Annotated in this window: 52 protein-coding genes and 1 riboswitch (1 of these 53 running past the window's edge); of the genes, 42 read left to right on the top strand and 10 right to left on the bottom strand. The window is 29.7% G+C overall.

Features of this window, described 5'->3' with window-relative positions; translation table 11 throughout:
- Window positions 1–77 precede the first annotated feature (77 nt).
- The 17 genes from I6E17_RS00005 to rsmD all read left to right on the top strand — a co-directional run bounded on the left by I6E17_RS00005 (window position 78) and on the right by rsmD (window position 14,455).
- Entirely contained in the window at window positions 78–653 is a 576-nt protein-coding gene (locus I6E17_RS00005) for a hypothetical protein (protein WP_235234847.1), read from the top strand.
- Window positions 654–655: 2 nt separating this feature from the next.
- Window positions 656–850: a hypothetical protein gene (locus tag I6E17_RS00010; RefSeq protein ID WP_176829644.1), complete on the top strand. Its 195-nt coding sequence runs from the start codon at window positions 656–658 to the stop codon at window positions 848–850.
- 221 nt (window positions 851–1,071) lie between these two features.
- On the top strand, window positions 1,072–1,944 hold the full coding sequence (locus I6E17_RS00015) for an alpha/beta hydrolase (protein ID WP_176829645.1): 873 nt from the start codon (window positions 1,072–1,074) through the stop codon (window positions 1,942–1,944).
- Between the two features lie 34 nt (window positions 1,945–1,978).
- Window positions 1,979–2,635 (top strand): N-glycosylase/DNA lyase, encoded by a 657-nt coding sequence (locus tag I6E17_RS00020; RefSeq protein WP_176829683.1) that lies wholly within the window; start codon window positions 1,979–1,981, stop codon window positions 2,633–2,635.
- Between the two features lie 84 nt (window positions 2,636–2,719).
- The gene (gene miaB / locus I6E17_RS00025) at window positions 2,720–4,036 is read left to right on the top strand and encodes a tRNA (N6-isopentenyl adenosine(37)-C2)-methylthiotransferase MiaB (RefSeq protein ID WP_176829646.1); all 1,317 of its coding nucleotides are present in this window, start codon (window positions 2,720–2,722) and stop codon (window positions 4,034–4,036) included.
- A gap of 16 nt (window positions 4,037–4,052) precedes the next feature.
- Complete coding sequence (rho, locus tag I6E17_RS00030) at window positions 4,053–5,297, top strand: transcription termination factor Rho (RefSeq protein ID WP_176829647.1); 1,245 nt, start codon at window positions 4,053–4,055, stop codon at window positions 5,295–5,297.
- A 4-nt stretch (window positions 5,298–5,301) separates the two neighbouring features.
- Entirely contained in the window at window positions 5,302–6,381 is a 1,080-nt protein-coding gene (locus tag I6E17_RS00035; RefSeq protein WP_176829648.1) for a peptidoglycan DD-metalloendopeptidase family protein, read from the top strand.
- Between the two features lie 102 nt (window positions 6,382–6,483).
- Window positions 6,484–7,512 carry a PTS transporter subunit IIC gene (locus I6E17_RS00040; protein ID WP_176829649.1) on the top strand — a complete coding sequence of 343 codons (1,029 nt, stop codon included), beginning with the start codon at window positions 6,484–6,486 and terminating at the stop codon, window positions 7,510–7,512.
- Between the two features lie 74 nt (window positions 7,513–7,586).
- The gene (ispG, locus tag I6E17_RS00045; RefSeq protein ID WP_268825881.1) at window positions 7,587–8,633 is read left to right on the top strand and encodes a flavodoxin-dependent (E)-4-hydroxy-3-methylbut-2-enyl-diphosphate synthase; all 1,047 of its coding nucleotides are present in this window, start codon (window positions 7,587–7,589) and stop codon (window positions 8,631–8,633) included.
- Between the two features lie 2 nt (window positions 8,634–8,635).
- Window positions 8,636–9,082: a hypothetical protein gene (locus tag I6E17_RS00050; RefSeq protein WP_235234848.1), complete on the top strand. Its 447-nt coding sequence runs from the start codon at window positions 8,636–8,638 to the stop codon at window positions 9,080–9,082.
- A gap of 176 nt (window positions 9,083–9,258) precedes the next feature.
- Window positions 9,259–9,708, top strand: coding sequence for an RNA polymerase sigma factor (locus tag I6E17_RS00055; protein ID WP_176829651.1), 450 nt, complete (start codon window positions 9,259–9,261; stop codon window positions 9,706–9,708).
- A gap of 4 nt (window positions 9,709–9,712) precedes the next feature.
- Window positions 9,713–10,030: a hypothetical protein gene (locus I6E17_RS00060; protein ID WP_176829591.1), complete on the top strand. Its 318-nt coding sequence runs from the start codon at window positions 9,713–9,715 to the stop codon at window positions 10,028–10,030.
- 13 nt (window positions 10,031–10,043) lie between these two features.
- Window positions 10,044–10,493 carry a hypothetical protein gene (locus I6E17_RS00065; RefSeq protein ID WP_176829652.1) on the top strand — a complete coding sequence of 150 codons (450 nt, stop codon included), beginning with the start codon at window positions 10,044–10,046 and terminating at the stop codon, window positions 10,491–10,493.
- A gap of 144 nt (window positions 10,494–10,637) precedes the next feature.
- On the top strand, window positions 10,638–11,714 hold the full coding sequence (gene prfA, locus I6E17_RS00070) for a peptide chain release factor 1 (RefSeq protein ID WP_176829653.1): 1,077 nt from the start codon (window positions 10,638–10,640) through the stop codon (window positions 11,712–11,714).
- A 4-nt stretch (window positions 11,715–11,718) separates the two neighbouring features.
- Window positions 11,719–12,861, top strand: coding sequence for a peptide chain release factor N(5)-glutamine methyltransferase (gene prmC, locus I6E17_RS00075; protein ID WP_176829654.1), 1,143 nt, complete (start codon window positions 11,719–11,721; stop codon window positions 12,859–12,861).
- Window positions 12,862–12,863: 2 nt separating this feature from the next.
- Window positions 12,864–13,895 (top strand): tRNA preQ1(34) S-adenosylmethionine ribosyltransferase-isomerase QueA, encoded by a 1,032-nt coding sequence (queA, locus tag I6E17_RS00080; RefSeq protein ID WP_176829655.1) that lies wholly within the window; start codon window positions 12,864–12,866, stop codon window positions 13,893–13,895.
- Window positions 13,896–13,903: 8 nt separating this feature from the next.
- Window positions 13,904–14,455, top strand: coding sequence for a 16S rRNA (guanine(966)-N(2))-methyltransferase RsmD (gene rsmD / locus I6E17_RS00085; RefSeq protein WP_235234850.1), 552 nt, complete (start codon window positions 13,904–13,906; stop codon window positions 14,453–14,455).
- Between the two features lie 116 nt (window positions 14,456–14,571).
- Here the strand turns inward: rsmD and I6E17_RS00090 are convergent, their stop codons facing one another.
- The 9 genes from I6E17_RS00090 to I6E17_RS00130 are packed head-to-tail and all read right to left on the bottom strand — an operon-like array spanning window position 14,572 to window position 25,122.
- Window positions 14,572–15,975, bottom strand: a complete 1,404-nt coding sequence (locus I6E17_RS00090; protein ID WP_235234852.1) for a flippase — start codon at window positions 15,973–15,975, stop codon at window positions 14,572–14,574.
- Between the two features lie 15 nt (window positions 15,976–15,990).
- Entirely contained in the window at window positions 15,991–16,986 is a 996-nt protein-coding gene (locus I6E17_RS00095) for a glycosyltransferase family 52 (protein WP_235234854.1), read from the bottom strand.
- Window positions 16,961–17,947, bottom strand: a complete 987-nt coding sequence (locus I6E17_RS00100; protein ID WP_235234856.1) for a glycosyltransferase — start codon at window positions 17,945–17,947, stop codon at window positions 16,961–16,963. The genes I6E17_RS00095 and I6E17_RS00100 overlap by 26 nt, the downstream gene beginning before the upstream one ends.
- Window positions 17,944–19,047: a glycosyltransferase family 4 protein gene (locus I6E17_RS00105; protein WP_235234857.1), complete on the bottom strand. Its 1,104-nt coding sequence runs from the start codon at window positions 19,045–19,047 to the stop codon at window positions 17,944–17,946. The genes I6E17_RS00100 and I6E17_RS00105 overlap by 4 nt, the downstream gene beginning before the upstream one ends.
- Before the next feature lie 13 nt (window positions 19,048–19,060).
- Window positions 19,061–20,239: an EpsG family protein gene (locus tag I6E17_RS00110; RefSeq protein WP_235234858.1), complete on the bottom strand. Its 1,179-nt coding sequence runs from the start codon at window positions 20,237–20,239 to the stop codon at window positions 19,061–19,063.
- A 2-nt stretch (window positions 20,240–20,241) separates the two neighbouring features.
- Window positions 20,242–21,336, bottom strand: coding sequence for a glycosyltransferase (locus I6E17_RS00115; protein ID WP_235234859.1), 1,095 nt, complete (start codon window positions 21,334–21,336; stop codon window positions 20,242–20,244).
- Between the two features lie 20 nt (window positions 21,337–21,356).
- Window positions 21,357–22,127: a glycosyltransferase family A protein gene (locus I6E17_RS00120; protein WP_235234860.1), complete on the bottom strand. Its 771-nt coding sequence runs from the start codon at window positions 22,125–22,127 to the stop codon at window positions 21,357–21,359.
- Window positions 22,128–22,129: 2 nt separating this feature from the next.
- Entirely contained in the window at window positions 22,130–23,380 is a 1,251-nt protein-coding gene (locus I6E17_RS00125) for an exopolysaccharide biosynthesis polyprenyl glycosylphosphotransferase (RefSeq protein ID WP_235234861.1), read from the bottom strand.
- 14 nt (window positions 23,381–23,394) lie between these two features.
- Window positions 23,395–25,122, bottom strand: coding sequence for an aryl-sulfate sulfotransferase N-terminal domain-containing protein (locus I6E17_RS00130; RefSeq protein ID WP_235234862.1), 1,728 nt, complete (start codon window positions 25,120–25,122; stop codon window positions 23,395–23,397).
- 358 nt (window positions 25,123–25,480) lie between these two features.
- On the opposite strand from I6E17_RS00130, the gene I6E17_RS00135 reads away from it, so the two are divergent.
- The 25 genes from I6E17_RS00135 to I6E17_RS00255 all read left to right on the top strand — a co-directional run bounded on the left by I6E17_RS00135 (window position 25,481) and on the right by I6E17_RS00255 (window position 57,405).
- Window positions 25,481–26,494: a LacI family DNA-binding transcriptional regulator gene (locus I6E17_RS00135; protein ID WP_235234863.1), complete on the top strand. Its 1,014-nt coding sequence runs from the start codon at window positions 25,481–25,483 to the stop codon at window positions 26,492–26,494.
- Between the two features lie 40 nt (window positions 26,495–26,534).
- On the top strand, window positions 26,535–27,521 hold the full coding sequence (locus I6E17_RS00140; protein WP_176829667.1) for a substrate-binding domain-containing protein: 987 nt from the start codon (window positions 26,535–26,537) through the stop codon (window positions 27,519–27,521).
- Window positions 27,522–27,622: 101 nt separating this feature from the next.
- Window positions 27,623–29,119, top strand: coding sequence for a sugar ABC transporter ATP-binding protein (locus tag I6E17_RS00145; RefSeq protein ID WP_235234865.1), 1,497 nt, complete (start codon window positions 27,623–27,625; stop codon window positions 29,117–29,119).
- On the top strand, window positions 29,116–30,078 hold the full coding sequence (locus I6E17_RS00150) for an ABC transporter permease (RefSeq protein WP_176829669.1): 963 nt from the start codon (window positions 29,116–29,118) through the stop codon (window positions 30,076–30,078). The genes I6E17_RS00145 and I6E17_RS00150 overlap by 4 nt, the downstream gene beginning before the upstream one ends.
- 46 nt (window positions 30,079–30,124) lie before the next feature.
- On the top strand, window positions 30,125–31,054 hold the full coding sequence (locus I6E17_RS00155; RefSeq protein ID WP_176829670.1) for a sugar phosphate isomerase/epimerase family protein: 930 nt from the start codon (window positions 30,125–30,127) through the stop codon (window positions 31,052–31,054).
- 26 nt (window positions 31,055–31,080) lie between these two features.
- On the top strand, window positions 31,081–32,118 hold the full coding sequence (locus tag I6E17_RS00160) for a Gfo/Idh/MocA family protein (protein WP_176829671.1): 1,038 nt from the start codon (window positions 31,081–31,083) through the stop codon (window positions 32,116–32,118).
- 192 nt (window positions 32,119–32,310) lie between these two features.
- Window positions 32,311–32,412: riboswitch (purine riboswitch) on the top strand.
- A 434-nt stretch (window positions 32,413–32,846) separates the two neighbouring features.
- Complete coding sequence (gene purE, locus I6E17_RS00165) at window positions 32,847–33,332, top strand: 5-(carboxyamino)imidazole ribonucleotide mutase (protein ID WP_235234867.1); 486 nt, start codon at window positions 32,847–32,849, stop codon at window positions 33,330–33,332.
- Window positions 33,332–34,441: a 5-(carboxyamino)imidazole ribonucleotide synthase gene (gene purK, locus I6E17_RS00170; protein WP_235234868.1), complete on the top strand. Its 1,110-nt coding sequence runs from the start codon at window positions 33,332–33,334 to the stop codon at window positions 34,439–34,441. Before purE ends, purK begins: the two co-directional genes overlap by 1 nt.
- 51 nt (window positions 34,442–34,492) lie before the next feature.
- Complete coding sequence (locus I6E17_RS00175) at window positions 34,493–38,185, top strand: phosphoribosylformylglycinamidine synthase (protein WP_235234869.1); 3,693 nt, start codon at window positions 34,493–34,495, stop codon at window positions 38,183–38,185.
- Between the two features lie 99 nt (window positions 38,186–38,284).
- On the top strand, window positions 38,285–39,694 hold the full coding sequence (purF, locus tag I6E17_RS00180) for an amidophosphoribosyltransferase (RefSeq protein ID WP_176829674.1): 1,410 nt from the start codon (window positions 38,285–38,287) through the stop codon (window positions 39,692–39,694).
- Between the two features lie 2 nt (window positions 39,695–39,696).
- Window positions 39,697–40,728 (top strand): phosphoribosylformylglycinamidine cyclo-ligase, encoded by a 1,032-nt coding sequence (purM, locus tag I6E17_RS00185; RefSeq protein ID WP_176829675.1) that lies wholly within the window; start codon window positions 39,697–39,699, stop codon window positions 40,726–40,728.
- Window positions 40,722–41,309 (top strand): phosphoribosylglycinamide formyltransferase, encoded by a 588-nt coding sequence (gene purN, locus I6E17_RS00190; RefSeq protein WP_176829676.1) that lies wholly within the window; start codon window positions 40,722–40,724, stop codon window positions 41,307–41,309. The genes purM and purN overlap by 7 nt, the downstream gene beginning before the upstream one ends.
- The gene (gene purH / locus I6E17_RS00195) at window positions 41,310–42,842 is read left to right on the top strand and encodes a bifunctional phosphoribosylaminoimidazolecarboxamide formyltransferase/IMP cyclohydrolase (protein WP_176829677.1); all 1,533 of its coding nucleotides are present in this window, start codon (window positions 41,310–41,312) and stop codon (window positions 42,840–42,842) included.
- 27 nt (window positions 42,843–42,869) lie between these two features.
- A complete protein-coding gene (gene purD, locus I6E17_RS00200) occupies window positions 42,870–44,105 on the top strand; it encodes a phosphoribosylamine--glycine ligase (RefSeq protein ID WP_176829678.1) in 1,236 nt (411 codons plus the stop codon).
- Between the two features lie 80 nt (window positions 44,106–44,185).
- Complete coding sequence (gene guaB, locus I6E17_RS00205) at window positions 44,186–45,640, top strand: IMP dehydrogenase (protein ID WP_235235013.1); 1,455 nt, start codon at window positions 44,186–44,188, stop codon at window positions 45,638–45,640.
- Between the two features lie 610 nt (window positions 45,641–46,250).
- Window positions 46,251–47,663 (top strand): alanine/glycine:cation symporter family protein, encoded by a 1,413-nt coding sequence (locus I6E17_RS00210; protein WP_176829053.1) that lies wholly within the window; start codon window positions 46,251–46,253, stop codon window positions 47,661–47,663.
- A 142-nt stretch (window positions 47,664–47,805) separates the two neighbouring features.
- Complete coding sequence (locus I6E17_RS00215; RefSeq protein WP_176829054.1) at window positions 47,806–48,366, top strand: glycerol-3-phosphate responsive antiterminator; 561 nt, start codon at window positions 47,806–47,808, stop codon at window positions 48,364–48,366.
- A gap of 198 nt (window positions 48,367–48,564) precedes the next feature.
- Window positions 48,565–49,302 carry a glycerophosphodiester phosphodiesterase gene (locus tag I6E17_RS00220; protein WP_176829055.1) on the top strand — a complete coding sequence of 246 codons (738 nt, stop codon included), beginning with the start codon at window positions 48,565–48,567 and terminating at the stop codon, window positions 49,300–49,302.
- A 254-nt stretch (window positions 49,303–49,556) separates the two neighbouring features.
- Entirely contained in the window at window positions 49,557–50,294 is a 738-nt protein-coding gene (locus I6E17_RS00225; RefSeq protein WP_235234870.1) for an MIP/aquaporin family protein, read from the top strand.
- A 56-nt stretch (window positions 50,295–50,350) separates the two neighbouring features.
- Entirely contained in the window at window positions 50,351–51,856 is a 1,506-nt protein-coding gene (gene glpK / locus I6E17_RS00230; protein ID WP_176829057.1) for a glycerol kinase GlpK, read from the top strand.
- A gap of 185 nt (window positions 51,857–52,041) precedes the next feature.
- Complete coding sequence (locus I6E17_RS00235) at window positions 52,042–53,478, top strand: NAD(P)/FAD-dependent oxidoreductase (protein WP_176829058.1); 1,437 nt, start codon at window positions 52,042–52,044, stop codon at window positions 53,476–53,478.
- Window positions 53,479–53,493: 15 nt separating this feature from the next.
- The gene (locus tag I6E17_RS00240) at window positions 53,494–54,753 is read left to right on the top strand and encodes an NAD(P)/FAD-dependent oxidoreductase (RefSeq protein ID WP_176829059.1); all 1,260 of its coding nucleotides are present in this window, start codon (window positions 53,494–53,496) and stop codon (window positions 54,751–54,753) included.
- Window positions 54,753–55,097: a DUF1667 domain-containing protein gene (locus I6E17_RS00245; protein ID WP_176829060.1), complete on the top strand. Its 345-nt coding sequence runs from the start codon at window positions 54,753–54,755 to the stop codon at window positions 55,095–55,097. Before I6E17_RS00240 ends, I6E17_RS00245 begins: the two co-directional genes overlap by 1 nt.
- A 365-nt stretch (window positions 55,098–55,462) precedes the next feature.
- Window positions 55,463–56,641, top strand: coding sequence for a M20 family metallopeptidase (locus tag I6E17_RS00250; RefSeq protein WP_176829061.1), 1,179 nt, complete (start codon window positions 55,463–55,465; stop codon window positions 56,639–56,641).
- Window positions 56,642–56,661: 20 nt separating this feature from the next.
- On the top strand, window positions 56,662–57,405 hold the full coding sequence (locus I6E17_RS00255) for a basic amino acid ABC transporter substrate-binding protein (RefSeq protein WP_176829062.1): 744 nt from the start codon (window positions 56,662–56,664) through the stop codon (window positions 57,403–57,405).
- Between the two features lie 207 nt (window positions 57,406–57,612).
- Here the strand turns inward: I6E17_RS00255 and I6E17_RS00260 are convergent, their stop codons facing one another.
- A protein-coding gene (locus I6E17_RS00260) for an adenosylcobalamin-dependent ribonucleoside-diphosphate reductase (RefSeq protein WP_235234871.1) crosses the window boundary here: on the bottom strand, window positions 57,613–57,671 show its final stretch. Its footprint extends 2,212 nt past the window's final position; only the last 59 of its 2,271 coding nucleotides appear in the window; its start codon lies beyond the right edge, outside the window; its stop codon occupies window positions 57,613–57,615.

Here is a 57,671-nt window from a genome sequence, read left to right on the forward strand (position 1 = left end):
GGTTTTATTAGTAATAAAGAAATAAATGATTATCTTTTATTAAATAATATTTTAAATTTAAAAAAATAGATAAAAATATGATACAAAATAAAAATATGATACAGATAAAAGAAAATCAAAATAAATTTTATTGCTTTGAAGAGAAAACAAAAGAAAAAAATTTAGTTGAAAAAGAAAAAGAAATAAGAGGAAAAATAGATTTATTAAATGAAAATATTGATAAAATTTTAAGTGAAAATATCAATAAAAGAATTAATAAAATTCAAAAAGAACTTTCTTTATTAAATAAAGAAGCAGAAAATATAAATGAACAGTTAAAAAATATAATAAAAACATATAATTTAAATTTATCTTCAAATGATGTATCAGAAAATATATCTTTAATAAACCCAGTTTTATATATAAAATTTGAAGAAAATAAAAATAAATTAATAGTATTATATTCAGATTTAAAAAGTATGAAAAGTTTATCTGAAAATTGTAATAACATTTTTAATTTAGAATTGAAAGAAATTAAGTTTAAGGATTCAGGATTGAAAAGTGGTTTAATTATAGCAATAGGAATAATTTTTGGATTATTTGCTGGAATGTTCTTAGCTGTTATTAAAAAACCTGTAATAGATATTTTAAGAGAAATTAAAGAGGAGAAGTAACTTTGGAAAAATATATTATAACTTCACAGGAAAAAAATGAATATAAAGAAAAATTTCCTGTTTTAGAATGTGAACATGCTATAGGAATAGATTATGATGGTTATGTATCTATAAAATGTAAAAAACTTACAGGAACTTGTACATATAGAGTAAGCAGTAAAAATGAATATAAAAATTGTCGTATTTTAGATAAATAAAATAAAAATAAGTGGCTGGTACATAAAATAACATGTGCCAGTTTTCTTTTTATAAAGATATATAAAACGATTATTAATGAAAAATAAAATTTATATTAAACAAATAAAAATAAAATAAAAAAAGTTGTATTTTAAAAATATAAACATGAATAATTATAGATTTTGGTATATAATGTAGATGTAAGGTTATTTTTGGGCTTAAAAATAGGAGGTACAAAAATATGAAATTGTTACATAGATATACGAAAGACGGATTAAATCTTTTAGGTTGTTATTGGGAAGGAAATGGGAAAGATACATGTGTTGTTTTTACTCATGGCATGTTTGATAACCTTTTGGAAAATACATTCGCACATGTACTTGGAGAAAAGCTTTCAAATAATGGTTACGGTTTTATTTTTGGTCATAACAGAGGATATGGTGTTATTAATAACATAATAAAAAGAGATCCAAGAACAAAAAAAACAAGTGAAAAAATAATAGGATCAACTTTTGAGAATTTTGGAGAAGCTATTTATGATGTTGAACTTTGGCTTGATGAGGCAAGAAAATTAGGATATTCAAAAATAATTTTAGCTGGTCATAGTTTTGGATGTCTTAAAAATCTTTATTATGTATCTAAAAAAGGATTTGCAGGAATACATGGTTTTATATTTGTTTCTGCCCCAGACAGTGCAGGGCTTATAGCTCGTTCAGGTCAGTATGAAAAAATGTTTTTGGAAGCAGACAAAAATATAGGAAGTGGAAGAGCTAAAAGAATCCTTATAAAGAAGATACTTGGAGTTTTTCCAATAAGTTCAAGAACAATGATTAATTTAAGAAAGGGAAGTATTGCAGATGTTTTTCCTTTGGTGGAAAATCCAGAGGATTTTGGAGTATTTCAAAAGATAAATAAACCTATCTTAATGGTTGTAGGAGAAAAAGATAGTGTTATTGTAAATTCTATTGAAGAAGATTTTAAAATTTTAAAAGAAAGAGCATTGAAATGTCCTGATTTTACAGGAAAAGTTATTCCAGACGGAACACATAGATACATAAAAACAGAAAAAGAGCTTAGTGAAACAATAACAGAATGGGTAAAAGAAAGATTTTAAAAAAGTGATTTTTAAATTGGAAAGGGAAAATTTTATAATGAAAAATGAATATTTTTATGAAATAGAAAAGAAATATAAAGAAATAAAAAATGATATTGATAAAAGGCTTGAAGAATACAGAGAGATATGGAAAAATGGTTCAAATGAAGATATTCATGCTGAGCTTTCATTTTGTATTTTAACTCCTCAATCTAAAGCAAGAAATGCATGGAAAGCAATAACAACTATGAGAAATGATGGAGTGCTTTTTACAGGAAGTGCAGAAGAACTTTCTGAATATTTAAATATAGTAAGATTTAAAAATAATAAGGCAAAATATCTTGTAGAACTTAGAAATCAAATGACAGATGAAAATGGAAAAATTATAACAAAAGATTTCTTTTTAAAAATGAAGACAGTAAATGAAAAAAGAGAATGGATTGTAGAAAATATAAAAGGAATGGCTTGGAAAGAAGCTGGACATTTTTTAAGGAATGTAGGTTTTGGAGATGAAATAGCAATACTTGACAGACATATTTTAAAAAATCTGGTAAGACTTCAGGTGATTGATGAGATTCCTAAAACATTGACAAAAAAAATCTATTTGGAAATAGAAAATAAAATGAAAGAATACTGTAAGGATACAGGTATTCCAATGGCTTCTTTTGATCTTTTACTTTGGTATCTTGAAGCAGGAGAGATTTTTAAATAGATTTTTATTTGATAAATACCCTGCTGCCGTGATATAATTTTAAGGTTAAAAATGTAAAAAGCAGCAAAGATTTTAGGAGGAACAATGACAAAAAAAGCTACTGTAATTACTTATGGTTGCCAAATGAATGTTAATGAAAGTGCAAAAATAAAAAAAATTCTTGAAAATTTAGGATATGAACTTACTGATAATATAGAGGAAACAGATATAGCTTTTCTTAATACATGTACTGTAAGAGAAGGGGCTGCCACTCAGATTTATGGAAAATTGGGAGAGATTAAAAGAGTAAGGGAACAGCGTGGAACAAAAATAGTTGTAACAGGATGTTTTGCTCAAGAACAAGGACAGGAACTAATAAAGAAATTTAATTATATTGATATTGTAATGGGAAATCAAAATATAGGAAGAATTCCTGAGGCTATAGAAGATATAGAGAACAGAAGTGCAAAGCATGTTGTTCTTACAGATTATGAAGATGAACTTCCTCCAAGAATAGATGCAGATTTTGAATCAAAGAAAACAGCATCTATTGCAATAACATATGGATGTAATAATTTCTGTACATATTGTATAGTCCCTTATGTAAGAGGAAGAGAGCGTTCTGTTCCTATGGCAGAACTTGTGGAAGAAGCAAGAGAACTTGTAAAAAAAGGTTATAAAGAAATAATTCTTTTAGGTCAAAATGTAAACTCATATGGTAAAGGATTATCAGAAGAGGAAACTTTTGCAAATCTTCTTCAAAATATTTGTGATATAGAAGGAGATTTTATAATAAGATTTGTATCTCCACATCCGAGAGATTTTACAGATGATGTAATAGATGTAATTGCAAGAAATCCAAAAATTGCAAGATCTCTTCATTTACCTCTTCAATCTGGATCTACAAGAGTTTTAAAATTAATGAACAGAGGATATTCAAAAGAGCAATATATTGCACTTGCAGAAAAAATAAAAGAAAGAATTCCTGGAGTATCTCTTACAGCAGATATAATAGTAGGATTTCCTCAGGAAACGGAAGAAGATTTTATTGATACTTTAGATGTTGTTGAAAAAGTAGGATTTGAAACATCATTTATGTTTATGTACTCAATAAGAAAAGGAACAAAAGCTGCTGTTATGGAAGGACAAATTGATGACGAAGTTAAAAAAGATAGACTTCACAGATTGATGTCTTTACAGAACAGTATTTCTAAAAAGTTAAGTATGGACTATGAAGGGAAAATTGAAAGAGTGCTTGTAGAGGGACCAAGCAAAAAAAATAAAGATATGCTTTCAAGCAGAACTTCAACAAATAAAATAGTTCTTTTCAAAGGAGACAAATCTCTTGAAGGACAATTTGTAAATGTTAAAATAAACGAGTGTAAAACATGGACACTTTATGGTGAGTTGATGGCAGATTAGGCTGTTTGGAGGGCCAATGATAGAATTAGAAAAATTTTTACTTAAAGAATTAACAGAAATAGCAAAACAGCTTGAGATTGATTTGGGAAATACAAAAAAGAAATCTGAAATAATAAAAATAATAGAAGAACATATGGAGAAGACAGAAGGTTTTATTCTTGCAGATGGAGTTCTTGATATTATGGCTGATGGATATGGTTTTTTAAGAGAAACTTCTGTAGAAAAAGATATTTATCTTTCAGCATCTCAGATAAGAAAATTTAAACTTAGATCTCAAGACAGAGTATTTGGGGAAGTAAGGGAGCCTGTAGGTACAGAAAAAAATTATGCTATGAGAAAAGTTCTTCTTGTAAATGGAGGAAGTATTGAAAAAGCAGAGGAGAGAATACCTTTTGATGAACTTATACCAGCTTATCCTGATGAAATATTAGAACTGGAAACAGGTCCTAAAGATATTTCAGGAAGAATAATAGATTTAATAGCTCCTATAGGAAAAGGACAGAGAGCTCTTATAGTTGCACCGCCGAAAGCTGGAAAAACTGTTCTTATAAGCAGTATAGCAAATTCAATAATAGCTAAACATAAAGATGTAGAGGTATGGATTCTTCTTATAGATGAAAGACCAGAAGAAGTTACAGATATAAAAGAGAATGTTACAGGAGCTGAAGTATATTCATCTACTTTTGATGAAGATCCTAAAAATCATATAAAAGTAACAGAAGATATTCTTGATAAAGCTAAAAGAAAACTTGAAGATGGAGAAAATGTTGTTATCCTTATGGATTCTCTTACAAGGCTTGCAAGAGCTTATAATATAGTAGTTCCTTCAAGTGGAAAACTTATATCAGGAGGAATTGATCCTACTGCACTTTACTATCCTAAGAAATTTTTTGGTTCAGCAAGAAATATAAGAGGTGGAGGAAGTCTTACTATAATAGCTACAGCTCTTATAGATACAGGAAGTAAAATGGATGATATTATCTATGAAGAATTTAAGGGAACAGGAAACATGGAAATTCATCTTGACAGGGGACTTGCTCAGCTTAGAATATATCCTGCAATAGATATTCAAAAATCAGGAACAAGAAAAGAAGAATTGCTTATAAGTCAGAAAAAATTAAAACTTGTATGGGAGATAAGAAGATATCTTTCTCAGCTTGATAAAGCCACAGCAGCTAAACAGTTGATTGATAAAATTGCTTCAACAAAAAGCAATGATGCATTGGTTAAAAGCTTCGGTTTAATGGAGGCGAAGGATTAAAAGCATGAGAAAGTGTATTGATATATTTGTTTTTATTGCAGAAAAGTTTATAGATATATTAATTTTCTTTGCCAGAATAATAACAGGAATTTTGGGAATAATAAAAGCCAAACATCTTGGATTTGTAATTCTTTTAGCATTTTTAGGAATTACAGGTTTTGGTATTATAAATGTTACTTTAAGACCTTTCAGTGATGAAATAACAAATACAGAAAAATTTATTGATTATTATGAAGAAACTGCTGAAGAAAATGGAGGATACTCTATTCTTAGCAGTAACTATTATACAGCCAGTAAAATCTATGATCTTGAAAATAAAAAAATTTTAGGAAGCATAGAAGATAGTGGAATAATTCTTAAAAAACCTGAAAGAATACCTTATAAAGTAGTTTCAGGAGACACTCTTTCAGGAATTTCAAGTAAATTTAACCAAAAGATAGCAATAATAAAAATGAATAACCCTGAACTTACAGCAAATATAAGAATAGGGCAGATAATAGATATTGCTTCAATAAATGGAATTTTTTATAAAGTAAAAAATGGAGACACACTTTATAAAATCGCTTATAAATATAAAGTTAATGTTGAAGATATAAGAAGCTATAATCAACTTGAAAGTGATGAGCTTACAATAGGTCAGGAAATATTTTTAAAAGATCCTGATATAGAAATTGTAACAGAACTTGCTCCTCTTGGAAGTGGATTTAAAATGCCAATAACTTATACAGGAGTTTCAAGTCCTTATGGAAACAGATTCCATCCTGTACTTAAAAGATATATCTCTCATGCTGGTGTTGATTTAAGAGCAAAATATATTCCTGTTTATGCCTCAAGAGGAGGAACAGTAACTTTTGCTGGAACACAAAGTGGATATGGAAAAATTATAAAAATTACTCACGCAAATGGTTATGAAACAAGATATGCTCATCTTAATAAAATATATGTTAAGAGAGGGCAAAAAGTAAAACAGGGAGATAATATAGCCCAAAGTGGAATGACAGGAAGAGTAACAGGGCCACATCTTCATTTTGAAATAAGAAAAAATGGAAAGACATTAAATCCAATGAAAATATTGGACAGATAATAAAATAAAGAATGGATAGAAGTAAGATATAAAATTTTTTATTAGAATTTTATATCTTACTATTTCTTTAATTATTGCTTTTTAAAAAATTGGGAGAGAGAAATGAGAATAAAAGAATTTTTAAGAAAAAAAGATGTAGTCATAAGTACAGAAAGATATCTTATAGGAGCTTTAAGCAATATGGCAATGGGGCTTTTTGCTTCTCTTCTTGTAGGTACTATTTTAAAAAGTGTTGGAGGAAAGTTTCACATAGCTTATCTTACAGATACAGTTGCTCCTATGGCAATGAGTATGACAGGATCTGCAATAGGAGTTGCTATAGCAATGGCACTTAAAGCTCCTCCTCTTGTTTTATTTGCAGCTACAATAACAGGAGCGGCAGGAAATGCTGCAGGAGGGCCTGTAGGAGCTTTAATAGCTACAGTTGCAGGAGTTGAAACAGGAAAAATTATATCAAAAGAAACAAAGATAGACATAATTCTTACTCCAAGTGTAACTATAATTGTGGGAATGCTTGCAGGAGGACTTGTAGGACCTACTGTTGCAAAAGTTATGTGGGCTTTTGGAGAACTTGTAATGCATGCTACAGAAATGCAGCCATTTTATATGGGAATAATAGTCTCTGTTATAGTGGGTGTTGTTCTTACTCTTCCAATAAGCAGTGCAGCTTTATGTATGATGCTGGGATTAAGTGGTTTGGCAGCTGGAGCTGCAACAGTTGGATGCTGTTGTCAAATGGTAGGTTTTGCTGTGATGAGTTTTAAAGAAAATGGCTGGGGAGGACTTTTTGCACAAGGAATAGGAACTTCAATGCTGCAAATGGGAAATATTGTTAAAAATCCTAAGATATGGATTCCACCTACACTTGCTTCAGCAATTATAGGGCCTCTTGCAACAGTTGTTTTTAAAATGGAAAATAGTCCTATTGGTGCAGGTATGGGAACTTGTGGATTTGTAGGGCAGATTGCTACAGTATCTGTTATGGGAGATGGAGGCAGAGAGGGAATTTCAGTATATGTTCTTATAATTCTTCTTCATTTTATACTTCCAGCAATAGTTACTTTAGTTATTGCTAAAATAATGAGAAAAAAAGGTTATATAAAAGATGGAGATTTGAAATTAAATCTTTAAAATAGTAAAAAGGAAATTTTTATAAGACAGCGAAAAAATAAAAAACATAAAAATTATTTGTGGAGAAAGTAATTATGGAAAAAAGAAAAAGCAGAGAAATAAAAATAGGGAATATATGTATGGGAGGAGATAATCCTGTAATTATTCAGTCAATGACAAATACTTTTACAAAAGATGTTAAGGCTACAGTAAAACAAATATTAGATCTTGAAGCAGAGGGATGTGAACTTGTAAGAGTTACTGTTAATAATGAGGAGGCAGCTGAAGCTATAAAAGAGATAAAGAAAGGAATTCATATACCTCTTGTAGCAGATATTCATTTTGACTATAAACTTGCTCTTAAAGCTATAGAAAATGGAATTGATAAATTAAGAATAAATCCAGGAAATATAGGTGATGAAGAAAAAGTAAGAGCTGTTGTAGAAAAAGCTAAAGAATATAATGTACCTATAAGAATTGGGGTGAATTCAGGTTCTATAGAAAAGAAAATTCTTGATAAATATGGAAAACCTACTGCAGAAGGAATGGTTGAAAGTGCTATGTATCATGTAGGTCTTCTTGAAAAATTTGATTTTCATAATATAATTATTTCACTTAAAGCAAGTAATGTACAAATGATGGTTGAGGCTTATAGAAAAATAGCAGATCTTATTGATTATCCTCTTCATCTTGGTGTAACTGAAGCAGGAACAGCTTTTCAAGGAACAGTAAAATCAGCTATTGGAATAGGAAGCCTTTTAGTTGATGGAATAGGAGATACAATAAGAGTATCACTTACAGAAAATCCAGTTGAAGAAATAAAAGTTGCAAAAGAAATATTAAAAGTTCTTGGAATGAGAAAGGGAGTGGAAATTATTTCATGTCCAACATGTGGAAGAACAGAAATAGATCTTATAAGTTTAGCAAAAAAAGTAGAAAAAGAATTTAGTAGTATGGAAAAAAATATAAAAATTGCTGTTATGGGATGTGTAGTAAATGGACCTGGAGAAGCAAAGGAAGCTGATTATGGTGTTGCAGGAGGAAAAGGAGAAGGACTTCTTTTCAAAAAAGGAAAAATAATAAAAAAAGTGAAAGAGGAAGATATAATAACTGAATTGAGAGCTATGATAGAGGAGGATTGATTATGATAAAAATAAATAAAATCAAATATCTTTTTTGTATTTTAATTTCAGTATTTTTTATTGGTTGTTCAGCTTTAGATGCTCTTTTGCCTCAAAAATCAACAGAAGAAATAAGCCTTGTAAATACAGGTGAAGGAAGATATATGTTTATGGTAAATTATGAAAAGCAATATACAAAGAATGTGTATCTTGACAATGTACAAATAGAACCAGGAGTTCCATATTTTGTAAAGGAAGGAAAATATTGGTTTAGATATGATAATATTGAAAAATATAGAATATCAGTAATGATGTCAGGTTCAAGAGGAAGTGATGAAGATGAATTTGATCCTCCTGAAGATAGAAGCTATCAGTTTGTAAAAAGAATTATAATGAATGAAGATAAAGTTATTAACATAGAAGGAAGAAAATGTAAACTTAATTTTCAAGTTGGAAGAGGATTTAAATAAAATATAAAATTTATTTGTTCATAAAAAATTATCTGAAAAATAAAAGTTTTATGTGAAAATGTTAAAAAATCTTAATATTTTTTAAAAAATTTTAACTTTTTTTGAAAATTTTAGGTCAAATAGAGTATAAAAAATAAATATTACAGTTTTACAGGAAACTGTATAAAGGGGAGATTATGGATTTTGATGAGATCTACGACGAGTATTTCGACAGAGTATATTACAAAATCCTCAGTTCAGTAAAGAATCCGGAAGATGCAGAAGATATTGCTCAGGAAGTATTTATAAGTGTTTATAAAAATCTTCATAAATTTCGGGCTGATAGTAAAATATATACATGGATATATAGGATAGCTATCAATAAAACTTATGACTTCTTCAGAAAGAAGAAAATAGACTTGGAATTGAATGAGGAGATTTTAAATATAGCTGACAATGAAGACCTTAACGGAAGTATGATAGTTGAGGAAAATCTAAAAAAACTCAGCAAAGAAGAAAGAGAAATAGTAGTATTAAAAGATGTTTATGGTTACAAATTAAGAGAGATTTCTAAATTAAAAGACAGGAATATATCTACGATAAAGTCAATATACTATAAAGCACTAAAGAATTTGGAGGAGGATTAGGCATATGTCACCGAAGGAAAGAGTCAGAGTGAATGTATATAAAGCATTACTGGAAGAGGAAAAAAGAAAAAATAAAAGAAAATCTTATCTTTCTGTATCAGTTTTTGTAATAGGAATATTTGCAGGTTCAATATATAATTTTGTTCCAGCTGGAAATGTACAGGATTTTGAACAAGTAAGAAGCATTGCTGCAGAAGCAAATGAAAAAGGATTTAAAAGCAGTATGGAAGCTATAGATAATTTCTTCAGTAAGAACTCTATTGAACAGGAGAAAGAAGAGTTAAAAACAGATGAATACTTTGTAATGAACATGCAGGTATAATGGAGGAAGAAACATGAGAAAGATATATACTATAATTTGTGGACTGCTTTTAGGAAGTGCTGTTATGGCAGGTGAGACAGAAAGTCTTGGAGTTATAACAGATAAAGATTTTGCTCAGGTTGGAGTTCCAAAAGAAAATGTTATAAAAGCGAAAGAAATCATAAAAAATTCTAAAAATAGATATGACTATCTTATCTTAGACAGAAGAAGCAAGGAACTTGAGATTAATAAATGCATTCTTGAGGGAGTTGAAAAAAACTGGAGCAAGATAGAAGAACTTACAGATGAAATAGGAAGAATAGAAGCTGATATTCTTAAAGAAAGAATAAAATCTCAATATGAGGCACAGAAATATATTAATCAAGAGCAATATTTAAAAGCAAGAGATATAGCTATAAAAAGAATAGAAGCAGCGAGAGAAAATAAAAGTGGAAGCATAAGAACTAATCCTGCTGGGAAATAATTTAGAAATAAAAACAGCCGAAAGTAGATACGGCTGTTTTTTTGTAAAGTATAAATTTAGACAAAAATAGAGTAAATATTGTAATTGCTTTGAGAGTATGATATAATTTATAAGTTAAATTATAGGTATAAGGAGTTGAAATAATTGTTCGGAAAATTAGATGAAGTTGTAAAAAGACATGAAGAGCTTACACATCTTTTAGGAACTATTGAAGTGGCAAGCGACACAAAAAAAATGATTGAATACAATAAAGCATTAAATGAAATTACACCGCTTGTTGAGAAATATAACGAGTATAAAGCTCTTGTGGATGATTTAGAATTTATAAAAGAAAATATAAAATCAGAAAAAGATTCTGAAATGAAAGAAATGATGCAGGAAGAAATGAAAGAGATAGAAGAAAAACTTCCAGGGCTTGAAGATGAACTTAGAATTCTTCTTCTTCCAAAAGATCCTAACGATGATAGAAATGTTATCATTGAAATAAGAGGAGGAGCAGGAGGAGACGAAGCTGCTCTTTTTGCAGGAGATCTTTACAGAATGTATGTAAGATATGCTGAAAGACACAGATGGAAAGTTGAAGTAATAGAGCTTCAAGAAATAGGTATTGGAGGAATCAAAGAAGTTGTATTCTCTATTGGAGGACAGGGAGCATATTCAAAACTTAAATATGAATCTGGAGTTCATAGAGTACAAAGAGTTCCTGCTACAGAAGCAGCAGGAAGAATTCATACTTCTACAGCAACAGTAGCAGTTCTTCCAGAAGTTGATGAAGTTGAACAAATTAACTCAATCAATCCATCAGAACTTAAAATAGATACATACAGATCTGGAGGAGCAGGAGGACAGCATGTTAACATGACTGACTCTGCAGTAAGAATTACACACCTTCCTACAGGTATTGTTGTACAATGTCAAGATGAAAGATCACAGCTTAAAAATAGAGAAAAAGCAATGAAACACTTACTTTCAAAATTATATGAAATAGAATGTGAAAAACAAAGATCACAAGTTGAAAGTGAAAGAAAACTTCAAGTAGGAAGTGGAGCAAGATCTGAAAAAATAAGAACATATAATTTCCCGCAAGGAAGAATTACAGATCATAGAATAAAATATACTGTATATCAACTTGAAGCTTTCCTTGATGGAGATCTTGAAGAGATGATAGATGCTCTTACAACATTTGATCAGGCTGAAAAATTAAAAAGCATAGCGGAGTAATCTAATGAGGCTTTTAGAAATAATAGAATTTTCAAAGGAGTATTTGGAAAAATACTCCTTTTCAAAACCCAGACTAGAAAGTGAAAAAGTAATAAGTTATATTTTAGGAATAGAAAGAATAGAGTTATATTCAAATTTTGAAATGGAACTAGAAAGTTGGGAAAAGGATAAAATAAAAAGTTTTTTAAGAGAAATGGCAAGAAAAAGAAAAGGTTTTGATGAGATTATTAAAGAAAAAGAAAGTTCTTTAAAATTAAATCAAGAGGAAAAAATTCTTGTTAAAAAAAGTTTTAAAGAAGAAAATATAGGACTTCTTTCAAAAAGCATTCAATATCTGAAAAAATATAATGTAGAGAATGCAAGACTTGATGCTGAATATATTTTCGCTTATGTACTTGGAGTAAAAAGAGTTTCTCTTATGTTAAATTTTAATGATGAAATAGATGAAGAGAAAAAAAATCTTATCAGACAGTATATAATGAGAAGAGGGAAATACAGAGAACCATTACAGTATATTGTTAAAGAATGGGAATTTTATGGTTATCCAATAAAGGTTAATGGAGGAGTTCTTATTCCAAGACAGGATACTGAAATACTTGTAGAGCAATGTATTCATTTGATGAAAGAAAAAGAAAATCCTAAAATTTTAGATATAGGTACTGGAAGTGGAGCTATAAGTATTGCTCTGGCTAAAGAAATTCATGGAAGTGAAGTTTTAGGACTTGACATAAGTGATGATGCTCTTAAAGTAGCTGTGGAAAACAGGGAACTTAATAATGTAGAAAATTTGAAATTTTTAAAATCAGATGTATTTCAGCATGTAAAAGAGAAAAATTATGATTTAATAGTTTCAAATCCTCCTTATATTCCTATGGAAGAATATGAAGAACTTATGCCTGAAGTTAAAGAATATGAGCCGAAAATGGCTCTTACAGATGGAGGGGATGGATATTATTTTTATAGAAAAATATCTGAAGAAAGTATTGATTATTTAAAAAATGGAGGATATTTAGCTTTTGAAGTTGGCTACAATCAAGGTGAAACTGTAGCAAGGCTTATGGAAAAAAATGGATTTCAAATTGTAGGAAGAGTAGCTGACTACGGAGGAATTGAAAGAGTAATTATTGGAAGAAAAGAGGAAATATAAAAATGTCTACAAAACTTATAGATTATGACTATAATCTTCCTGAAGAACTTATAGGACAACATCCAGCAGAACCAAGAGATCACTCAAGACTTATGGCTGTAAATAAGACTTCAGAAACTACAGAAGATAAATATTTTTATGATATTATAGATTATCTTAAAGAGGGAGATGTTCTTGTAAGAAATTCAACTAAAGTAATTCCTGCCAGACTTTTTGGAAGGAAGGAAACAGGGGCAGTGTTGGAAGTGCTTCTTCTTAAAAGAATAAATCTTAATACCTGGGAATGTCTTGTAGGGCATGCTAAAAAATTAAAAATAGGTCAGAAAGTATATATAGGAAATAACGATGAGCTTATAGGAGAGCTTATAGAAATTAAAGAAGATGGAAACAGAATTATAAAATTTTCATTTGATGGAATTTTTGAAGAAGTTTTGGATCATCTTGGAAAAATGCCTCTCCCTCCATATATAGTGGAAGCTCTTGAAGATCAAAGCAGATACCAGACTGTATATGCAATAAGAGGAGAATCTGTAGCAGCACCTACAGCAGGACTTCATTTTACAAAAGAACTTCTAAAGAAAATAGAGGACAAAGGAATAACTATTGTAGATATTTTTCTTGAAGTAGGGCTTGGAACATTCAGACCTGTTCAGACAGAAGATGTTCTTAATCATAAAATGCATGAAGAAAGATTTGAAATTCCTAAAGAGGCTTGTGAAATTATAAACAGAGCCAAAAAAGAGGGGAGAAGAATAGTTGCTGTAGGAACTACAACTGTAAGAGCTTTGGAATCTGCGGCAAAAGATGATGGAACACTTTTAGAAGAAAATTCTTCAACAGATATATTTATATATCCTGGATACAAATTTAAAATAATAGATGCACTTATAACAAACTTTCATCTTCCAAAATCTACACTTCTTATGCTTGTGTCAGCATTTTCAAACAGAGAATTTATGCTGAAAGTATATAAAGAAGCTGTTGAGAAGAAATATCATTTCTTTAGTTTTGGAGATGCAATGTTTATTTATTAGGAGGCAGAATGAAAATAATAGCTGGAGAAGCAAAAAGCAGAAAATTAAAAAGCAGAAAAGGTATGGATACAAGACCTACTCTTGCCAATATAAAAGAATCTCTTTTTTCTATTATATCTCCTTATATTGAGGACTGTAATTTTTTAGACCTTTTCAGTGGAACAGGAAATATTGCTCTTGAAGCTTTGAGCAGAGGAGCAAGAAGAGCTGTTATGATAGAAAAAGATCCTGAAGCACTTAGAATTATTATAGAAAATATAAATACTCTTGGATTTGAAAATAGATGCAGAGCATATAAAAATGATGCAGTAAGAGCTGTTCAAATTCTTGGAAGAAAAAATGAAAAATTTGATATAATTTTCATGGATCCACCTTATAAAGAAGAACTTTGCAGAGGAGTAATGAAAGCTATAAGAGAAGCTGATATACTTGCTAACGGAGGGCTTATAATATGTGAGCATCATGTATTTGAGGATTTGATAGAAGATGTAGAAGGATTTAAGTTTTCAGATAGAAGACTTTATGGAAAAAAGGCTATATCATTTTTCACAAAAGAATAATTTAAAGTAATATAAAAAATAGGACTGTTGCAAATCTATAAAAATAAAATTTTATTTTATGAAAATATTTCAATATTCTAAAATTTTATTTTTATAAATTAGAAAATGTAACAGTCCTATTTTTTATTTTTTATTATTTTGAAAAGTCCTGCCAAAAAGATAACTCCTAAACTAAAAATAATAATATATCTTATCCAGATGATATCAACTATTTTTATATATAAAAAACAAGAAACTGTTATAATTCCTATTCTGTATAAATATTCAATAGGTGAAAATAGTTTATAATTTAATTTTTTTCTTGTTATGATTTCATGGAAAATAAACAAGAAAAAATATGAAGCAAGAGTTGTAAGAGCAGCTCCAAAACTGCTGTATTTTGGAATAAAAATATAATTAAGCACAAGATTTATTACAGCAGAAAAAGATGTTCCAAGAGCAATATAGTTTGTTTTTTTTACATAAAACTCATAATTTACAGGAAAACTATATAGGAATATAAAATAACAACCAAAAATTATCCATGGAAGAAAATATTTTCCTGCCCAGTAATCAGGAGAACCCATAAACCTTACTATTTCAGGAGAAATAAAAATAAATCCCATTGTGACAAGAGTGAAAAAGTTAAGATAATTTTTACTATAGATTTTTATTTCTTCATGGCTTTCAGATTTTAGTTTTTGAAAGTACCAGGGAACCCATGCACTTCCAAATGCTCCTGCAGCAGTACTTAAGATAGTACCTATTGTATAAGTGAAACCATAAATTCCTGTTTCTTCAAGACCAATAAATCTTTCTATCATCATTCTGTCAGAACTTGTAAGAACAATATGTGAAAGATTATGAAGTATAAGAGGAAGCCCAAGAGTAAGACAAAAGATAAAATGATCTTTTTTAAATGTAGGTCTTCTTTTCATAATTATTTCAAGATAAAAATATCCTCCAAGAATAACAGAAGGAACAACAGCACCAAGAATTTTTCCAGTAGCTTTTTCAATTGAAGGAACTGAAGTTATAAAAAAAAGAGAAAGACCTACATTAAGTACAGTATAAAACATAGAAATAAAAAGTTGTTTTTCAGCTTTTCCGTCAAACCTTAAAATTGTATTTTTAAAAGTTACACCTAAGGTAAAGAAAGAGTGTAATAGCATGAGAAAAATAAGATTAACAGAAAGTCCTGAAAAATGTGAAAGCTGTTTTGAAAAAATCATAATAACAACAGCAAATACAGCAAAACTTACAAAAGAGAGAACTACAATATTAGAGTTATATTCTCTGTATTCTTCATCTTCATAAGTTACTTTTGCATTTTGTATTGTACTGAATGTCTGAAGACATAAAAAAATTACAACAACAGCCTGCCATGCAGTATAAAGAGATGTTATTCCGAAATCTCTTGTTGTAAGAATTCTTGTATAAAGAGGGAGTGTAAGAAAATTTATACCTTGAAGTATAAAAGTTCCTAATGTATAGTAAGCTCCATTTTTAATAAGATTGTTTGAAAAAATTTTCTTTAACATTTTAAAATCTCCAAATTATTTAAAATTTTCAAGTTTTATATCTCCAAATTTTTTAAATATTTTTTCATTTATTTTTGAACCATAAAAATCAATATTTACATTGTCTCCAAGATTCATAACACTTGTAGAAAAAACAGTTATAGCGTTTTTAAAGTTAGTATCCATAAGAGAAAATAACTCAAAAGGAAAAGGCTTGTCAAGGATTACAGCTTTTGGAAAAATATCTCTGTAAGAAGTTTTTTCTCTAGGATGAGTTTTTATAACAGTTTTTTCTTCATTATAATTTTTCATAATATTTTTATAAATTTCAATTTTTTCTTCTTCAGTAACAACTTGATCTTCTGAAAAAGGCTGAGTAAGAAGAATATTTTCTTTTTCTGATAGTTCTTTTAAAAGAGATTTTTGAAGTCCAAAAACATGAAGAATTTCAGCTTTTTTATCTTCAGAAGAAGAGTCCCATAAATTTTTAAGAGAAACTACCTGAATTTTATTTTTAAGCTTTTCAGGAATATTTTCACTGTGTTTTGTAAGATATATTTTTGTTACATTTTTACTAAAGCCAAAAGGATAATAAAGATAAGTACCATATTTAAATATTTTTAAAAGAAAACTTTCTCTTTTTATCTGTTTATCAACTTCTGGCATAGAATAATAATTTATAATTCCATCTTCAATAACATGAAATTTATGATTTTTAATAAAATATCCTGCTCCTGTAAGATGGTCTCCTCCATAAACAGTAAGTCCTTGAAGATTTTTTTCATTTACAAGTTTTTTTATAAAAGAATACATCTTAATTCTTTTTTTCATGCTGTCAAATTTTGAAGAAGCATTTTCTTTGTTAAGGACAATGGAGTTATCTTTAAAAATTTCTTTATTTATATTTATTGAATTTCCAAAAACAAAAAATGTTTCTGAAATGGAATTCTTATTTATAAGCATAAAAATAAGAAGAGAGTAAAGACTATCAGTAATACAAATATTTTTAAATTTCAGGTTGCTTTTGTTCATTTGTTATTTCTCCTTTTAGTATCTTTCTTACAGAATTTGCAAGACCTGCTGAAAAATAAAGAAGTGTTTCTTCAGGAAGCTTATTTTTAAATCCTGAAAGATTTTTAAAAAACCATCTGTATGTTTTTTGTTTTTGAGCAGTATTTTCTTTTTTATGATATGCTCTGTAAAGAATTACTTTGTAATAACTTATGATAAGTTTTGAAAGGACAGTTTTTCCTTTTTGAGAATTACAGTTTTTATATTCTTCGTAAAGTGAATAACAAATCTTTTCAAGAGAAGTATTACTTTTTTCTGTAACCTTACTCATAATACTTCCAGATCGCTGTCTATAAAAATAAAATGGGCAATCAAAGTATTGTATTTTTTCTGCTTTTAAATATACTTTAGGAGTAAATTCACTATCTTCGTGAAGAATTCCTTCTGTAAAATAAAGATTATTTTTTATAAGAAATTCTTTTTTATAAAAACTTGCCACAACTTCTTCTCTGAAACATTTAGGTTTTTCAAAAGTATTAGAGAAAAATTCAATTCCGCTTACAGCTCCACAATTTTTAATAAGTTCTGAACGGAAAAGAGGTTCTCCTCTTTTTCCATCTTTATAGTACATAAGGTTTCCAACAATAACATCTAAATCCTTTTCTGCTCCTTTGTAAAGAAGAGTTTCAAAGACTTTTTCATCAATGAAATCATCACTGTCTATGAAAGCAATGTATTTTTGAGAAGCTTTTTTTATTCCAAGATTTCTTACAGAAGAAAGCCCTCCATTTTCCTTTTTGATAAGAAGAGTTTTTTCAGGATATTTTTTGGCATACTCTTCGGCAATGGAATAACTTTTATCTGTAGAGCCGTCATCAATAAGGATTATTTCCATATGAGGAATATTAAGTTTATAAAGAGAATCAAGACATTCTTTAAGATATGTTTCAACATTATATATAGGAACAATAATACTTATCATAAATTGCACCACCTATTTTTATAAATATCAATTATTATTTTTTCATCAAAATTATTAATTATATGTTTTCTTCCAGCTTTTCCAAAAGAAATTCTTTCTTCATTTGAAAGTATAAGAAATTTTTTTATTTTTTCAGTTAAATCTTGAGAATTTTTAGGTTCTGCAAGGAATCCTGAAACCCCATCAACTATTATTTCTTTACATCCAGTAACATTTGAAGCAATAAGAGGTTTTTCCATTGCAGCTCCTTCAAGAAGAGTTCTTGAAATACCTTCACGATATGAAGGAAGAACAATACAGTCTGCATTTTTTATAACTTCTCTTACATCGTTTACTGTTCCTAAATAATTTAAAATACCTTTATCAACAAAAGATTTCATTTGATTTTCATCTATTCCAGAAACACTGTTTCCCCCAAGAGCACCAAGAAACTGAAATTCTGTGTCAGGATATAATTTTTTTATATTTTCAGCAGCTTCCGTATATTCTTTCACTCCTTTGTCAAAGAATGCTCTTGCAATCATAAGAAATATAGTTTTTTCTGAATTTCTGCTTTTTTCCATAGGGCAAAATCTTTCTGTATTTATTCCTTCTCCAGGAAGAATAAAAACTTTTTCAGGTTTTATTATTTTTTCAGATACAAGAAGATTTTTATCATCTTCATTTAAGACGCATACTTCCTGTGCAAAAGGAAGAGATAATTTATAAAGAAATTTTGCAATTTTAGAAACAAAGGAATTGGTTACAAAAGCATAACCAAGCCCTGTAAGAACAGCAACAGATTTTATTTTTGCAAAATGTGCAGCAAGTGTTCCATAAATATTTGCTTTTATTGTATAATGAAAAATAATATCAGGCTTTTCTTTCTTATATATTTTATAAAGTTCTGCAAGAAGTTTTAAATCCTCAACAGGATTCATTCCTCTCTTATTTAGTTTTATATTTATAACTTTTACTCCAAGTTCCTTTGCAATATCAATTCTTGTTTCGTAAGGGGCTATCACAGTAACATCGTGTCCTTCTTCAACGAGAGCTTTTATAACTCCTCCTCTGAAAATATATATGTCCCATAAAACATTTGCTGTAAAAAATATTTTCATGATTCTCCTTTTTTTAATATAAAATTAAAAGTTCTTTTCCATCAGCCTTATTTCTGAATTTGCCAGCTCTTCCTAAATCAATGAGTTTTTCTTCATAAGATTTATGATTTGAAATTATATTTTCATAACGATATAGAATTTTATTTCCCTCAAAGCTGAAATGATTGTAAATTCTGTTTCCTGCAATAAGAGATGCTATAAGAAGAACAGCTAGCTTTAATTTTTTATTTTCAATATCTGCAATTATATATGTCCATAAGAACCAATTTGCATATATAAATAGAATTCCTATTCTTGTTGAGGCTATAAAAAATTCAGATGTAAAAAGAAAAATAATATAAAAAATATAAAAACTATTTTCCATTATAAGTTCATAAGAATTTTTTTCTATATGTTTTTGATTGTTTTCTTTGTACAGAAAAATAAAAACAAATATAAAAGTGATAAGTCTTTCAAAATATAATGTTCCTATAGGAAGTTTATAACTTTCAGGAATTATAGAAAGATAACTAATTATTCTTGAACCTATGGCAACAGGAACTATTGAAGCTGTATATTCAAGAATTTTTATAAAAATTTTTGTATCAGCAAGATAATATATATTTCCAAGAATAATAAGAGGAAGTATAAATTTCTTACTATAGTTTCTATTTAATATAAAATACATAGGAAGATAAATCAATGAACTTATGTGAAAAGATGCTCCTATGATATTAAGTATAAAGAAAGGTAAAGGCTGTTTCTTATTTATGAACTGAATTGAAATCAGAAAAAGAAGAACAGATTTAGCATTTCTTAAAAGATCAACTTCAAAAGAAAGCCCCTGTATAGCAAGGAACAGGAACAATGAAAGAAGTGGATATTTTGAATATTTTTTTAAAATATATGCAATAATTCCCATATCAATAATAGTATTCAGAAATGTAAAATGATGATATGAAAGTCCTATTTTATAAATGAAAGAACTCCAAAGTTCATATCCTAGTTCGTATTTAAATCCACCTGGAAGATTGTTATATGAAGGATAATAAGCCCACCAGTCCCATCCTATAAAAGCTCTCAGTCCAAGAAACCCCATCAGTAAAATAATTGAAAATGTAAAAAGCATATGCTTTTTTCTTTCATTTTTTCCAAAAACATCAACTAATGCTCCAAAAAAAAGAAATCCAAAAACCTCAATATATGGTATCATTTTTATTTGCCTCCAGAAATTAAGCTGCTGTAAAGATTAATATATTTTTCAGCAGTAATTTTTATATCATACATTTTACTTTTTTCAATGCATGAATTTTTTATTTTATTATACATATCGTTTCTCTCTAAAGAGAAAATAATTTTTGCAAGTTTTTTATAATCTCCAACAGGAAATAAGATTCCTCCTCCTTTTACTATAGCTGAAAGTCCTGGAACATCAGTTGCTATAGTTGGTATTCCTGCACTCATTGATTCAAGAGCTGTTATTCCAAAGCCTTCAAAAATAGATGATTGAACAGCAACATATGATGTTTTTAAAAGATCAGGAATATCTTTTCTTATTCCAAGAAAGAAAACTCTTGAGGAAAGATTTTTTTCAGAGGTAAACTTTTCAAGTTCCTCTCTTCTTTCTCCATCTCCAACAAGTACTAATTTATAAATTTTTGGAAGAAATTCAAGAGATTTTATAACAGTATCTTGATCTTTTGCTTTATGAAATCTTGAAATCATAATTATAATTTTATCATCAGTATCAAGACCATATTCAGATAAATCAATTTTATTTCCTTGTGAAAATCTGCTTAAGTCAACACCATTTTCAATAATTTCAAATCTTTTTTTATTTCCTCCTATCCATTTTATAAGTTCTTCTTGTGTAGCAGGAGAAATTGAAATAATTTTTTTATAAGGCTTATATATAAATCTGTCAATTAATTTAAATATAAATTTTTGCCTTCTGTTATTTGATGTACTGTGTTCTGTTGTAATATATATTCTTTTTCCAAAATCTATACGAGATGCAAGGCTTGTCCAGTACTGAGCATGAGTCAGATGAGAATGAACAACATCAAATTTTCCTTTTTTAGCATATTTTTTTATCTGAAACATATTTTTCCATGTTTTTATTGAATTATATTTAGAAACATGAACAGGGATATTTTTTAATTTAAAATTATCCATAAATACAGCATTTTTATCACAAAGAATAAGAAGTTCAGCTTCATGTCCCATAGCAATTTGTGCAGGAATAAGTTCTGTTAAAAGTTTTTCTGCACCTCCAAGCTCAAGAGATGTAATAGTATGAAGTATTTTCATAAATCCCTCCCTTTTTTAGTTTAATTAAAAATACAATATATTTTTGTCTGAATATATCTTAAAAGAAATTTAAGTTTTGCACTTATAGGAATATTATATGAAAGCATATCTTTATAATACAGGCAAAAACCTTGTGGATTTCTTTTTAAGTCCCTTTTGAAATTTTTAGTGTATCCATCTTCAAGATATTCAAAATAATATATTCCAAAGTCAATATATCTAAGATTGTAATATTTTCCTATTTTATTCCAAATATAACCTTCAGGTACAAATTTTTCACCAGAGATTTCAGGAAAAGGAAATTTTCTTAAAATATCTGTTTTAAAAATTTCTCCTTTATCACCAAGAATATTATATTTAAAAACTATGTCAATAGGATTTGAATCAATGTATTTTTCAGTGAAAGTTATTTTTCCTTCTTGAGAAATAGGTATTTTTCTGAAAACCATTCCTCCAAAATGTTCAGGAAGAGAGGCAGAATATTTTTTTATCATTGAGACAGCATCATCTGAAAGATAATCGTCACTGTCTACAATAAAAAAGTAATCACCTTCAGCCTTTTTAACTCCATTGTTTACAGCTCTTTGCTTTCCGCCATTTTCTTGATAGAAATATCTTATATTTAAGATATTTTCCTTTTTATAATCTTCTATAAGTTTATCTGTTCCATCTTTTGAACCATCATCAACTATAAGCCATTCAAAATCTTTATCCCTTTGCCTTTTTAAACTTTCATATAATCTTGGCAGAGTATTTTTTCTGTTATATGCAGGAGTAAAAATTGTAATCATAATTATCTTCCTTTTCCAAATACAACAGTTTTAAGCGTCATAAACATAATAGCAATGTCAAGACTTATACTGTGATGTTTAATATAATATAAATCATATTCTAATTTTCTTTCTGCATCTTCAACGCTTGCTCCATAAGGATACATAACCTGTGCCCATCCAGTAAGACCAGGTTTTACAAGATGTCTTAAATTATAATAAGGGATAACTTTTTCTAAATCTTTTATAAAAACCATTCTTTCAGGTCTTGGTCCAATGAAACTCATCTCTCCTTTAAGAACATTTAAAAGTTGAGGAAGTTCATCTATTCTTGTTTTTCTCATAAAGTTTCCAAATTTTGTAACTCTTGGATCGTTTTTAACTGCCCATTTTGCTCCATCTTTTTCTGCATCGTTTCTCATACTTCTAAATTTATGAACATTAAATTCTACATTATGTTCTCCAACTCTTGCCTGACTGTATATAACAGGACCTGGACTTTCAAGTTTTACAATAAGAGCAGCAATAAGCATAATAGGAGAAGTAAGAATTCCTATTACAACTGCCATTGAAATATCAAAAATTCTTTTGATTCTGTTGTGAATAGGACTGTGAAGAATTTTGAAACCATATCCATATAAAAGCCATTCGTTATTTATAAGTTCCACATCAATTTTATATGTTTCTTCCTGCATATAATCAAAATAACTTTTTACTTCAACACCATTCATTCTGATTTTTAAAATTGTATTAATTTCTTCTTCAGTTAAATGAAGTTTTGCAAGAATAACATAAGAAATTTTATTTTCTTTTACAAATGTTTCAATTTTATGAAGATCATCTATGTTAACAAATTCATATTCTTTTTTTCTTATAAGAGAAGAAAGAACTCTTCTTTTCATTTCTCCTGAACCATAAACTGTTGTTTTAATTTTTTTAAATGTTATACTGATAAGATATATACTTATTATAATCTGTACAGCTGTAAACATAAAGAACATAGGAATAACCCAGAAATCCCATGTAAGTATAAACCATATCATAAAGAAAAATAAGTTTATAAATACTGTGACAAAAAATTTATCCATTTTATAATGAGGAATATCAAATTTCATATTGTCTGAAAGATAAAGCCCCAGACATATAAACATAAAAACTCCTATTGAATAAATTTGCATTCCTGTACTTATAGGAACTATATAGTTAAGTATCAAATAGGCAGCTCCAAGAAGGAATATATATAAAATTTTTAAACTGCTGTTCTTATTATTCATGCTTTATCATCACCTTATATATTTTTAGGAGAAATTTTTGTTCTTTCTCCAAAGATAATATTATTTTCTTCTATTCCACTTTTCTTAAAATAGATTCTTGCTTTAAAATATTCTTCTCTTGTTTCTCTATCAACTTCAGAAAATACAGCACTTGAATATGTTGTGCTGCTGAATCCATAAACAATAAGAAGATTATTTTTTTTAGGAAGATATTGAATATGATTTACAGTATATCCTTTTGTAAGGTCATCATCTACTTTTAATTCCTTATATTCTTTTACTTCAATTTTATCTCCGCTTACTTTTCCAAGTGAATCAGTTTTTATAACAGTTTTTCCATTATCAAGAATCCAGCTGTCATTCTTATCCTTTTTTAGTATAACTCTTCCCATATTTTCATCACAATTAAAAACATATCTTATTTTTCCATAATTATCAAAAATGAAAGGAAGAGATTTTTCTTCTGTTATGAATGATGCTGTGTTCATTCCAGGCTCAAGAGTTCCTGGGAATAAATCTTCGTAATCTTTTTCTATTACAACTATAGGAAGTCTTTCATCAAGAATTTCAGTTTTTATAGAAAGAATTTTCTCTTTAATAACAGAATTTTTATTTTTAGAAAGTATTTTTATATTTACTTTATTGTTTGTATTTGGATAAAGTCCTACAACAGGAATTCCTTGTTCTGAAACTTTATTTAGAACATAACTGAAATCAGGATTTCCATCAATTCCTTTTATAGTAACTTTTATAGGATTATCTTTATATTCTGTATTGAAATTTACAAGAGCTCCAAGAGGAGTTCTGTTGTAAGGATTAAGTTTAATATAAGGATTTTCAAAAGTATAATTATAAGAAGTGTATTCTTTGTTAATTTCTATTTCATTTTTTCTGTCAGATAAGTAAAGTCCACCATAGTTTGCTATTTTATTATAGTCAAAGTCAGAAAGATTTATTCTGAAAAAATCTTTTAAAGAAGAATCTAAGTTTCCAAGTGCAGCAATATCTCTGCTTACTGCATAAATATCCTGCATATTTTCAAAATCAAGTTCCTGTGCAAAATATTTTTCATCAAGGCTTTTAAGATTAAATCTATCTTTTTCTTCTGAATTAAAAGGTTTTTCAAGAATTTTTACAAGAGATGGATTTTTTTCTACAAGAGAACTAAATTTATTAATATTATCATAAGAAAGGTTTTTTATGATATTTTTTAGATTTTCATTTAAAGTTAGCTTAACAAGTTTATCTTTTTGAATGATACTATTTGGAATTTCTTTTATAATATTCATATTGAAATTTTCTTTATTATATCCGAATTCATTTTTTATGTATGATGAAAATTCTGGAGAAATAGTTTCAAGAGCATTAAATCCGTTTAAAATTTTATATGTGCTCTGTGCTTTATCATAGCTTTGATTTTCAGATGTAAGATTTTTTAAGAAGTCTTTTTTATCGTTGCTATTTAAGGCAGAAACAAGGGCAGTTTCTTTTAAAATATCATTTGTGACTTCAAGTTTTTCAAAAGAAAGGTCGTTTATAATTTTACGGAAGTCTTTGTCACTTATTTTTCTATAAATTTCATTTTTAATTTTTTTATGATTATTCTTTTTATAAATTGTATTTAAAATATGACTTGAAGATACATTATCAGCCAGCTTATTTTTATTTACGCAAGTTATTCCCCCAAGAACAATAACTGCAAATGATAAAATGAGAATTGATTTTTCTTTTTTATTAAGCATATTTACCCCTCAATTAAAATAATTAACACAAATTATTATACAATTTTTTTCATTTAAAAAATAGAAATAAATTAATAATTTTTTAAATTTTGCAAATTATTGTAGCAAAGTTATGTGGCAAGTTTGTGGTTAAAATAAAATATAAATGACTATTAAAATAAAGTATATTTTTAAAAAATCGTTTTCAAAAATTTAAAAAATCATTTTTGTATCTTTAGTAAAAATTGTACTATTTAAGATTTTGATGTAAATAAAAAGAAAAAAATGTACAATATTATATTGACAAAAATAAAAATAAAGGGTATATAGATATTAAATAAATATGAAATCGTTTTCAAAAAAATAAAAGGTGATCCTTATGAAGATAAATGATGTTGCAGAATATGCAGGTGTATCTCCTGCAACAGTTTCAAGAGTCTTAAACAGAAAAAAAGTAAAGGAAGAAACAAGAAAAAAAGTAGAAGAAGCTATAAAAAAATTAAATTATACACCTAATTTTATGGCTAGCAATTTACAAAGAACAAAAAGTGGAATGCTCTTGATTTTAGTTCCTGAAATTTCAAATCCATATTATTCTCCTATTCTTGAAGGAGTTGAACTTACAGCAAGAAGTAGAGGTTATAATATAATACTAGGAAGTAGTTACTCATCAGAAGAACAACTTCTGGATTATTTGAATCTTCTTAATAAAAAACTTGTTGATGGTGTTATTCTTATGGAAAAAGTTTCAAAAGAAAAAATAATAAAAAAGATAAACGATGAAAGATTATATAATAGAATAGTTCAATGTAGTGAATATATAGATGAAAATAATTTATCCTGTATAACAATAGATCATAAAAAAGCAGCTTATGAAGCAGCAAGTCATCTAATTTCAATAGGAAAAAGAGAATTTTATCTTTTTAGAATGAAAAAAGATTTTACATATTCAGTTCTAAGAAGAGAAGGGTTTATAGAAGCTTTAAAAGATAATGGAATAGAATTAAAAAGGGAAAATGAAATTATTTTAGATGAACTCTCTATTAAAGAAAGCTTTAAACAAATGAATATACTTTTAAATAATAGAAAAATAGAAAATGCAGGGATATTTGCAGTTTCAGATGTGCTTGGAATAGGAATAATAAAAGCTTTGAATTTAAAGAATATAAAAATTCCTCAGGATGCAGCAGTTGTAGGATTTGATAATATTGATTTTTCTGCTGTTACAGAACCTTCTCTTACAACTATATCACAACCTGGTTACGAACTTGGAAAAGAATCTGTAAAACAGCTTTTAAAAATAATAGAAAATGGAAGTGTCACTCCTGAAAAGATTATACTTGAACATGAACTTATAGTAAGGGAAAGTACAAATAGAAAGTCTTTAAAATAGGGAGAAATTTCTCCTATAAAAATATAAGGAGGTATTGTTGATGAAGAGTTTTTTCAAAGTATTAGTAGGAGTAGTATTACTTAGTGTAGTATCTTTTGCAAAAATGCTTGGTATAGTAATGCCTAATGCAACTCATGGATTTACAGGTGAAAGTATAAAACATGCTAAAGCTGCAGCAGAAGAATATGCAAAAAAAGGAGGATTTGAATATAAATTCCTTACTTCAGCAGAAGCATCTGAACAAAATAACCAGCTTGATACATTAATTAATGAAAAAGTTGATTGTATAGTTCTTTGGCCTCATAATGGAAATGAACTTAGATCAGGAGCTATGAAAGTTGTTGAAGCAGGAATACCTCTTATTATTTATGATCGTCTGATAGAAGGATTTAAACCTACAGCTGAGGTTATGGGAGATAACTTTACGGTGGGTGAAGAAACAGGAAGATATTTAAATAAATATTTTGAAGAAGATTTGAAAAAAGGAACTGTAAACATTATAGAGTTTAAGGGAGATAACTCTACTGTTCCTCAACAGCGTTCAGAAGGTTTTGCAAGAACAGCTGATAAAAATATAAAAATAGTTCAGCAGTTCAGTACAGACTGGCAGAGAGCAAAAGCTCAAGAGCAAATGGAAACTTTCTTAAACAGTGTAAGCAAAGAAGAAGCTGAAAGCATAAAAGCTGTATTTACTCATGACGATGAACCTATGCTTGGTGTTATAGATGCAATAATGAACTATCAAGGACCAGCTAAACTTAATATTAAACTAATAACTGGTGTTGGTGGAAGAAGAGAAAATATAGAAACATTTGATATTTATAAACAAGAATTAGGACTTGATCAAGTTACATTCTTATTCTCTCCTGTAATGGTAAGAGATGCTGTTAAAATGGGGGCAGAAGTACTTGAAGGTAAAAAATTTGACGGATTATATTTGATACCTACTGAAATGATAGATAATAATAACTACAAAGAATACATGAAGGGTGAACAGTGGAAAATCAGATATGAAAGTGGTATTTAAGGTTTTAATAGGGATGAAATAATAATATAAAATAATTTTTAAAGAGGCTGACTAAAACAACAGTCAGCCTCTTTATTAAAATATTTCAGGAGGAAAACACTATGCTTTTAGAGATGAAAAATATATCTAAGTATTTTGGTCCAGTTGAAGCTCTAAAAGGAGTTTCCTTAAATGTAGAAAGAGGAGAGATTCACGGTTTATTAGGGGAAAACGGTGCAGGAAAATCTACTCTTATGAATATTCTTGCTGGAACATATTCAGCAACAAAAGGGGAAATATATTTTGACGGGGAAAAATATGATAATTTAACTACTAAAAAAACTCAAAATATGGGAATAAGATTTATACATCAAGAATTAAATCTTGTAAATGATTTGACTGTTTATGAAAATCTTTTTCTTGGGGAAGAAATAACAAATAAATTTGGAATTATAAATAGAAAAGAGATGATAAAAAAATCTGAAGAAGTTTTTAAAAGAATGAATCTTGATATAGATCCAATGATAGAAGTTGGTAATTTGGAGACATCAAGAAAACAGCTTGTAGAAATAGCTAAGGCTCTTCTTTTTCATGCTAAGCTTATAATAATGGATGAACCTACAACAGCTCTTACAAATAAAGAAATAGAAATGTTATTTGTTCTTATGAGAAAATTGAAGTCAGAGGGAGTGAGCATGATATATATTTCTCATAAAATGCCAGAGCTTTTCAGTATATGTGATAGGTACACAGTTTTAAGAGATGGTAATTTTATAGAAAGTGGAAATTTTAAAGATATAGATGAAAAAAGAGCGACAGAACTCCTTGTAGGAAGAAAAATAGCTGATGAACAAATAGAAAAAGAAAAAATTTCTGATGAAATACTTATGGAAGTAAAAGATATTTCTTTAAAAGGAAAATTCAGTAATATAAGTTTCAATCTTAAAAAAGGAGAAGTCATTGCTGTTACAGGACTTCATGGAGATGGAAGAGATTATCTTGCAGAGGCTCTTTATGGGGTGCACAAAATAGATACGGGAGAGGTAAGAGTAAAAGGAGAAAAGTTATCTTATAAGAACATAAAAGATACAGTAAATCATGGAATAAGTATGGTGCAAAGAAACAGAAAAGAGCGTTCTATTATAAAAGATATGAGTATATTGAATAATTTTTCAGTAGGAAGTTTTGTTTCAAAACATAAAAATTTCTTTATAAAAGACAGTGAAGAAATTGAAAAATTTAACATAAGAAAGCAAGAAATGTCTACAAAAATAGGACATTATAATGATTATATAACATCTTTATCTGGAGGAAATCAACAGAAAGTAATGATTGGAAGATGTCTTGAGCTGGATACAGATGTAATTATTCTTGATAATCCTACACAGGGAATAGATGTAGGGGCAAAATTTGAAATTTATAAAATAATAAATGAACTGGCACAAAAAGGAAAGGGTATTATTATTTTTAGTTCAGAGTATCCAGAGATACATAAAGTAGCAGACAGATGTTTTGTTATGTATAAAGGACATATAAATAAAGAACTTTCAAGAAATGAGTTCAGCGAAATAAATATAATGCACTATGCAACAGGAGCAAATTTGGAGGAAAAAATATGAGTCAGCTGAAAAATAATTTAACTTTTAAAAATATATATTCTAATTATACATTTATTTTTTCTTTTTTAGTGCTTGTAATAATAGCTACCGTAATAAATCATTCTTTTTTATCTTGGACAAGTCTTTCAACTCTTATGCTTCAGTCCTCTATAAAAGGAATAATAGCTTTAGGAATGACTTTGATTATAATTTCAGGACAGATAGACTTATCAGTTGGATCTCAGGCAGCTCTTATAGCAGGGCTTGGAGTTGTCGTTTTAAACAAAACTGAAAGTGCTTTTATAATGCTTCTATTCTGCATGGCATTTGGAATAGTTTTAGGAACAATAAATGGAGTGATAACAACTAAAGGAAAAATGGCTCCTTTTATAGTTACTCTTGCTACCATGAGTGCTTATAGATCAATAATTGTTCAGCTTGGTCAGGGAGGCCCTTTTAATGTAAATATGAAGATTCTTATGAGTTTCAGAAAAATAGCTGCAGGAAAAACCATTGGAATACCTAACCTTGCAATTATCTTTATAATTATAACAATTCTTATGGCTCTTATGGTAAAGTATACAAAGTTTGGAAGATATGTTTATGCTGTGGGATCAAATGAAAATGCAGCTTTTCTTACGGGGATAAATGTGGATAGGATAAAAACTTTATGTTTTACATTAACAGGACTTTTAACTGGAGTTTCTTCGTTTCTTCTTGCATCAAGACTTACTTCTATAACAGCAGCTAATGTTGGTAATGCTTTTGAGTTGGATGCTATTGCAGCTGTTGCAATAGGCGGAACAGCAATGAATGGTGGAAGAGGGAAAATATTTGGAACATTTCTTGGAGCAGTAATGCTTCAGATGATAGAAGGAATTTTGATTGCTGCTCGTATTCCGCCATTTTTATCAGGATTAGTAAAAGGTATTATAATAGTATTGGCTGTAGTATTCCAAAGTAAAAAAAATAATGATTAAATTTAATATTAAAACTTATAATTTCAAAATGATGGAGGTTAAAATTATGAAGCTTGGATTTTTGACAGGGATTATGGGTGATGTTTCTATTTATGAAAAAATAGAATGGGCAAGCAAAATAGGATTTAAAACATTGGAAGTTTCATGCTGGCCAAGAGTGAATACAAGAGATTATTCAGGAAGTGACATTGATGTGGTGAATTTTACAAAAGAGGAGGCTGATAGATTAAATGCTTTTCTAAAAGAAAAAGACATGACAATAGCTACTCTTGCTTATTATGATAATAACCTTGATCATAATTTGGAAAGAAGAAAAGGATATAATAATCATTTGATAAAAGTTATAGAAGCAGCTGCACTTTTAGGAGTAAAAAATGTTGGAACTTTTATAGGAAGGGATATGACACTTCCTATTGAAGATAATTTTGATGAAATGGAAAAAGTTTTTAAACCAATTTTAGAATATGCAAAAGAAAAAAATGTAAGAATTATAATTGAAAACTGTTCAATGCCAGGTTGGCATGAAAGTGGATGGGCAGGAACAATCTCTTATTCTCCTGAACTTTGGGATGAAATGTTTAAAAGACTTCCGTATGATAATTTTGGTCTTAACTATGATCCATCTCATCTTGTATGGCTTGGAATAGATTATTTAGAGGGACTTAAGAATTATAAGAATAGAATTTTTCAAGTCCATGCAAAAGATACAGAAGTATTCCATGATAAATTAAAAAATTGCTACAGTATTTTTGGAAAACAACTTAATAGAAAAGATAATTGGGATATGGGATATTGGAGACATAGAATGCCAGGTAAAGGAGATATTGATTGGGACAAGTTTATGGCTGTTCTAAAAGAAATAGGATATGACGATGAGGTTATAATTGAACATGAAGATTTAGAATATCAAGATACTTTAGAAAAAGTTAAAGAGGGGCTTACTTTAGGTTATAAATTTTTAAGTGAAAAATTATAAATTATTTCTGGAGGTTATTAAGTAAAATGAAAAAAATAAAAATAGGAATAATTGGATGTGGTTCAATAACAGAAAAAAGGCATGCACCTGAATATAGAGATAATCCTAATGTTGAAATAATAGCCTTTTATGATATTAATAAAAAAAGAGCTGAGCTTATGGCAGAAATGTTTGGAGGAAAAGCTGTTGATGATTATATGGAAATTTTAAGTAATCCTGAAATAACAGCTGTAAGTGATTGTACTCCTAATGATATGCACTGCCTTATTTCTACAACTGCAATGAAATGTGGAAAACATGTACTTTGTGAAAAACCTATGGCAAAGACTTTAGAGCAGGCAGAAGAAATAGTGAGAGTACAAAAAGAAACAGGAAAAATTTTTATGATGGACCATAATCAAAGATTTACCGAAGCACATAAAAGAGTAAAAGAAATAATAGAAAGCGGAAAAATGGGAAAAGTTATAACTTTCAGAACAACTTTTGGCCATGGAGGACCTGAATCTTGGACAGAGAGCAAGTCAAAAAATACATGGTTTTTCAAGAAAGAAAGAAGTCAGTATGGAGTTATAGGAGATTTAGGAGTTCATAAACTTGATCTTATAAGATTCTTAACTGGAGATGAATTCACAGCAGTTTCAGGAATGGGAGGAGCTCTAGATAAAACTTTTGAGAATGGAGAACCTATAGAAGTTTATGATAATACAGTGTGTATTTTAAAAATGAAAAGTGGAATATTAGGAACTGGAATTTTCAGCTGGACATATTATGGCCAGGAAGATAATTCTACAATATTATATCTTGAAAAAGGAATCATAAGAATATATGATGATCCTAAATATCAGATAAAAATTATTTATGAAGATGGAAGTGTAACAGAACTTGAAGTTGAAGCAATTCAAACAAATGATAATCAGACAAAGACAGGGGTAATAGATGCTTTTGTTGAAACTATTTTAGAGAATAAAAAATCTCCTGTTCCAGCAGAAGAGGGATTTGCTTCAATAAAAGTAGTAGATGCACTTATGAGAGCAGTTGAAGAAAAAAGAGAAATAGAAATTTAAAAAAGATAAAAACATATGTTAAGAAAAAAATTAAAAATATAATTTTCTTTTTAATTTTTGTAACATGAATGTGATTTATATTAAAACAAAATTCTATGAAAATAAGACAAAAAATGAAAATGTTATAAAACTTTACATTTTTAAGTATTAAAAAGTTGAAATATTTTCTCAAATGTGTTATTCTAAGATTATAAAGACAAATAAATAATCGCTTATATAATAGTCGTGATATGGACGACAAGTTTCTACCTGCAAACCTTAAATTAGCAGACTATAAGCATCAAAGATATAACTTAGAACTATAATTTGGGAATAATGAATATTATAACTTCGTTGTAGCTGTGTTGCTTCAAGAAAAATTGGGTTAATTTTTCGTTCTTTATAATTATGTATAATGAGGAGACAGAGAGACAATGTGTTTTATTTTTAAAAGGAATAAAAGGACATTAAGCAGCAAGTTTAACGAGACAAATTTAATTGGGTTAATTAATATAGAAAAGAAAAATGAAATTATGCACGCTATGAGTGTGCAGACGGTTTAGTAACGGTCTGCACTTTCGTAGCGTGCTTTTTTTTCACATTTATGGGAGTCAAATAACTAGAAGGAAATTCCAACGACTAATAAATGTGATGAACTGAAATTTTTATTTATTAAAATTTTAGTTCGCTTCAAATAAATTATATAAAATTTTTAAAATTAATGAATAAAGTTTTGGAGGGGAAAATAAATGGCAAGAGTTGGAGTTATTATGGGAAGCAGATCAGATCTTCCTACAATGGAAAATGCTATTGAAATGCTGAAGAGATTTGGAGTTGATTATGAAGTAAAAATTGTATCAGCTCACAGAACACCTGAACTTATGTTTGAGTATGCAAAATCAGCAAAAGAAAGAGGAATTAAAGTAATAATAGCAGGAGCAGGGGGAGCAGCACATCTTCCAGGAATGGTATCAAGTCTTACACCACTTCCTGTAATAGGAGTTCCTGTTCAGTCAAAAGCTTTAAGTGGATGGGATTCACTTCTTTCAATAGTTCAAATGCCAGGAGGAATTCCTGTTGGAACTGTAGCAATAGGAAATTCTGGAGCAAAAAATGCAGGAATACTTGCAAGTGAAATAATAGCTCTTATGGATGAAGAAGTAGCAGCTAAGCTTGAAAAATTTAGAACTGAACAGAGAGATGAAGTTTTAAGAACAAGTGAGGTTGAGGCATAATGCTTATAGAAAAAGGAAAATGGATAGCAGTTCTTGGAGGAGGACAGCTTGGAAAGATGTTATGTGAAAGTGCTAAGAGACAGGGATATAAGACAATGGTTCTTGAACCTTCAAAAGCAGCTTGTGCAGCTCTTGAGGCAGATTTACATCTTGCTAAACCTTATGATGATAAAGAAAGTCTTGTATATATTGCAAAAAATTCAAGTGTAGTAACTTATGAATTTGAAAATGTACCTTCAGAATCTATAGATATATTAGAAGAAAATGGAGGATATATTCCTCAAGGAAGAAGACCTTTATATATAAGTCAACATAGATTTAGAGAAAAAAGCAGTATAAATAATCTTGGAATAAAAACAGCTGAGTTCAGAGCAGTTACAGATAAAGAAAGTTTAAAAAAAGCAGTAGAAGAAATTGGTTATCCGTCAATTTTAAAAACTTCTATGGGAGGATATGACGGAAAAGGACAATGGGTTCTAAGAAATAAAGAAGATTTTGAAAAAGCTGTTGCTGAACTTTCTGACAGAGAATATATTTTGGAACAAATGGTTGATTTTCAATGTGAACTTTCATGTATAGCAGTAAAAAGTACAGATGGTTCAGTAGGAGTTTTTCCAGTTGTAGAGAATATTCATAAAAATGGAATACTTCATATAACAATAGCTCCTGCAAGAATATCTGAAGAAGTTCAGGAAAAAGTAAAAGAGATAACAAAAAAAATTATAGAGGGACTTAATTTTGTAGGACCTCTTGCAATAGAATATTTTTATGGAAAAGATGGAGAAATATATGTAAATGAAATGGCTCCAAGACCTCATAACAGTGCTCACTATACAATGGATGGTTGTGATAAATCACAGTTTGACTTACAAATAGAGGGTATATGTGGAAAACATCTTGAAGATCCTAAACTTATTAAAAAAAGTGTAATGCTTAATATTTTAGGTCAAGATGTTGAGAGAATAGAAAAAGCAGAACTTAGGGCTAATGAAAAACTTTATATGTATGGCAAGGGAGAAGCTAAAACTGACAGAAAAATGGGACACCTTAATATAACAGGTGAAAATCTAGAAGAGCTTATAAAGAGAGCAGAAGAACTTGCTAAATAAATTTTGGGACAGGAAATAATAATATTAAAACATTTATAATATGGAGGAAAGATGAATAAGAGAATTTTTGTTTCTAAAAAACAAGGATTTCAGGTTGAAGGAAATTCAATATTAAATGAAATCAGAGAAAACTTATATGAGACTGGACTTACAAGAGCAGAATTATATAATGTTTATGATGTTTTTAACTGTGATGAAGAGGATGTAAAACTTTTGAAAACTAAAGTTTTATCAGAACCTGTAACAGATAATGTCTATGATGAAATTGACTTAAATGGAAAAACTTATGTAGCAATAGAAAATCTTCCAGGACAATATGATCAAAGAGCTGACTCAGCAGAACAATGTCTTGCACTTCTAAATAGTAAAGATAGCGTTACAATAAAAAGTGGAAGAGTAATTATATTTTATGGAGAAGTAAAAGATCTTGATAAAATAAAAAAATACTTAATAAACCCTGTTGAAACAAGAGAAAAAGATTTAAGCATACTTGAAAATAATGAAGATGTAACAGTTGAACCAGTTCCTGTTCTTGAAGGATTTAGAAAACTTTCAAGAGAAGAGCTTGAAAAATTTGTAAGTGATAATGGACTTGCAATGACAGCTGATGATTTAGAGCATATTCAAAAATACTTTATAGAAGAAGACAGAGATCCTACAGAAACAGAAATAAAAGTTCTTGATACTTATTGGTCAGATCACTGCAGACATACAACTTTTGAAACATTCTTAAAAAGTGTAACAATAGAAAAAGGTGAGATGACAGAAGCAATTCAAAGAGCATATGAAAAATATCTTGAACTTAGAAAAGAAGTTCATGGAAATAAAAAACCTATGACTCTTATGGATATGGGAACACTTGGTGGAAAATATATGAGAAAAATCGGTAAGCTTGATGATATGGAGATTACTGATGAAATAAATGCTTGTAGCATAGAAGTAGATATTGATGTTGATGGAAAAACTGAAAGATGGCTTTTAATGTTTAAAAATGAAACTCATAACCATCCAACAGAAATAGAACCTTTCGGAGGAGCAAGTACTTGTATTGGAGGAGCAATAAGAGATCCTCTTTCAGGAAGAGCATATGTGTATCAAGCAATGAGAATAACAGGAGCAGGAGATATATGTGAAAAACTTGAGGATACACTTCCTAATAAACTTCCTCAAGTAAGAATTTCAAAAGGAGCAGCTCATGGATATTCTTCTTATGGAAACCAAATAGGGCTTGCAACAACATTTGTAAGAGAAATATATCATAATGGATATAAAGCAAAAAGAATGGAAGTTGGAGCAGTAGTTGGAGCAGTTAAAAAAGAGTATGTTTTAAGAGAAGAACCAAAACCAGGAGATCTTGTAATAGTTCTTGGTGGTAAAACAGGAAGAGATGGTGTAGGAGGAGCTACAGGATCATCTAAAGAGCACAATGACTCATCTCTTACTAAATGTTCTTCAGAAGTTCAAAAAGGTAATGCTCCAATAGAAAGAAAAATTCAAAGAGCTTTCAGAAATCCTGAAGTAACAAAGCTTATTAAAAAATCAAATGACTTTGGTGCTGGAGGAGTTTCAGTAGCAATTGGAGAACTTGCAAGAGGAATAGAAGTAAACTTAGATATGGTATCAGTAAAATATCTTGGACTTAGTGGAACAGAACTTGCAATAAGTGAATCTCAAGAAAGAATGGCAGTTGTTATAGCTCCTGAAAACAGAGAAAAATTTGAAGCATTAATGAAAGAAGAAAATCTTGAAACAAGATTAGTTGCAAAAGTAACAGAAAAAGAAAATCTAGTAATTAAATTCAGAGGGGAAACAATAGTTGACATAGCAAGAAGTTTCCTTGATACAAATGGAGTAAGACAAGAACAAGATGTAAAAGTTATTGCTCCAGTTAAAGAAGAAATATTTAAATCAGATAAAACAGGAACTGTTGAAGAAAAACTTACTGCAACATTAAAGGATATGAATGTAGCTTCTCAAAGAGGAATGGTAGAGATGTTTGACTCAACAGTAGGTCGTTCAACAGTGCTTATGCCTTATGGAGGAAAATACCAACTTACAGAAAGTGAAGGAAGCGTTCAGAAGTTCCCAACACTAGGATTTACAAATACAGCTTCAGTTATGACTTATGGATTTAATCCTTACATTTCTGAAAAATCTCCATATCTTGGAGCAATTTATGCAGTAATAGAATCTCTTGCAAGACTTACTGCTGTAGGAGCAGATTATAAAAAAGCAAGACTTACTTTCCAAGAATATTTTGAAAGACTTGGAAAAGAACCTTCAAGATGGGGAAAACCATTTATGGCACTTCTTGGAGCACTTGAAGCTCAGGTTGAGTTTGAAACTCCTGCTATTGGAGGAAAAGACAGTATGAGTGGAACATTTAAAAATATAGATGTCCCTCCTACATTGATATCTTTTGCAGTAACAACAGAAAAAACTCAGAATATAGTTTCTTCTGAATTTAAAGCAGCAGGAAATTATATTTATTTAGTAAAACCTGAATATAATGAAGATTTCACTCCAAAATATGATACAGTGAAAGCAGTATTTGACAATGTAAGAAAAGAAATGCTTGCAGGAAATGTAGTATCAGCTTCAGTTGTAAAATTTGGAGGAGTAGCAGAAGCATTAATGAAGATGACATTTGGTAATAAACTTGGAATAAATGTTGATACAGATGCAGAATTATTTGATCTTATGCCTGGAGCAATAGTTGTTGAAACTAAGAAAAAATTATCATTTGGAATTCTTTTAGGAACAGTGGAAGATACAAAAGAAATAAGAATAAACGGAGCAGTAATAAATATAGATAAAGCATTATCTGATTGGGAAGAAAGATATGCAAAAATTTATCCTTATAATACAAATGCAGAAGATAAAAAAGTATTTACTCCTGTAGAGAAAAAAGGAAATATGAAACAGAAAGCTTCAGTATTATATGATACACCAAAAGTTTTAGTTCTTGCATTCCCAGGAACAAACTCAGAATATGATACAGCAAAAGCATTTGAAAGAGCTGGAGGAGCAGCAGAGATATTTGTAATTAATAATCTTACAGTTAAAGATATGGAAGCTTCAATAGAGGAGCTTAGCAGAAAAATAAAAGAAGTTCAGATAGTTGCACTTCCTGGAGGATTCAGTGCAGGAGATGAGCCAGATGGTTCTGGTAAATTTATAACAAATATATTACAAAATCCAAAAGTTAAAGCTGCTATAAAAGAATTTTTAGCAAAAGAAGGATTGATGTTAGGTATTTGTAATGGATTCCAAGCTTTAATAAAATCAGGACTTTTACCATATGGAGATATGGATAAATTAAATGAAAACTCTCCTACATTATTTAGAAATGACATTAACCGTCATATTTCAAGAATTGCTACAACAAGAATAGCTTCTAATTCATCTCCTTGGCTTTCATCTTTTGAAATAGGAGATATGCATTCAATGACACTTTCTCATGGAGAAGGAAAGTTTGTAGTAAGTGAAGAGTTTGCAAAAGAATTATTTGAAAATGGACAGGTTGCAACTCAATACTGTAACCTTGAAGGAGAACCTACAATGGATGGAAAATATAACCTTAATGGTTCATATTATGCTATTGAAGGAATTACATCTAAGGACGGACAAATCCTTGGAAAAATGGGACACTCAGAGCGTTATGAAGATGGAACATTTAAAAATATTTACGGAGAAAAGATGCAGGATATCTTCCAGAATGGAGTAAACTTCTTTAAAAAATAATAAAGAAAACTTCAGATGAGAAGGCATTGTATTTTGGTATATTTTGTTAAATTTTAATATCATACAGGTCGTATAAAATAAGGAAGAGGAAAAATAAAAATGAGAGAATTTGATTATATATTAGATGAAATACATGAAGAATGTGGAGTGTTTGGAATTTACAATGTGGAAAATGCAGCTCAGCTTACATATTATGGACTACACTCACTTCAACACAGAGGACAACAAGGAGCAGGAATAGCAACTTCTGACAATGGTCATATTTTAAGACATAGAGGAAATGGTCTTGTAATAGAAGTTTTCAATAGTGAAAATATTTCTGAACTAAAAGGAAATATGGCAATAGGACATGTAAGAATGGGAGATGTAAAATCTCCTGGGATAGAAAATATTCAGCCACTTCTAGTTCGTTCACATCTTGGAGATTTTTCTGTTGCTCACAACGGAAGAATAGTAAATGGAGACCAGCTTAGAATGCAACTTGAATTTGAAGGAAGTATATTCCAATCATCTTCAGACAGTGAAATTTTATGTCATCTTATCCAAAAAGAGTCAGGAACTTTTACTGAAAAACTTACAAAAGCAGTTTCAAAACTTGAAGGAGCTTTCTCTTTTGTAGTTATGACAGGAAGCACAATATATGCAGTAAGAGATAAAAATGGACTTCATCCACTTTCAATTGCAGAACTTGGTGAAGGTTATGTAATAAGTTCAGAAACAGTTGCTTTTGAAACTCTTGGAGCAAAATTCATGAGAAGTGTAAAACCAGGAGAAATTATAAAAATAAATAAAGAAGGTTTAAAATCAATATTCTATACAAACTGTACACAAGATAAAATGTGTTCAATGGAATTTATTTATTTCTCAAGACCAGACAGTACAATCAATGGTCTTAATGTTCATACATCAAGAAGAATATGTGGAAGAATTTTAGCAGAAGAAAGCCCTTGTCCAGAGGCAGATATGGTAATAGGTGTTCCAGATTCATCACTTTCAGCAGCAGTTGGATATGCTGATGGATCAGGACTTCCATATGAAACAGGACTTATTAAAAACCGTTACATAGGAAGAACATTTATTCAGCCAACACAGCAAGAAAGAGAAAGAGGAGTAAAAATGAAACTTTCTCCTATGTCATCTGTAATAGCAGGAAAGAAAATAGTTCTTGTAGATGATTCAATAGTAAGAGGAACAACAAGTAAATATATAATTAAATTATTAAAAGAAGCAGGAGCAAAAGAGGTTCATGTAAGAATAGCTTCTCCTGCAATGATAGCTCCATGTTTCTACGGAGTTGATACATCAAGTCTTAAAGATTTAATAAGTGCAAGAATGAATTTAGAAGAATTAAGAGAATATATAGCTGCAGATTCATTAGCATTTTTATCAGTAGAAGGACTTAGAAAAGGTCTTGGAAATAATATCTGTGCAGCGTGCTTTGATAAAAACTATCCAACATATCTGTTTGGTTTAGAAAAAAAATTTAAAGAAGAAAAGGAAGGTAAATAAAGATGAGTAAAAAATATATGGAATCAGGTGTAAACTTAGAAGCTGGATATGAATCAGTGAGAAGAATAAAATCTCATGTTGAAAGAACAAAAGTAAAAGGTATGATTGACAGTTTAGGTGCATTTGGAGGAATGTTTGATTTATCATCTTTAGGATATAAAGAACCTGTTCTTATAAGTGGAACAGACGGAGTTGGAACAAAACTTATGCTTGCTTTTGAAATGGATAAGCACGACACAATAGGACAAGATGTTGTGGCTATGTGTGTTAATGATGTTCTTGTACAAGGGGCTATGCCTATATTTTTCTTAGACTATGTTGCAGTAGGTAAGAACTTCCCAGAACAGATAGAACAAATAGTAAAAGGTGTTGCTGATGGATGTGTTCTTTCAGAATGTGGGCTTATAGGAGGAGAAACAGCAGAAATGCCTGATATGTATGAAGTAGGAGATTACGATCTTGCAGGATTCTGTGTTGGTGTTGTAGAAAAAAGTAAATTAATAACAGGGGCAAAAGTTAAAAAAGGAAATAAAATCATCGGACTTACTTCTTCAGGAGTTCATTCAAATGGATTCTCTCTTGTAAGAAAAATAGTTATGAAAGATAAAAAGTTAGATTTAAATGGATATAAAGATGTATTTGGAGGAAAATCTTTAGGAGAAACTCTTCTTGCTCCAACAAGAATTTATGTTAAAACAATAAAAGCTCTTCTTGAAAAAGTAGAAGTGAATGGAATGTGTCACATTACAGGAGGAGGTTTCTATGAAAATGTACCTAGAATTCTTCCAGAAGGACTTCAAGCAAGAATAGATACAAAAGTAATTGATACTCCTGAAATTTTCAAATTCCTTGCAAAAGAGGGAGATGTACCTAAAGAAGATATGTACAATGTATTCAACATGGGTATTGGATTCATGATAGTTGTTGATGAAGATAAAGTTTCTGAAACAATGGAAGTTTTAAAAGCTAATGGAGAAAAACCTGTGGTTCTTGGAGAAATAGTTGAAGGTGAAGGAGTAGACCTTATATGGTAAGAGTAGCTGTATTTGCTTCAGGAAATGGAGGGAATTTTGAAAGCATAGTAAAAACGAGCAGAGAGTGGAAACACTCTCCATGCTCTATAGAACTTCTTATTGTAGATAAGAAAAATGCTTTTGCAATAAAAAGAGCAGAAAATTTAGGGATTCCATGTTATGTAGTTTCTTTAAAAGAATGTGCTGATAAAAAAGAGTATGAAGAAAAAATAATAAAAATTTTAAGAGATAATAGTATAGAACTTATTGCTCTTGCAGGATATATGAAAATAATTTCGGAAGTTTTATTAAATGCTTACAGAAATAAAATTATAAATATTCATCCTGCATATCTTCCAAACTTCCCAGGAAAAGATGGAATAGGAGATGCTTTCAGAGCTGGTGCTGAAGAAACTGGTGTTACAATTCATTATGTAGATGAAGGAGTAGATTCAGGAGAAATAATTTATCAGGAAAAATTAAAAATTGAAAAATCATGGGATTTAGAAAAGTTAGAAGAGGAAATTCATAAAATAGAACATAGAATTTACCCTATGATTTTAAAAGAGCTTTGTGAAAAGATTGAGGAGGAAAGAAAATAAATGAAAAGAGCATTGATAAGTGTTTCAGATAAAACAGGAATAGTAGAGTTTGCAAAAGAATTAAGTACATTAGGATATGAAATAATATCAACAGGAGGAACTAAAAAAGCTCTTGATGATGCAGGACTTAAAACTCTTTCTATTTCTGATATAACTCATTTTCCAGAAATGATGGATGGAAGAGTAAAAACTCTTCACCCAAATGTACATGGAGGACTTCTTTGTGTAAGAGACAATGAAGAACATATGAAAGACTTAGTTGAAAATAAAATAGAACTTATAGATTTAGTAGTTGTAAATCTTTATCCTTTTAAAGAAACTCTAAAAAAAGGAGGAACACACGAAGAGCTTATTGAAAATATAGATATTGGTGGGCCAAGTATGTTAAGAAGTGCTGCTAAAAATCATAAATTTGTAACTGTTTGTGTAGATCCTGCAGATTATGAAAGAGTTTTAGCAGAAATCAAAGAACATGGAGATACAACTTTAGAGTTCAGACAATTTCTTGCAGCAAAAGTATTCAGAACAACAGCTGCTTATGATGCTCTTATAGCTGGTTACTTAACAAAAAAATTAGGAATAGAATACCCAGAAAAAATGACTCTTACTTATGAAAAAGTTCAGGATTTAAGATATGGGGAAAACCCTCATCAATCAGCAGCATTCTATGCTTGTCCAATGACAGGATATTCAATAGCTGGTGCAAAACAACTTCATGGTAAAGAATTATCTTATAACAATATCCAAGATGCTAATGGAGCTATTGAAATATTAAGAGAATTTAAAGATGGTAAGAAAGCTGTAGTTGCAGTAAAACATACAAATCCTTGTGGAGTAGGACTTGGAAACACATTAAGAGAAGCATGGGATAAAGCTTATGCAGCAGATCCTGTTTCTATATTTGGAGGAATAGTTGCAGTAAATGATACTATAGATGAAGATGTTGCAACAGAACTTCATAAACTTTTCCTAGAAATAGTAATAGCTCCTGCATTTACAGAAAAAGCTCTTGAAATTTTAATGACTAAGAAAAATATAAGACTTATGACTCTTGATATTAATCAAGAAATAATTAATAAACAAAGAGTAATGGGAGTAAATGATGGACTTCTTGTTCAAGATATAGATTATGGAACAATAACAGCAGAAGACTTAGTATGTGTTACAGAAACAAAACCTACAGCAGAAGATATTGAAGAAATGCTATTTGGATGGAAAGTTGTTAAAAATGTTAAATCAAATGCAATAGTAATAAGTAAAGGAAATCAAACTCTAGGAATTGGGGCAGGACAAATGAACAGAGTAGGAGCTGCGAAAATAGCTCTTGAACAAGCTGGAGAAAAATCAAAAGGTTCATATATGTCATCTGATGCTTTCTTCCCAATGCCTGATACAGTTGAACTTGCAGTTAAACACGGAGTAAAAGCTATAATTCAGCCTGGTGGTTCTATAAAAGATCAACTTTCAATAGATGTATGTAATGCTAATGGAATAGCAATGGTATTTACTAAGATGAGACACTTCAAACACTAATCATAAATATTATAAGGAGTATTTTAAATGAAAATATTAGTTATAGGAAAAGGTGGAAGAGAACATGCTCTTGCATGGAAATTAAATCAAAGTCCTCTTGTTGAAAAAGTATATATAGCTCCAGGAAATCCAGGAACAGCTACTTTTGGAATAAATGTAGATATTAAAGATAGTGATATAGAAGCTCTTGCAGATTTTGCAGAGAAAGAAAAAATAGATTTAACAGTTGTAGGGCCAGAAACAACACTTGCTTTAGGTGCAGCAGATGCTTTTGAAGCAAAAGGTCTTAAAATATTTGGACCAAGAAAAGATGTTGCAAGACTTGAAAGCAGTAAAGATTTTGCAAAACATATTATGAATAAATATAATGTTCCTACAGGAGCATATGAAACATTTACAGATTTTGAAAAAGCAAAAGCTTATGTTTTAAAACATGGAGCTCCTATTGTTATAAAAGAAGATGGGCTTAAAGCAGGAAAAGGTGTAACTGTTGCAATGAAAATAGAAGAAGCTATGGAAGCTCTTGAAATAGCTTTTGCAATTCCTGATAATAAAGTTGTAATTGAAGAGTATCTTGATGGATTTGAGTTTTCACTTATAGCTCTTGCTCATGAAGATAAAGTTATTCCTCTTGAAGTAGGACAAGATCACAAAAGAGTTTTTGATGGAGATAAAGGACCTAATACAGGAGGAATGGGAGTGTATTCCCCTGTAAGAAGAGTTACAAAAGAGATAATAGATGCAAGTGTAAATGAAATCATAAGACCTACTCTTGAAGGACTTAAAAAAGAAGGACTTCCTTTTACAGGATTTATTTTTGCAGGAATAATGGATACTAAAGATGGTGTTAAAACTATAGAGTTTAATGCAAGATTTGGAGATCCTGAAGCAGAAGCAATTCTTCCAAGAATGGAAAGCGACCTTGTAAAGTTAATTCTTGATATAATGGATGGAAAAGAAACTGAAGTAAAATGGAGCGAAAAAACAACAGTTGGTGTTGTTTTAGCTTCTGAAGGATATCCAGCTTCTTCAACTTCAAATGCTCAAATAGAAATTGAAGATGGAATGGGATCTATTCTTTTCCACATGGGAACTAAAGAAGAAAATGGAAAACTTTATACTAATGGAGGAAGAGTTTTAATTGTTGTAGCAGAGGGAGATACTCTTGCTGAAGCGAAAGAAAAAGCATATCGTGATGTTGAAAAAATAAAATGTAAAAAATTATTTTTTAGACATGACATAGGTGCGAAAGATGTGGTATAATAATTCTTATATCTAGTAAAAATTTAAAAAAATAAATTTAAAAAATTAATATAAAAAGGAGTAAAAAAGAAATGTATACAATGAATGGAAAAATTGTAAAAGAAGCAATTACTTTTGATGATGTTCTGTTAATACCAGCAGAATCTCATGTATTACCTCAAGACATTAACTTAAAAACTCAGCTTACAAAGAAGATAACTTTAAATGTACCTATTTTAAGTGCTGCTATGGATACAGTAACTGAAGCAGATCTTGCTATAGCTCTTGCAAGACAAGGTGGATTAGGATTTATTCATAAAAATATGACTATTGAAGAGCAGGCAAAAGAAGTAGATAAAGTTAAAAGAAATGAAAGCGGAATGATAAAAGATCCTATTACTTTAACAAAAGACTGTACTCTTGCAGATGCAGATGAGTTAATGGGACAATATAAAATATCAGGTCTTCCTGTAATAGAAGAAGATGGAAAATTAATAGGAATTATAACAAACAGAGACTTAAAATATAGAAAAGATTATGAAACTCCTGTTGTTGATGTAATGACAAAAGAAAACCTTATTACAGCTCCTGTTGGAACAGGATTAGAAGAAGCTAAAGAAATATTAATATCAAATAGAATAGAAAAACTTCCAATAGTTGATGATAACGGATATTTAAAAGGATTAATAACTATAAAAGATATAGATAAAATAGTTGAATATCCAAATGCTTGTAAAGATGAACATGGAAGATTAAGAGTAGGAGCAGCAGTAGGTGTAGGAAATGATACTCTTGAAAGAGTTGCAGCTCTTGTAAAAGCTGGAGCAGATATTATTACTGTAGACTCAGCTCATGGTCATTCAGCTGGTGTTATAAGAAGAGTAAAAGAAATAAGAGAAGCTTTCCCAGATATTCAATTAGTTGCTGGAAATATAGTTACTGCTGAAGCAGCACTTGCTCTTATTGAAGCTGGTGTAGATGCTGTTAAAGTTGGTATAGGACCTGGTTCTATTTGTACAACAAGGGTTGTTGCAGGGGTTGGAGTTCCTCAATTAACAGCTGTAAATGATGTATATCAAGTATGTAAAGAAAGAGGAATAGGAGTTATAGCTGACGGAGGAATTAAACTTTCTGGAGATATAGTTAAAGCACTTGCTTGTGGTGCTGACTGTGTAATGCTTGGAGGAGTTCTTGCTGGAACAAAAGAAGCTCCTGGTGAAGAAGTAATTTATGAAGGAAGAAGATATAAAGTTTATGTTGGAATGGGTTCTCTTGCAGCAATGAAGAGAGGTTCAAAAGACAGATACTTCCAAAACGATGCTAAGAAATTAGTTCCAGAAGGAATTGAAGGAAGAATAGCTTACAGAGGAGATCTTAAAGATGTTATATTCCAACTTTGTGGAGGAATCAGAGCAGGAATGGGATATTGTGGAACTCCTACAATAAGAGATCTTCAATTAAATGGAAAATTTGTTAAAATAACTGGTGCAGGATTAAAAGAAAGTCACCCACATGATATTCAAATAACAAAAGAAGCACCTAACTACTCAAGATAATACAAGATAATAGAATAAAAAATAGAAAATAACCTTGGTATATTTATGCTGAGGTTATTTTTTATATTGAAAAATAAAGATTAAATTAATGTAGTGCTAAAAAAATAGTATAAAAATAAAAACTGTCTTTTTATATAACTGAAAATATATAAAATTTAATTGATAAAATTATAATTATAAAAAATTTCTTTATAATTTTTACATATATTTATAAATTTTTGATAAAATATACTAAAAAATAAGTATTGATTTTTTAAAAAGTGAAGCTTGTTTTTAAAATTTATAAAATGTAATTAATAGTATTATAAAATCTGAATTTCTTTAAAAATATAGAAATTATAAAAAATGGAGATATTATATAAAGAGTAATCATGAAAAAATTTTAAAAATATATGTTTTAAAAAAGAATTAAAAGAATTTAAAAAATACATAAAAATACAAAAAATAAAAAAGTTTTAAAAAAAGGTAAAAAATAGTTTTAATTTTTAGGAATATATGGTATCATAACCTATACTTTTTAATCTTTTAAATGGAAAAATACAAAGATAAAATAATTAAAAAGCAGAAAATTTTCTGTTCAAATTTATAAAATTTTAAGGAAGTGATGAGTATGGAAGAACTAAATCAGATAGTTCAAAATGTGAGCGGATTTGTATGGAATTCACTGTTAATATTTTTATTAATAGGAACAGGAATTTTCTATACGATTAAACTGAAATTTATTCAGGTCAGGAAATTTGGAGAAGGTTATACAAAAGTAGTAAAAGGTGTAAACTTAAATGGTGAAGCTGCAGGAGCAGAAGGAATGAGTTCATTTCAGTCTTTGGCAACAGCAGTAGCAGCACAAGTAGGAACAGGAAATCTTGCAGGAGCAGCAACAGCTATTGCAGCAGGAGGTCCTGGAGCAATTTTCTGGATGTGGATGAGTGCTTTTTTTGGAATGGCAACAGTTTATGCAGAAGCAGTTTTAGGTCAAGTATATAAAAAGAAAATTGGTGGAGAAGTTATAGGAGGACCTGCTTTTTATATTAGTGAAGGACTTGGGGAAAACTGGTTTAGTAAAGGTCTTGCAGCTTTTTTTGGATTCTCATGTATTTTAGCTCTTTCATTTATGGGAAATGCAGTTCAGTCAAATTCAATAGCAGCAGCATTTAGTAATGAATTTCCAATCCCTCCTGTGTATGTAGGAATAGGAGTTGCTGTAGTATCAGGATTTATATTCTGGGGAGGAACTCAAAGAATAGCATCATTCACAGAAAAAATTGTTCCTGTTATGGCAGGTCTATATGTAGGTGCTTCTTTAATAATAGTGTGTATGAATGTAACTCATATATTTCCAGCAATAAAAATGATATTTGTAGGTGCTTTTAATCCAACTGCAGTTATGGGAGGAGCATTTGGTATAACAATAAAACAAGCAATAAGATTTGGAGTTGCAAGAGGATTATTCTCCAATGAAGCAGGAATGGGTTCAACTCCTCATGCTCATGCAGTTGCAAAAGTTGATCATCCTTGTGAGCAAGGAGCAGTAGCAATAATAACTGTATTTATAGATACATTTGTAGTTCTTACATGTACAGCTCTTGTTATAATAATGAAAGTTGATTTAACAGACAAAGCATTAATAGATAGTATTCCAGGGATAGCTCTTACTCAGACCGCATTCAAATTAGCTCTTGGTAATTTAGGAGGAGTATTTATAGCAGTTTGTCTTTTCTTCTTTGCACTTTCAACTATAATAGGATGGTATTATTTTGGAATTGCAAATGTAAAATATTTATTTGGAAATAAAGCTATGAATATTTATAAGGTGATAGTTATATGCTTTATACTTTTAGGTTCTATGGCAAAAGTTGATTTAGTTTGGAATCTTTCAGATTTATTCAATGGACTTATGGCTCTTCCAAATTTAATTGCACTTCTTGTGCTTTATAAATTAGTTGTAAAAGCAACAGATGAATATATGGAATTTCATCCAAGAAAGAAATGCGAAAAAATAAAAGAAGAAACAGCTATAAATTAAAATTATAAAAAGGATATTGCTTTATGCAGTATCCTTTTGTTATATTTATACATTTAAATCTGTAATATATATTTTTATTGACAGCATATAAATAAAAATATAAAATGAAAATAGCGTACAAAGAAATATGGGGGACATAGCTATGAATATAAAAGAAATTTTAGAAAGGAATCCTATAATACCAGCAATAAAAAATGAAAATGGTTTAAAGGAAGCAGCAGAATGTGGAAGTGAAATAGTTTTTGTTATTATGTCAAATTTAATAAATATTCAAGTAATTGTTGAAAAACTAAAAGAGGCAGATAAAATAGTTTTTGTTCATGTGGATATGATAGAAGGACTTTCCAGTTCAAATTATGGTGTAGATTATCTTATGGCTCATACAAAAGCTGATGGAATAATAACAACAAAGCATAATATAGTTGCATTTGCCAGAAAAAATAATATTTGTGTGATACAGAGATTTTTTATTCTTGATTCATTTTCATTTAGAAATACAATAACACATATAAGAGAAAATAAACCTGATGCAGTAGAAATACTACCTGGGGTTATGCCTAAAATAATAAAAAGAATCTGCAATCTTGTAAATATTCCCGTTATTACAGGAGGACTTATAGATGAAAAAGAGGATATAATAAACGCTCTAAACTCAGGTGCAGAGGGAATATCAACAACTGATATGACATTGTGGGATTTTTAATATTTACATAAAAGTTTTTTGTGTAAATATTAAAGCTGCAACAAGATTAAAAAATATTGACATAAGAAAAGAAAAATTGTATGCTGTGTTATACAATAAGTTTTAAAAAATGAATGGGAAAAACAGATATTTTTCGGGATAGTTCCGAAAATTTTTGTTTTTCCTTTTTTTATCTTAAAAAATTAAGGAGGAAAAAATATGATAAAAAATTTTGCTCATAGAGGGTTTAGTGGAAAATATCCTGAAAACACACTTCTTGCTTTTGAAAAAGCTGTTGAAGCAGGTGCAGATGGAATAGAACTTGATGTTCAGCTTACAAAAGATGGAGAAGTGGTAATTATTCATGATGAAACAATAGATCGTACAACAGATGGAAAAGGATTTGTTGCAGATTATACTTATGATGAATTAAAAAAAATAGATGCCTCATATATTTATAAAAATCACTATGGATTTAATAAGATACCCACATTGAAAGAATATTTTACTCTTATAAAAGATACTAAAATTATTACTAATATTGAACTTAAAACAGGAATAAATGAATATTTAGGAATAGAAAAAAAAGTTTTTGAAATAATACAGGAATTTCATATGGAAGATAGAGTAATAGTTTCAAGTTTTAATCATTACAGTATTCTTAGAATGAAAGCTCTTGCCCCTAAAATTAAGTGTGGTTTTTTAAGTGAAACTTGGATAATAGATGCAGGAAAATATACTAAATTTTTTGGAATAGAATGTTATCATCCTCATTTTGCAATGTTAACAAAAGAAATAGCAAGGGAAATTAAGGCACAGGGAATAGAGATAAATACATGGACAGTAAATACAGAAGAAGATATGAGAGATTTGATTTCTAAGGGAGTGGATATTCTTATAGGAAATTATCCAGATATTACAAAAAAAATAATATCAGAAGCAGAAGGACAAAAATAAAAATTAAATTTATAATTAGGAAAATAAATATATTAATTATAAAAATAAAGTTCAGAAATAAAACTTAATGAAAAAATATTTGACAAAAAAATAAAAAAGTAGTATATTTTCTTTAAGAGAATATAGCTGAGAGATGGGAGAAGCTTAAAATATTTATCTTGTGTGAAAACATTAAGATAATTATTTTAAGTTTTTTTTATTTCGGTTTTATTCCAAAATAAAAAATTTTTTAAAGGTTACAAGGAGGGAGTTTTATGACATCAACTGCAATGTATTTAGCGGAATTTGTTGGAACAGCTTTACTGCTGCTTTTAGGAAATGGAATTAATATGACACTGAGTCTTAGGAAAAGCTTCGGTAAAGGTGGAGGCTGGTCAGTAACATGTATTGGATGGGGTATGGCTGTAACCATGTCTGCATATCTTACAGGCTGGGTAAGTGGAGCACATTTGAATCCAGCTCTTTCAATAGCAATGGTACTTTCAGGAAGAATGGATGCAGCTCTTTTACCTGGATATATTGTAGCTCAGATTCTTGGAGGAATATTTGGAGCAGTTTTAGCATATCTTGCTTATAAGGATTTAATGGATGATGAACCTGATGCAGGAACAAAACTGGGAGTTTTCTCTACAGGACCAGCAATAGATCATAAACCTTGGAATGTGGTAACAGAAACAATAGGAACAGCAGTTCTTGTTATAGGAATTCTTGCTATAGGATATGGAAGCAATGGGGTTTCAGGAGGAATAGGACCATTTCTTGTAGGTATGCTTATTTGTGTAATTGGTATGGCTCTTGGAGGAGCAACAGGATTTGCTATTAATCCAGCAAGAGACCTTGGACCTAGAATAGCACATGCAATTCTTCCTATAAAAGGAAAAGGGGGATCAAACTGGCAGTATGCATGGGTGCCAATTGTTGGTCCTATAATAGGAGCAGTTTTAGGAGTAGTAATATTTGATCTTTTTGTAAAAACATGTGTTGGTATATAAAAACAGAAAAAAATCATAAAATATGTTAAAATAAAATAAAAATCTGGAGGTTATTCATGGATAAAAAATATATTGTAGCTTTAGACCAAGGAACAACAAGTTCAAGAGCAGTTATTTTTGACAGCGAACAGAAAATAGTGGGAGTAGCTCAAAAAGAGTTTAAACAGATATATCCAAAAGAGGGATGGGTTGAACATGATCCTATGGAAATATGGGCAAGCCAAAGTGGAGTCCTTGCAGAAGTAATAGCCAAAGAAGGAATATCACAGCATGATATAATTGGAATTGGTATAACTAACCAGAGAGAAACAACTATTGTATGGGATAAAAATACAGGAAAACCAGTATACAATGCAATAGTGTGGCAATGTAGAAGAACAGCTGAAATATGTGATGAACTTAAAAAAATTGAAGGATTAAACGAATATGTAAAAGAAAATACAGGACTTTTAATAGATGCTTATTTTTCTGGAACAAAAATTAAATGGATTCTTGATAATGTAGAAGGAGCAAGAGAAAAAGCAGAAAAAGGAGATCTTCTTTTTGGAACAGTTGATACATGGCTTATATGGAAATTAACAAATGGAAAAGTTCATGCTACAGATTATACAAATGCTTCAAGAACAATGATATATAATATTAAAAAGCTTGAATGGGATGAAAAACTTCTTAAAATTTTAGGAATTCCAAAATCAATGCTTCCTGAAGTTAAGGATAGTTCAGGAACATTTGGATATGCAAATCTTGGAGGAGTTGGAGGTCATAGAATTCCAATAGCAGGAGTAGCAGGAGACCAGCAGTCAGCTCTTTTTGGACAAGCATGTTTTAATAAAGGAGATTCAAAAAATACTTATGGAACAGGATGTTTCCTTCTTATGAATACAGGTGAGGAAATGGTAACAAGTCATAATGGACTTATTACAACAATAGCAATAGGACTTGAAGGAAAAGTTCAATATGCTCTTGAAGGAAGTATCTTCATTGGAGGAGCAAGTGTTCAATGGCTGAGAGACGAAATGAAACTTGTTGGAGAATCTGCTGATACAGAATACTTTGCAAGAAAAGCAAAAGACAGTGGAGGAGTTTATGTTGTTCCAGCTTTTGTAGGACTTGGAGCACCTTATTGGGATATGTATGCAAGAGGAGCAATAGTAGGAATTACTCGTGGAACAAATAAAAATCAAATTATAAGAGCTACTCTTGAATCAATAGCATATCAGACAAGAGATGTACTTGAAGCAATGCAGGAAGACTCAGGAATAAAATTAAATCATCTTAAAGTAGATGGTGGAGCAGCAGCTAATGATTTCTTAATGGAGTTCCAATCTGATATTTTAAATTCTTGTGTAAGAAGACCAGTACTTCTTGAGACAACAGCTTTAGGAGCAGCTTATCTAGCAGGGCTTGCAGTAGGTTTCTGGGAATCTAAAGAAGAAATATCAAAACAATGGATTTTAGGAAAAGAATTTTGTCCTGTAATGAGTGAAGAAGAAAGAACAAGAAGATATAAAGGATGGAAAAAGGCTGTAAAAAGAGCAATGGCTTGGGAGCTTGAAGACTAATTACTTTGTATTAAATATAAAAAGAAATTCTTAATATACCCTTGACAAAAAGAAATAAAAAAGGGATAATTATATTGAAAAGATAAAATTTAATAGTGACTAGAGATAAAGTGAGTCAGATTAAGAGAAGGAAGAATATCCTTCTACTTTTTCTGACTCTTTTTTTATTAATAAGGGAGGAAAAAATGGTAGATGTTGTTGTAATTGGAGCAGGAATAATGGGAGCAGCAGTTTCTCGTGAATTGTCTAAATATGATTTAGATGTAGTTGTACTGGATAAAGAGCACGATGTATCCAATGGAACTACAAAAGCTAATTCTTCAATAATTCATGCAGGATATGATGCTAAAGAAGGAACACTTATGGCTAAATATAATGTTCTGGGAAGTGAAATGTTTGAAGAAATATGCAAGGAAATAGATGCTCCTTATAAAAGAACTGGTTCTTATGTGCTTGCATTTTCTGAAGAAGATAGAAAGCATATAGAAGCACTTTATAAAAGAGGGATTGCAAATGGTGTAAAGAAACTTGAAATTTTAGAAAAAGATGAAGTTTTAAAGAGAGAACCTAATATAAGTCCCAAAGTAGTAGCTGCTTTATATGCAGGAACAGCTGCCGTAATAGGACCTTATGAAGTATGTATAAAAATGTTAGAAAATGCAGCAGAAAATGGTGTAAAAATAGAGCTTGATGCAGAAGTTATAAAAATTGAGAAAACAGAAAAAGGATATAAAACATTTTTAAAAGATGGAAGAATATTTGAATCAAAAATTGTTATAAATGCAGCTGGAGTTTATGCTGATATTATAAATAATATGGTAAGCAATAAAAAATTTAAAATTCATCCAAGAAGAGGGGAATATTTTCTTCTAGATAAAGTTCAAGGAAATTTAACAAATTCTGTAATATTTCAATGTCCTAATGAAATGGGAAAAGGAATTCTTGTAGCACAGACAGTGCATGGAAATTTAATAGTAGGACCTACAGCAGAAGATATAGAAAGTAGAGATGATGTAGGAAATACACTTTCTGCTCTTGATAAAATAAAAAAAGATGCAGTAAAAAGTATAGAAAATATTAATTTCAGAGACAATATAAGAAACTTTGCAGGTCTTCGTGCAGAAGCAGATACAGGAGACTTTATCATTGGAGAAGCAGAAGATGCAGAGGGATTCTTTAATATAGCAGGAACAAAATCTCCAGGACTTTCTTCAGCACCTGCAATTGGTCTTGATGTTGCAGGTATGATTGCTAAGAAATTAGGAGCAGTTAAAAAAGAGCATTTCAAAAAGAACAGACCTCAGATTCATTTTATGAATCTTTCTCCTGAAGAAAAAGCAGAAATGATAAAAAAAGATCCTAGATATGGAAGAGTAATATGCAGATGTGAGAGTATAACAGAAGGAGAAATTGTTGATGTAATTCATAGAATGGTAGGAGCAAAAACAGTTGATGGAGTTAAAAAAAGATGCAGACCTGGAACTGGAAGATGTCAAGGAGGATTCTGTGGTCCGAGAGTTCAGGAAATTATAGCAAGAGAGCTTAATGAAAAGCTTAATGAAGTAGTACTTGATAAAGTTGGATCTTATATATTAACTGAAGAAACTAAAGAAGCTAAATAATAGGGGGAATTTGAAATGAAATATGATTTAGTTGTAATAGGTGGAGGACCAGGAGGTCTTGCAGCAGCAATAGAAGCAAGAAATAATGGAGTTGAAAATATATTAGTTATAGAAAGAGACAAGGAACTTGGAGGAATTCTTCAGCAATGTATTCATAATGGATTTGGTCTTCATGAATTTAAAGAAGAGCTTACAGGTCCTGAATATGCTGAAAGATTTATTAAAAAGCTTTATGAGCTTAATATTGAATATAAACTTGATACAATGGTTTTAGAAGTGAGCCCTGAAAAAGTTATTCATGCAATAAACACAAAAGATGGATATATGATGATAGAAGCAAAAGCTATTGTTCTTGCAATGGGATGTAGAGAAAGAACAAGAGGGGCAATAGCAATTCCTGGAGAAAGACCTTCAGGAATATTTACAGCAGGAACAGCTCAAAGATTTATCAATATGGAAGGATATATGGTTGGTAAAAAAGTTCTTATACTTGGTTCAGGAGACATTGGACTTATAATGGCAAGAAGAATGACTCTTGAAGGAGCAGAAGTTAAAGCTGTTGTTGAACTTATGCCTTTTTCAGGAGGTCTTGCAAGAAATATTGCACAATGTCTTAACGATTATGATATCCCTTTATATTTAAGTCACACAGTTGTTGATATAAAAGGAAAAGAAAGACTTGAAAAAGTTGTAATAGCAAAGGTTGATGAAAATAGGAAACCAATTCCTGGAACAGAAATAGAGTATGAGTGTGATACACTTCTTCTTTCAGTAGGACTTATTCCAGAAAATGATATTTCAAGAAAAACAGGAATTGAAATGGATAGAAGAACAAATGGTCCAGTTGTAAATGAAATGATGGAAACAAGCATTCCTGGAATTTTTGCATGTGGAAATGTTGTTCATGTGCATGATCTTGTGGATTTTGTAAGTGCAGAATCAAGAAGAGCAGGAAAAGCTGCTGCTAAATATGTAAAAGATGAAGTTAAAAAAGGAGAGTATAAAAATATAAAAAATGGTTTTGGTATTACTTATACTGTTCCTCAAAAGTTTAGAACAGAAAATGTTGAAAATAATTTAGAAGTATTTATGAGGGTAAATAATATATATAAAAATATGAGACTTCAAGTTAAAGACGGAGATAAAGTAATTGTAAATTTAAAGAAACCTCATCTTGCTCCAGGAGAAATGGAAAAAATAATAATTCCTAATAAAATTTTACAAAGCATAACAGGAAATGAAATAGTTGTAGAATTAACAGGAGGGGACGAATAATGAAAAAAGAAATGATATGTATTGTATGTCCTATGGGATGTCATCTTTCAGTTGATACAGAAACTTTGGAAGTGAAAGGAAATACTTGCCCAAGAGGTGAAAAATATGGGAAAGAAGAATTAACTTGTCCTAAGAGAGTAATAACTTCAACTGTAAAAATAACAGGAGGAATTCATAAAAGAGTCCCTGTCAAAACTAATGATTCTATACCTAAAGAGCTTAATTTTAAATGTATGGAACTTTTAAATCACATTGAACTTAAATCTCCTGTAAAAAGAGGGGATATTGTTATAAAAAATGTTCTTGGAACAGGTGCAGATGTTGTAGTGTGCAGAGATATGTAATTTGTATAAAAACCATGTTTTTTCTCCCAAAAATAATATACCAAAAAAAGAGACAGCTTTTTTAGGCTGTTTCTTTTTCTATATGCTTTTAATAAAAAAAATAAAAAAATCTTGACAAGAAAGTTGAAAGTGTATACAATATGTAAAAATAAGACAGAGATTTATTAAGGAGAAATATTATGAAATTATCAGTAAGGAGACAATTGAATATTAAAATCAATATTTATTTTTGTCTTTCGGAAAATCTGAGGTAATCATAAATTTCTTTTTTGTATACAAAAAAATTGATTTTTAAACCAGTTTCAGTTCGGAAGGACGAGACTGGTTTTTTGTTTACCCAAAAATAATAAAATATGGAGGAAAATATGAAACAGCTTGTTGAATTAAGTAAAAAATATGATGAGATTTTTAAAGATTTGAAAGAATTAAATGAATACATATATGCTAATCCAGAACTTGGAAGAAAAGAATTTAAAGCATGTGCAGCTCATAAAAATATTTTAAAAGAATATGGTTTTAAAGTAACAGATAATTATATTGGAATTGAAACTGCTTATCTTGCAGAATATTCTTCAGGAAAAGAAGGACCTAAAATAGCTTATCTTGCAGAATATGATGCTCTTCCTGAAATAGGTCATGGATGTGGGCATAATGCTCTTGGAACTGCAAGTATAGGAGCAGGAATACTTTTAAAAGAATTTATAGATAAATTTGGAGGGACAGTTTTTGTATATGGAACTCCAGCAGAAGAAACATTTGGAGCAAAAGTTGATATGGCAGAGGCAGGGTGCTTTGATAATATAGATGCAGCTATGCTTTCACATCCTACTGGGAAATCTCACGAAAGAAGCGGAACATCACAGGCAATGGAAGCTCTTCAGTTTACTTTTAAAGGAAAAACAGCTCATGCAGCAGGAGATCCATATAATGGGATAAATGCTCTTGATGGAGTTATACAGCTTTTTAATAGTGTTAATGCATTGAGACAGCAGACAAAAGACAGTGCAAGAATTCATGGAATAATTTCTAATGGAGGAGAAGCAGCAAATATTATTCCAGATCTAGCTGTTGCTAATTTTTATGTTAGAGAAGCAACAACAAAAGAGATGATAAAGCTAAGTGAAAGAGTAAAAAACTGTGCTAAAGGAGCTGCTCTTGCAACAGGTACAACAGTAGAAATAGAAAATTATGAATATACTTTTAAACATTTAGTAACAAATGAAACTTTGTCGGAAGCTTATGTAAAAAATTTAAATCTTCAGGGCATAGAAAATATTCCTATGTCTGAACCTTCAGGTTCAAGTGACTGTGGAGATGTAAGCCATCATTGTCCAGTAATTCATACTTATTTTCCTATCTCAGAATGTGAACTTACAGGTCATAGTTTAGAATTTGCAAAAGCTAGCATTTCTAAAGAAGCATATAAAGGAATGAAAGAAGCTGTCCTTGCTCTTGTTATGACAGGAAAAGATATTTTATCTGACAAAGAACTTTTAAATAAAATTAAGTTAGAATTTGAAAAAACTAAAAAAGAATTAATATAAATTTTTAAGGAGGAAAGATTATGAGAAAAATTTTAGTAACACTTTTATCACTTGTTTTATTTGTTTTCAGTTTTGGAGAGAAAAAACTTTATGTGGGGACAAATGCAGAATTTAAACCTTATGAATATCTTGAAGGAGATAAGATTGTAGGATTTGATATTGAACTTATGGAAGCTATGGCAAAAGAAGCAGGGTATACTGTTAAATGGAATAATATGACTTTTGATGGACTTCTTCCAGCTCTTCAAATGGGAAAGATTGATGCTGTTATAGCAGGAATGTCTCCTACAGCTGAAAGACAAAAAGCTGTTGACTTTGGAAAACCATATTTAAACTTCCAAACAGGACATGCTGTTATAGTAAAAGAAAATGAAAAAGAGATTGTAAAAAATGAAGATTTAAATGGAAAAGTTGTAGGTGTTCAACTTGGAACAAAACAAGAAGATTTAGCTAAAGGTTTTGGGGCAGAAATAGTTAGATATGATTCATTTACAGGGGCACTTCTTGCTTTAAAACAAAATAAAGTACAAGCTGTAGTTTTAGATGAACAATCAGCTGGAAAATATTTAAAAACTATGGAAGGGGTAAAGATTACTGATATTATTTATGATTCTGATCCAGGAGAATCTATAGCTGTTAAAAAAGGAAATACAAAACTTGTAGAAGAACTTAATGCTGCATTTGATAAGGTTGTAGAAAGTGGAAAATATTATGAAATACTTCAAAAATATTTTCCTGAAAAAGCGGCTGAAATGAAATTATAGAAATTTTGAAAAATAAAATTTTTATATTATCAGAATTTTTTCAATCTTCTAAAATTTTGTTTTTTATAATTAAATGAAGAAAGAGTATTAAAAAAGGAGCTGTTGTAAAATTTTTTACAGCAACTCCTTTTATTATATATAAAAGTAAAAAGTTAAAAAATTAATAAATTTTTATGCATTGAAAAATCAATAGGTAGTTTTTGAAAATTACTCACATTTTGAGTAGCCACAGTTTCTGCAAGTGAAACATCCTCCTGTTACTTCAA

This window comes from Fusobacterium perfoetens (assembly GCF_021531595.1).
Taxonomy (GTDB): domain Bacteria; phylum Fusobacteriota; class Fusobacteriia; order Fusobacteriales; family Fusobacteriaceae; genus Fusobacterium_B.

What these genes read in the sequence shown, in the direction of transcription:
- I6E17_RS00005 (WP_235234847.1), top strand. Translation starts at nt 78, where the DNA reads ATGATACAAAATAAAAATATGATACAGATAAAAGAAAATCAAAATAAA.
- I6E17_RS00015 (WP_176829645.1), top strand. Translation starts at nt 1,072, where the DNA reads ATGAAATTGTTACATAGATATACGAAAGACGGATTAAATCTTTTAGGT.
- miaB (WP_176829646.1), top strand. Translation starts at nt 2,720, where the DNA reads ATGACAAAAAAAGCTACTGTAATTACTTATGGTTGCCAAATGAATGTT.
- rho (WP_176829647.1), top strand. Translation starts at nt 4,053, where the DNA reads ATGATAGAATTAGAAAAATTTTTACTTAAAGAATTAACAGAAATAGCA.
- I6E17_RS00035 (WP_176829648.1), top strand. Translation starts at nt 5,302, where the DNA reads ATGAGAAAGTGTATTGATATATTTGTTTTTATTGCAGAAAAGTTTATA.
- I6E17_RS00040 (WP_176829649.1), top strand. Translation starts at nt 6,484, where the DNA reads ATGAGAATAAAAGAATTTTTAAGAAAAAAAGATGTAGTCATAAGTACA.
- ispG (WP_268825881.1), top strand. Translation starts at nt 7,587, where the DNA reads ATGGAAAAAAGAAAAAGCAGAGAAATAAAAATAGGGAATATATGTATG.
- I6E17_RS00050 (WP_235234848.1), top strand. Translation starts at nt 8,636, where the DNA reads ATGATAAAAATAAATAAAATCAAATATCTTTTTTGTATTTTAATTTCA.
- I6E17_RS00055 (WP_176829651.1), top strand. Translation starts at nt 9,259, where the DNA reads ATGGATTTTGATGAGATCTACGACGAGTATTTCGACAGAGTATATTAC.
- I6E17_RS00060 (WP_176829591.1), top strand. Translation starts at nt 9,713, where the DNA reads ATGTCACCGAAGGAAAGAGTCAGAGTGAATGTATATAAAGCATTACTG.
- I6E17_RS00065 (WP_176829652.1), top strand. Translation starts at nt 10,044, where the DNA reads ATGAGAAAGATATATACTATAATTTGTGGACTGCTTTTAGGAAGTGCT.
- prmC (WP_176829654.1), top strand. Translation starts at nt 11,719, where the DNA reads ATGAGGCTTTTAGAAATAATAGAATTTTCAAAGGAGTATTTGGAAAAA.
- queA (WP_176829655.1), top strand. Translation starts at nt 12,864, where the DNA reads ATGTCTACAAAACTTATAGATTATGACTATAATCTTCCTGAAGAACTT.
- rsmD (WP_235234850.1), top strand. Translation starts at nt 13,904, where the DNA reads ATGAAAATAATAGCTGGAGAAGCAAAAAGCAGAAAATTAAAAAGCAGA.
- I6E17_RS00090 (WP_235234852.1), bottom strand. Translation starts at nt 15,975, where the DNA reads ATGTTAAAGAAAATTTTTTCAAACAATCTTATTAAAAATGGAGCTTAC.
- I6E17_RS00095 (WP_235234854.1), bottom strand. Translation starts at nt 16,986, where the DNA reads ATGAACAAAAGCAACCTGAAATTTAAAAATATTTGTATTACTGATAGT.
- I6E17_RS00100 (WP_235234856.1), bottom strand. Translation starts at nt 17,947, where the DNA reads ATGATAAGTATTATTGTTCCTATATATAATGTTGAAACATATCTTAAA.
- I6E17_RS00105 (WP_235234857.1), bottom strand. Translation starts at nt 19,047, where the DNA reads ATGAAAATATTTTTTACAGCAAATGTTTTATGGGACATATATATTTTC.
- I6E17_RS00110 (WP_235234858.1), bottom strand. Translation starts at nt 20,239, where the DNA reads ATGATACCATATATTGAGGTTTTTGGATTTCTTTTTTTTGGAGCATTA.
- I6E17_RS00115 (WP_235234859.1), bottom strand. Translation starts at nt 21,336, where the DNA reads ATGAAAATACTTCATACTATTACATCTCTTGAGCTTGGAGGTGCAGAA.
- I6E17_RS00120 (WP_235234860.1), bottom strand. Translation starts at nt 22,127, where the DNA reads ATGATTACAATTTTTACTCCTGCATATAACAGAAAAAATACTCTGCCA.
- I6E17_RS00125 (WP_235234861.1), bottom strand. Translation starts at nt 23,380, where the DNA reads ATGAATAATAAGAACAGCAGTTTAAAAATTTTATATATATTCCTTCTT.
- I6E17_RS00130 (WP_235234862.1), bottom strand. Translation starts at nt 25,122, where the DNA reads ATGCTTAATAAAAAAGAAAAATCAATTCTCATTTTATCATTTGCAGTT.
- I6E17_RS00135 (WP_235234863.1), top strand. Translation starts at nt 25,481, where the DNA reads ATGAAGATAAATGATGTTGCAGAATATGCAGGTGTATCTCCTGCAACA.
- I6E17_RS00140 (WP_176829667.1), top strand. Translation starts at nt 26,535, where the DNA reads ATGAAGAGTTTTTTCAAAGTATTAGTAGGAGTAGTATTACTTAGTGTA.
- I6E17_RS00145 (WP_235234865.1), top strand. Translation starts at nt 27,623, where the DNA reads ATGCTTTTAGAGATGAAAAATATATCTAAGTATTTTGGTCCAGTTGAA.
- I6E17_RS00150 (WP_176829669.1), top strand. Translation starts at nt 29,116, where the DNA reads ATGAGTCAGCTGAAAAATAATTTAACTTTTAAAAATATATATTCTAAT.
- I6E17_RS00155 (WP_176829670.1), top strand. Translation starts at nt 30,125, where the DNA reads ATGAAGCTTGGATTTTTGACAGGGATTATGGGTGATGTTTCTATTTAT.
- I6E17_RS00160 (WP_176829671.1), top strand. Translation starts at nt 31,081, where the DNA reads ATGAAAAAAATAAAAATAGGAATAATTGGATGTGGTTCAATAACAGAA.
- purE (WP_235234867.1), top strand. Translation starts at nt 32,847, where the DNA reads ATGGCAAGAGTTGGAGTTATTATGGGAAGCAGATCAGATCTTCCTACA.
- purK (WP_235234868.1), top strand. Translation starts at nt 33,332, where the DNA reads ATGCTTATAGAAAAAGGAAAATGGATAGCAGTTCTTGGAGGAGGACAG.
- I6E17_RS00175 (WP_235234869.1), top strand. Translation starts at nt 34,493, where the DNA reads ATGAATAAGAGAATTTTTGTTTCTAAAAAACAAGGATTTCAGGTTGAA.
- purF (WP_176829674.1), top strand. Translation starts at nt 38,285, where the DNA reads ATGAGAGAATTTGATTATATATTAGATGAAATACATGAAGAATGTGGA.
- purM (WP_176829675.1), top strand. Translation starts at nt 39,697, where the DNA reads ATGAGTAAAAAATATATGGAATCAGGTGTAAACTTAGAAGCTGGATAT.
- purN (WP_176829676.1), top strand. Translation starts at nt 40,722, where the DNA reads ATGGTAAGAGTAGCTGTATTTGCTTCAGGAAATGGAGGGAATTTTGAA.
- purH (WP_176829677.1), top strand. Translation starts at nt 41,310, where the DNA reads ATGAAAAGAGCATTGATAAGTGTTTCAGATAAAACAGGAATAGTAGAG.
- purD (WP_176829678.1), top strand. Translation starts at nt 42,870, where the DNA reads ATGAAAATATTAGTTATAGGAAAAGGTGGAAGAGAACATGCTCTTGCA.
- guaB (WP_235235013.1), top strand. Translation starts at nt 44,186, where the DNA reads ATGAATGGAAAAATTGTAAAAGAAGCAATTACTTTTGATGATGTTCTG.
- I6E17_RS00210 (WP_176829053.1), top strand. Translation starts at nt 46,251, where the DNA reads ATGGAAGAACTAAATCAGATAGTTCAAAATGTGAGCGGATTTGTATGG.
- I6E17_RS00215 (WP_176829054.1), top strand. Translation starts at nt 47,806, where the DNA reads ATGAATATAAAAGAAATTTTAGAAAGGAATCCTATAATACCAGCAATA.
- I6E17_RS00220 (WP_176829055.1), top strand. Translation starts at nt 48,565, where the DNA reads ATGATAAAAAATTTTGCTCATAGAGGGTTTAGTGGAAAATATCCTGAA.
- I6E17_RS00225 (WP_235234870.1), top strand. Translation starts at nt 49,557, where the DNA reads ATGACATCAACTGCAATGTATTTAGCGGAATTTGTTGGAACAGCTTTA.
- glpK (WP_176829057.1), top strand. Translation starts at nt 50,351, where the DNA reads ATGGATAAAAAATATATTGTAGCTTTAGACCAAGGAACAACAAGTTCA.
- I6E17_RS00235 (WP_176829058.1), top strand. Translation starts at nt 52,042, where the DNA reads ATGGTAGATGTTGTTGTAATTGGAGCAGGAATAATGGGAGCAGCAGTT.
- I6E17_RS00240 (WP_176829059.1), top strand. Translation starts at nt 53,494, where the DNA reads ATGAAATATGATTTAGTTGTAATAGGTGGAGGACCAGGAGGTCTTGCA.
- I6E17_RS00245 (WP_176829060.1), top strand. Translation starts at nt 54,753, where the DNA reads ATGAAAAAAGAAATGATATGTATTGTATGTCCTATGGGATGTCATCTT.
- I6E17_RS00250 (WP_176829061.1), top strand. Translation starts at nt 55,463, where the DNA reads ATGAAACAGCTTGTTGAATTAAGTAAAAAATATGATGAGATTTTTAAA.
- I6E17_RS00255 (WP_176829062.1), top strand. Translation starts at nt 56,662, where the DNA reads ATGAGAAAAATTTTAGTAACACTTTTATCACTTGTTTTATTTGTTTTC.